The organism is Pseudomonas sp. NPDC087626 (assembly GCF_044743405.1).
In the GTDB taxonomy this organism is placed as follows: Bacteria; Pseudomonadota; Gammaproteobacteria; order Pseudomonadales; family Pseudomonadaceae; genus Aquipseudomonas.
In genome coordinates this window covers 1-55,877 of record NZ_JBIUWJ010000001.1, presented here as the reverse complement: position 1 = coordinate 55,877, position 55,877 = coordinate 1, and the positions used below count along the sequence as shown (strand labels likewise).

The window sequence follows — 55,877 nt, the reverse complement described above, 5'->3', positions numbered from 1 at the left end:
GACCCCCAGGCGCACCGCCGAGAACACTTCCATCGGCAGGGTGGTGGAACCCGGGCCCGAGACGAAGCTGGCCAATACCAGGTCGTCCAGCGACAGGGCAAACGACATCATGCCGCCCGCTGCCAGCGAAGGCGCAATCATCGGGATGGTGATCAGGAAGAACACCTTCCATGGCCGCGCGCCCAGGTCCATGGCTGCCTCTTCGATCGACAGGTCCAGCTCACGCAGGCGTGCCGACACCACCACCGCCACATAGGCGGCACAGAACGTGGTGTGGGCGATCCAGATGGTGACGATGCCCCGCTCCTGGGGCCAGCCAATCATCTGCGCCATGGCCACGAACAGCAGCAACAGCGACAGACCGGTGATCACTTCCGGCATCACCAACGGCGCGGTGACCAGGCCGCCGAACAGCGTACGGCCCTTGAAGTGGGTGATCCGGGTCAGCACGAATGCCGCCAGGGTCCCCAGCGCCACCGCGGCAATCGCGGTGTAGCAGGCGATTTCCAGCGAGCGCACCACTGAGCCCATCAGTTGGCTGTTATCCAGCAGGCCGACATACCACTTGATCGACCAGCCGCCCCACACCGTCACCAGTTTCGAGGCGTTGAACGAGTAGATCACCAGGATCAGCATCGGCAGGTAGATGAACAACAGACCCACTACCAGCATCAGGCTGGAGAAACGGAAGCGCTTCATTCTTTACCCTCCATTTCCTTGGCCTGACTGCGGTTGAACAGGATGATCGGCACAATCAGGATCGCCAGCATCACCACCGCCAGGGCGGACGCCACCGGCCAGTCACGGTTATTGAAGAACTCTTGCCAGAGCACTTTACCGATCATCAGGGTTTCCGGACCGCCCAGCAGTTCCGGGATCACGAACTCACCCACCACCGGGATGAACACCAGCATGCAGCCGGCGATGATGCCGTTCTTCGACAGCGGAATGGTGATTTTCCAGAAGCTGTTGAAGGTGCTCGAACCCAGGTCGGACGCAGCTTCCAGCAGGCTGGTGTCGTGTTTTACCAGGTTGGCGTAGAGCGGCAGGATCATGAACGGCAGGTAGGAATAGACCACGCCGATATAGACCGCCAGGTTGGTGTTGAGGATCTGCAGCGGCTCATCGATAAAGCCCATGCTCATCAGGAAGCCGTTGAGCAGGCCGTTGTTGCTGAGGATGCCCATCCACGCATACACGCGGATCAGGATCGCGGTCCAGGTCGGCATCATGATCAGCAGTACCAGGACGGTCTGCATTTCCTTGCGCGCACTGGCGATGGCGTAGGCCATCGGGTAGCCGATCAACAGGCACAAAATGGTGCTGATCAGCGCCATCTTCAACGAACCGAGGTAAGCGGCAATGTACAGCTCGTCCTCGCTGAGCATCGCGTAGTTGCCCAGGTTGAGCAGCACCTGCAGCTTCTGCTCAACGAAGCTGTAGATCTCGGTGTACGGCGGAATGGCCACGTCTGCTTCGGCGAAGCTGATCTTCAACACGATGAAGAACGGCAACATGAAGAACAGGAACAGCCACAGGAAAGGAACGCCGATGACCAACTGGCGGCCACCGGGAATTATTCGACTGAGTCGACGCTTGAGTTTTCGCATGTTCATGAGCGCAGTACCACGCCGCTGTCGTCTTCCCACCAGACGTAGACCTGGTCACCCCAGGTCGGACGCTGGCCCCGGCGCTCGGCGTTGGCCACGAACGATTGCACCAGCTTGCCACTCGGCAATTCGACGTAGAACACCGAGTGCCCGCCCAGGTAGGCGATGTCGTGGACCTTGCCGCTCGACCAGTTGTGCTCGCAGGTTGGCATGTCAGCGGTGACCAGCAGTTTTTCCGGACGAATCGCGTAGGTCACCGACTTGTCTTGCACCGAGGTGCTGATGCCGTGGCCGACGTAGATGTTGCGGTCCAGGTCCTTGCAGGTGATCAGTGCATGGCCCTCGGCGTCGTCCACCACTTCACCTTCGAAGATGTTGACGTTGCCGATGAATTCGCAGACCAGGCGGCTGGTCGGGGTTTCGTAGATGTCGATCGGGCTGCCGATCTGGGCAATCCAGCCCAGGTGCATGATCGCGATGCGCTCGGCCATGGTCATGGCCTCTTCCTGATCGTGGGTCACCATGACGCAGGTCACGCCGACCCGCTCGATGATCTCCACCAACTCCAGTTGCATCTGCGAACGCAGTTTCTTGTCGAGGGCGCCCATCGGTTCGTCGAGCAGCAGCAGTTTCGGCCGCTTGGCCAGGGAGCGGGCCAAGGCGACACGCTGGCGCTGGCCACCGGAGAGCTGGTGCGGCTTGCGCTTGGCGTACTGGCTCATCTGCACCAGCTTGAGCATCTCGGCCACCCGGGCGTCGACTTCGGCGGCCGGGATCTTGTCCTGCTTGAGGCCGAAGGCGATGTTCTGTGCCACGGTCATGTGCGGGAACAGCGCGTAGGACTGGAACATCATGTTGATCGGCCGCTCGTACGGCGGCATATCGGTGATGTCCACGCCGTCGAGGAAAATCCGCCCCTCAGTCGGCCGCTCGAAACCGGCGAGCATGCGCAGCAAGGTCGATTTGCCCGAACCCGAACCGCCGAGCAAGGCGAAGATTTCGCCTTTCTTGATTTCCAGGGACACATCGTCCACGGCAATCGTCTCGTCGAACTTCTTCGTGACCCGGTCGATTTTGACCAGCACCTGTTTAGGTGTCTGGTCGCCCTCGAGGGCTTTCTTGTAGGCGCCGGAGGCAACTGCCATTTACGAAACTCCCAACAAAAAGAGTGCGGTTCGCCCAATACGGGCGAACCCTTGGATAGTTTGAGCCTTTGTCACTATTTACCCGACTTGACCTTGGTCCAGCTGCGGGTCATCAAACGTTGAATGTTCGGTGGCAGCTCGATCGACACGTAGGTCTTGTCGAGGACCGCCTGGGGCGGATACACCGACTCGTCTTCGCGGATCGACTGTTCCATCAATTTGTCCGACCCCGGGTTCGGGTTGGCATAGCCCACGTAATCGCTGACCTGGGCAATCACCTCAGGCTTGAGCAAGTAGTTGATGAAGGCATGGGCTTCTTTGACGTTGGACGAATCCTTGGGAATCGCCAGCATGTCGAACCACAGGGCACCGCCCTCTTTCGGGATCGAGTAGGCGATGTTCACGCCTTTGCCGGCCTCTGCAGCCCGGGCCTTGGCCTGGAACATGTCGCCAGAGAACCCGATGGCCACGCAGATGTCGCCGTTGGCCAGGTCCGCGATGTATTTGGAGGAGTGGAAGTACGTCACGTAAGGCCGCACCGCGAGCAACTTGGCTTCGGCCTTCTTGTAATCGGCAGGGTTGGTGCTATTGGCATCCAGGCCCATGTAGTTGAGGACCGTGGGCATCATTTCATCGGCGGAGTCGAGGAACGCAACGCCACAGCTTTGCAGTTTCTTGATGTTTTGGGGCTCGAATACCGCTGCCCAGGAATCGATCTTGTCGACCCCCAGTACCGCCTTGATTTTATCGACGTTGTAACCGATGCCGTTGGTGCCCCACAGGTACGGCACGGCGTACAAGTTGCCCGGGTCGTTCTGTTCCAGGCGCTTGAGCAGCACCGGGTCGAGGTTGGCGTAGTTGGGCAGTTGCGACTTGTCGAGCTTCTGGAAAGCCCCGGCCTTGATCTGCTTGCCCAGGAAGTGGTTGGACGGCACAACCACGTCATAACCTGTGCGGCCGGCCAGCAACTTGCCTTCCAGGGTTTCGTTGGAATCAAACACGTCATACACCGGCTTGATGCCCGTGGCTTTTTCGAAGTCCGCCAGGGTCGATTCGCCGATGTAGTCCGACCAGTTATAAATATGCACGGTGGGGGCGGCTTGCACACTGACTGCGAGTGTCAGACCGGCGCCAATCAGCATGGTTTTACGAAACAAAGAAATAGGCAAGTGGAGGTCCTCTGAAATAGTTGGGCCCAAGTTGCCCAGCGTTACATGACAGCCATGGCTGCCTGGCAACAAAACCGGCGCGCAACTTACCCTCGATAAACCGATCCAGCAAAACTTTTATGCAGATACACCTGTGGGAGCGAGCCTGCTCGCGATGGTCGTCAACGATAACGATGGGTTCCTGACACCCCGCGGCGCTCTCAGGTTCATCGCGAGCAAACCGCAAGCGGGCACCCGCTCCTACAAGGGTTCTACTTGTTATTTACCCGATTTGATCTTGGTCCAGCTGCGGGTCATGATCCGCTGGGTCGCAGCCGGCAAGTCGGCAATCGCGTACAGCTTGGCCAGGACGTCCGCCGGTGGATAAACACCCGGGTCGCCGGTGATGTCTTTATCGACCAGTGGGGTTGCAGCGGCGTTACCGTTCGGGAAGCGTACGGCGTTGGTAATCTCGGCCATGATTTCCGGCTTCTGCAGGAAGGTCATGAACTTGTAGGCGCCTTCGACGTTCTCGGCATCTTTAGGGATGGCGACCATGTCGTAGAAGCTGCCTGCACCTTCTTTGGGAATGTTGTAGCTGACCTTGACCTTGTCACCGGCTTCACTGGCGCGGGTCTTGGCCTGGTAGATGTCGCCCGAGTAACCGATAGCCACGCAGATGTTGCCGTTGGCCAGGTCGGAAATGTACTTGGAGGAGTGGAAGTAGCCGATCGAAGGACGCACTTTGAGGAACAGCGCTTCAGCTTCGGCCAGTTGTTTTTTATCCTGGCTGTCGGTTGGGTAGCCCAGGTAATGCAGTGCCACCGGAATCATCTCGGTTGGCGAATCCAGGACGCTGATCCCGCATGCTTTGAGCTTGGCGGCGTTTTCCGGCTTGAAGATCAAGTCCCAGGAGTTGGTCGGTGCGTCGTCACCCAGTGCAGCCTTGACCTTCTCGGCGTTAAAGCCGATGCCGATCGAGCCCCACATGTACGGGAAGGCGTGCTCGTTACCCGGGTCGCTGACCGAAACGGCCTTGAGCAAGTCGGTATTGAGGTTTTTCCAGTTCGGCAGCTTGGACTTGTCCAACTTCTGGTAGACACCGGCCTTGATTTGCTTGGCCAGGAAGTTGTTCGACGGCACGACGATGTCGTAGCCGGATTTGCCTGCCAGCAACTTGGCTTCCAGGGTTTCGTTACTGTCGAAGACGTCGTAGACAACCTTGATGCCCGACTCCGCCTCGAACTTCTTGACGGTGTCCGGCGCAATGTAGTCGGACCAGTTGTAAACGTGCAGTACTTTGTCATCTGCCTGAACCGCGCCCGCCATCACGCCCATCAGGGACATGGCAAGGAGTGTCTTGCCTGCGAGCTTTTTACCGAGTGCCTTCATGCGTAATGCTCCAAATTTTTCTTTTTTGAACCACCTGTTCCGCGCCGAACCCGGGCGATTGGAACCGTGGCTAGTCTGGCAACATCCATGGCGGTCTTTCAAGGAAAGGCCAAGCTTTCTGACCGCTCTAAGCGAAAGTTCATACAACTCCCGCTCAGAGCCTAGCACTTAGCCCTGCAACACACTCAGGGTCAGGTCCAGGCACTTGCGTGCCTTGGCCACCAGCTCATCGATTTCTGCCGGTGTGATTACCAGCGGTGGAGCGATGATCATGGTGTCGCCCACTGCGCGCATGATCAGCCCGTTGTCGAAGCAGAACTGCCGGCAGATCATGCCCACACCCTTGCCTTCGTAACGTTTGCGCGTGGCCTTGTCCTGAACCAGTTCGATTGCCCCCAACAGCCCTACTCCGCGAACTTCGCCCACCAAAGGGTGGTCGTTCAGCTCACGCAGACGCTTTTGCAAATACGGTGCCGTTTCTGCGTGGACGCGCTCGATAATTTTTTCGTCGCGCATGATGCGGATGTTTTCCAGGGCCACTGCTGCTGCCACCGGGTGACCGGAGTAAGTAAAGCCGTGGTTGAAATCACCGCCCTCGTTGAGTACCTCGACCACGCTGTCACGCACGATCAGGCCACCCATCGGGATGTAGCCTGAGGTCAGGCCCTTGGCGATGGTCATCATGTCGGGCTTGAGGTCGTAGAAATCGCTACCGAACCACTCACCGGTACGGCCGAAACCACAAATCACCTCATCGGCGACGAACAGGATGTCGTACTTGGCGAGGATTTCCTTGATGCGCGGCCAGTAGCTTTCAGGCGGCACGATCACACCGCCGGCGCCCTGGATCGGCTCGGCAATAAAGGCGCCGACGTTGTCGACACCGACTTCGAGAATCTTTTCTTCCAACTGGTTGGCAGCCCAGATCCCGAATTCTTCCGGGGTCATGTCGCCACCTTCACCGAACCAGTAGGGTTGCGGAATGTGCACGATGCCCGGGATCGGCAAGTCGCCCTGTTCGTGCATATAGGTCATGCCGCCCAGGCTGGCGCCGGCCACGGTCGAACCGTGGTAGCCGTTTTTGCGGCTGATGATGACTTTCTTGTTCGGCTGGCCCTTGATCGCCCAGTAGTGGCGAACCATACGCAGCATGGTGTCGTTGCCTTCGGAGCCGGAACCGGTGAAGAACACGTGGTTCATGCCTTGCGGGGCAATGTCGGCAATCGCCTTGGCCAGTTCCAGCACCGGTGGGTGAGCGGTCTGGAAGAACAGGTTGTAGTACGGCAGCTCGCGCATCTGTTTGCTGGCGGCGTCCGCCAGTTCGTCGCGACCGTAGCCGATCGCCACGCACCACAGGCCGGCCATGCCGTCGAGGATCTTGTTGCCTTCGCTGTCCCACAGGTAAACACCCTTGGCGCTGGTGATGATGCGCGGGCCTTTTTCCTTGAGCTGCTTGAAGTCACTGAACGGCGCCAGGTGATGGTCGTTGCTCAGGCTTTGCCATTCACGGGTTTGCGGGTTGTTGCTAGTCATAAAGCGCTCCTTCCTAGTGAGGTGAGGGTGCGGCTGGTGGGCCGCACCCGGCGTGTCAGACGGCGAATAGCAGGAATTCCCGTTCCCACGAACTGATCACGCGCTTGAAGTTTTCATGCTCGGCCCGCTTGACCGCGACGTAGCCAGTGATGAAGTTGTGACCCAGGTATTTCTCGATGGTCTTGCTGTTTTCCATACGCTCCAGGGCGTCTTCGATGGTCAACGGCAGACGCAGGTTGCGTCGCTCGTAACCACGTCCAACTACCGGGGCGCTTGGGTTGAGGCCTTCGACCATGCCGATGTAGCCGCACAACAGGCTCGCGGCAATCGCCAGGTACGGGTTGGCGTCGGCGCCCGGCAGGCGGTTTTCCACCCGACGGTTCTGTGGCCCCGCATCCGGAACCCGCAGGCCCACGGTGCGGTTCTCTTCGCCCCATTCCACGTTGACCGGTGCCGAGGTGTCCGGCAGGAAGCGGCGGAACGAGTTGACGTTGGGGGCGAACAGCGGCAGCAGTTCAGGGATGAACTTCTGCAGGCCACCAATGTGATTGAGGAACAGCTGGCTCATGGTCCCGTCTTCATTGGAGAAGACGTTCTTGCCAGTCTCGATGTCGATGATGCTCTGGTGCAGGTGCATGGCGCTGCCCGGCTCGCCCGTCATCGGCTTGGCCATGAACGTCGCTGCCACGTCGTGCTTGAGCGCGGCTTCGCGCATGGTGCGCTTGAACACCAGGATCTGGTCGGCCAGGGACAGTGCGTCACCGTGACGGAAGTTGATTTCCATCTGCGCCGTGCCGTCCTCGTGGATCAGCGTGTCCAGGTCCAGCTCCTGCAGTTCGCACCAGTCGTAGACGTCTTCGAACAACGGGTCGAATTCGTTGGCCGCTTCAATGGAGAACGACTGGCGACCGATCTCCGGACGCCCGGAACGGCCGATCGGCGGTTGCAGCGGATAGTCCGGGTCGTCGCTGCGCTTGGTCAGGTAAAACTCCATTTCCGGCGCCACGATCGGCTGCCAGCCCTTGTCGGCATAGAGTTTGAGGACCTTCTTGAGCACGTTGCGCGGCGACAGCTCGATCGGGTTGCCCTGCTTGTCGTAGGTGTCGTGGATCACCTGGGCGGTCGGCTCGATGGCCCAGGGCACGAGGAACACTGCGTTCTGGTCGGGACGGCAGATCATGTCGATGTCGGCCGGGTCGAGCAGCTCGTAATAGATGTCGTCTTCGACATAGTCGCCCGTCACTGTTTGCAGCAGCACACTCTCGGGCAGGCGCATGCCTTTTTCGGCAATGAACTTGTTGGTCGGCGAAATCTTGCCGCGGGTAATCCCGGTCAAGTCGGCGATCATGCATTCGACTTCTGTGATCTTGTGGTCTTTCAACCAATCGGTGAGCTGGTCGAGGTTGTTACTCATAAATGCCTCTGGGCTGAGTGTCCTGACTTCATTAAGAGTCAGGCGATGTTTGACGCATCCGCGTCGCGTTGTCGTGTCTGGGCCATGGTCAAGCCATGCGGGTTAAAGCTTACCTGCCATTGGGGCCTGGTTTGCACACTTGCAGCAAAAGCCGTGCGTGCAGGAACACCAACGCCGGCGCGAATCAATGGGCAGGGAGTGGCAACGCGTGCAGAATCATGAGCAGTTCCCGGCGTACTCGCAGGACCGCTATAGTGAACAGGATCTATATTGGAGGAAGTGCCACTAAAGAGAGGGGCTTCCACAACGTCCAGAATATCGGACGGGGATAGCTGCTCCGGCAACGCCGGCAGGCCCTTGGCCGCCGCGCGGACGGACGTGTCGCCACTGATGTGGCACGCATGCAGACCGATCTGCCTGGAGCAGGTGGTCACGCCGATTGACGGCAGGCGAGACATGAAGCACCCCGGTATTATTGCTGTTATGGGTTTGATTCGAGCTTAGCCTTGTTCATTTTTTTACACAACACCCCCGTAAAAAATACAACACGGCCCGCTCAAGCCTGCGGGCGGCGACGAAGGGAAAGGGATCAAAACGCCCCAAACTGCCTCAAAAATGCCCTTCGAGCGCTTTTTTAGGGCAAAAAAGGCCTCGCTTGACTTCGGCATGCCGTTCGGGTTGACTGGAATCTGAAAAGATCAATGATTGATATTTTTAACAACAAAGGTGTTGCATCATGTCGGTACCCCCGCGTGCCGTTCAGCTTAACGAAGCGAACGCGTTCCTTAAGGAACATCCTGAGGTTCTGTACGTTGACCTTCTGATTGCGGATATGAATGGTGTGGTGCGCGGCAAGCGCATCGAACGCACCAGTCTCCACAAGGTTTACGAGAAAGGCATCAACCTGCCGGCCTCTCTATTTGCTCTGGATATCAATGGTTCGACGGTGGAAAGCACCGGCCTGGGCCTGGACATCGGCGATGCTGACCGAATCTGCTATCCAATCCCCGACACCCTGTGCAATGAGCCTTGGCAAAAGCGCCCTACCGCGCAACTGTTGATGACCATGCACGAACTCGAAGGTGAGCCATTCTTCGCCGACCCGCGTGAAGTACTGGCCAATGTAGTGCGCAAGTTTGACGAAATGGGCCTGACTATCTGCGCCGCCTTCGAACTGGAGTTCTACCTGATCGACCAGGAGAACGTGAACGGTCGCCCGCAACCCCCTCGCTCGCCGGTTTCCGGCAAACGCCCGCACTCGACACAGGTCTACCTGATCGACGACCTCGACGAATACGTCGACTGCCTCCAGGACATCCTGGAAGGTGCGAAGGAGCAAGGCATCCCGGCTGACGCCATCGTCAAGGAAAGTGCTCCGGCGCAGTTCGAAGTCAACCTGCACCACGTTGCCGACCCGATCAAGGCCTGCGACTACGCGGTACTGCTCAAGCGTCTGATCAAGAACATCGCCTACGACCATGAGATGGACACCACCTTCATGGCCAAGCCTTACCCAGGCCAGGCGGGTAATGGTCTGCACGTCCACATCTCGATCCTTGATAAAGACGGCAAGAATATTTTTGCCAGTGAGGATCCCGAGCAGAACGCCGCACTGCGTCACGCGATCGGCGGTGTGCTCGAGACCCTACCGGCGCAGATGGCTTTCCTCTGCCCGAACGTCAACTCCTACCGTCGTTTCGGCGCACAGTTCTACGTGCCGAACTCGCCGTGCTGGGGCCTGGACAACCGCACCGTGGCGATTCGTGTGCCAACCGGTTCCTCCGATGCCGTGCGCATCGAACACCGCGTGGCCGGCGCCGATGCCAACCCGTACCTGCTGATGGCTTCGGTCCTGGCAGGCGTGCACCACGGCCTGGTCAACAAGATCGAGCCTGGCGCACCGGTGGAAGGCAACAGCTACGAGCAGAACGAGCAAAGCCTGCCGAACAACCTGCGCGATGCATTGCGCGAGCTGGACGACAGCGAAGTCATGGCCAGGTACATCGATCCGAAATACATCGATATCTTCGTGGCCTGTAAAGAGAGCGAGCTGGAGGAATTCGAACACTCCATCTCCGACCTCGAGTACAACTGGTACCTGCATACCGTGTAAGCGGTTGCAGTAAAAAAAACGCCATCGTGCCTAATTGGCCGATGGCGTTTTTTTTATGGCCGCCTTTGGCGAATCGTCGGAGCGCCGCCATCGCGAGCAAGCTCGCTCCCACAGGGCCTTGTTTAGCACCCGGATACTGCGTGCGTAGCAGATCCTTGCTCGCGATGGCGGCCGACGAGACAACACACAACCCGACTCGTACAATGCCCCCTGCCCTGCAGGAGACTTCAATGACCCGGCCCGCCACTCTTCGTAAACCACGCGCCCGCAGCCAGGCGCGAATCGATTCGATCCTCGATGCCGCCCGCACACTGCTGGCCGCCGAAGGCGTGGCCAGTTTGTCGATCTACAGTGTCGCCGAGCGCGCGGAGATCCCGCCCTCCTCCGTCTACCATTTCTTCGCCAGCGTCCCGGCCTTGCTCGAAGCCCTGACGGCCGACGTCCACGCCGCGTTCCGCGCCTGCCTGCAAGCACCTATCGACCATGACACCCTCAGTGGCTGGCGTGATCTGTCGCGGCTGGTCGAGCAACGCATGCTGCAGATCTACAGCGAAGACGCCGCCGCCCGCCAGTTGATCCTGGCCCAGCACGGGCTCACCGAAGTCACCCAGGCCGACCGCCAGCACGACCTCGAACTGGGCGACCTGATGCACACCCTCTTCGACCAGCACTTTGCACTGCCAGCGCTGCCCACCGACGTCGACGTGTTTGCCCTGGCCATGGAGCTGGGTGATCGGGTGTATGCGCGCTCGGTGCAGCAGCATGGGCAGATCACCCCGCGCATGGCGGAGGAAGGGATGCGGGTGTTTGATGCGTACCTGGGGTTGTATCTGCCGCCTTACCTGCCTAAACGCGCTGGTAATCCCCCAGCAAGCCCATAAAAAAACCCCGAAGGGCTCACACCCTTCGGGGTTGTTCGTAGCGCACGGCTTACAACTTGGCGATCGAGACCTCGGTGGACTTTACGAAGGCGATCACTTCGCTGCCGATCACCAGTTCCAGCTCCTTGACCGAGCGGGTGGTGATCACCGAGGTGACGATACCGGAAGCGGTTTGCACGTCGATTTCCGACAACACATCGCCTTCGACGATTTCCTTGATGGTGCCTTTGAACTGGTTGCGAACGTTAATGGCTTTGATAGTCATGATATTTCTCCTGAGGTCGAAACAAGCTGTGAGCTGCGAGCTGCGAGCCTCAAGCGACAAGCAAAAGCACAGCGCTTTTACTTGCAGCTTGTAGCTTGCCGCTCGAAGCTCGAAGCTCCTTCATTGAGCCCAGCGCAATTGCGTGGGCAAGGGTGAAACAGGTTCCGGCTCGGGCGGTACGCCCGGCAGGGCCAACACTCGGTTGAGCACTTCGGTTTCCAGCGCTGCCAGTCGATGTGAACCGCGAACCCGAGGGCGCGGCAACTCGACGTGCAGGTCCAGGCCAATCTCGCCCTCTTCGATCAGCAGCACCCGGTCGGCAATCGCCACGGCTTCGCTGACATCGTGGGTCACCAGCAACACGGTAAAACCATGCTGCTGCCACAGGCGCTCAATCAGTTGCTGCATTTCAATCCGGGTCAGGGCGTCCAGGGCACCCAGCGGCTCATCGAGCAACAGCAGGCGCGGCTGGTGGATCAGTGCCCGGGCCAGGGCCACCCGTTGTTTCTGCCCGCCGGACAATGCCGCCGGCCACTCATCGGCGCGGTCGGCCAGGCCCACCGCTTCCAGGGCATCCAGGGCCTGCTGGCGCCAGTTGCCCTTGAGGCCGAGACCGACGTTGTCGATGACCTTTTTCCAGGGCAGCAAACGCGCCTCCTGGAACATCAGCCGGGTGTCCTCCCGGGCCTCGCTGAGCGCTGCCGAGCCCGCCAGCAATTGTCCGTCCGTTGGCTGGTCGAGGCCGGCGAGCAAGCGCAGCAAAGTGCTTTTGCCGCAGCCGCTACGACCGACCACCGCGACGAACTGACCGGCCGGAATATGCAGGTCGATGTCGCGCAGCACTTGCCGCGCACCAAAGGTCTTTTGCAGCTTGCGCACCACCAGGGGAATCCCGCGCAGCAGGCGCGGCGGTTGTTGAGCCGTCATGCTGCATCTCCCTTGGCCACTTGATAGGCCGGATGCCAGCGCAGCCACACCCGTTCCAGGCCTCGGGCCGCGAGGTCGGCCAATTTGCCGAGTACCGCATAGAGCACAATCGCCAGCACCACCACGTCGGTCTGCAGGAACTCCCGGGCATTCATCGCCAGGTAGCCAATGCCGGAGCTGGCCGAGATGGTTTCGGCCACGATCAGCGTCAACCACATGAAGCCCAGGGCAAAACGCACCCCCACCAGAATCGACGGCAACGCACCCGGCAGAATCACCTGGCGAAACAGGCTGAAACCGCTCAAGCCATAGCTGCGCGCCATTTCCACCAGCGCCGGGTCGACGTTACGAATGCCGTGGTAGGTATTGAGGTAGATCGGGAACAACGTGCCCAGGGCCACCAGGAAAATCTTCGCCGACTCGTCGATGCCGAACCACAGGATCACCAGCGGAATCAGCGCCAGATGCGGCACGTTGCGGATCATCTGCACCGAACTGTCGAGCAGGCGTTCACCCCACTTTGACAGGCCGGTGATGAAACCCAGCACCAGGCCGATGCCGCCGCCGATGACAAATCCGAGGCCAGCACGCCAGCCGCTGATGGCCAGGTGTTTCCAGATTTCGCCGCTTTGCACCAGGCTCACGCCCGCCTCGATCACCGCGATCGGAGCCGGCAGAATCCGCGTCGACAACCAGCCCGCCGACACCGACAACTGCCACACCGCCAGCAACAGCACCGGCAGGGCCCAGGGCGCGAGACTGTGGATAAGGGTTTGCTTCTTCATGGCGCGCCTCAGCTCTGGGACGCGGCTTTGGGAAGAATGTCGTTGGCGACCATTTCACCGAACGGACTGACGTAACCGCCCGTTTTTGGCAACTCGGGACGTTCGATGTCGAGGTGCGGGAACAGCAGTTCGGCCACCCGGTACGACTCTTCCAGGTGTGGATAACCGGAGAAGATGAAGGTGTCGATGCCCAGGTCCGCGTACTCCTTGACCCGTGCTGCCACGGTCGGGCCATCGCCGACCAGCGCCGTGCCGGCACCGCCACGGACCAGGCCGACACCGGCCCACAGGTTCGGGCTGACTTCCAGGTTGTCGCGGCTGCCACCGTGCAGCGCAGCCATGCGTTGCTGGCCCACCGAGTCAAAGCGCGCCAACGATGCCTGCGCCCGGGCAATAGTGTCGTCATCCAGATGGGAAATCAGCCGGTCCGCGGCCTGCCAGGCTTCGTCATTGGTTTCGCGCACGATCACGTGCAGGCGAATGCCGAAGCGTACGGTACGGCCCAGCTTGGCTGCCTTCTCCCGCACTTGCGCGATTTTCTCGGCAACCGCGGCCGGTGGCTCGCCCCAGGTCAAGACCATTTCAACCTGCTCGGCCGCCAGGTCCTGCGCCGCTTCGGAAGAGCCGCCGAAGTACAGCGGTGGACGTGGTTGCTGGATCGGCGGATAGAGCAATTTGGCGCCTTTGACGCTGATGTGTTGTCCGTCGTAATCGACGGTTTCGCCTTCCAGCACGCGGCGCCAGATCCGGGTGAATTCCACGCTGGCCTGATAACGCTCTTCGTGACTGAGGAACAAGCCATCGCCCGCCAACTCTTCCGGGTCACCGCCGGTCACCAGGTTGAACAGCGCCCGGCCCCCGGACAACCGATCCAGGGTCGCCGCCTGACGCGCCGCCACCGTCGGCGAAATGATCCCTGGGCGCAGGGCGACCAGGAACTTCAGGCGCTGGGTCACCGGGATCAGCGAGGCCGCCACCAGCCACGAGTCTTCGCAGGAGCGTCCGGTAGGGATCAACACCCCGCCAAAACCCAGGCGATCCGCCGCCTGAGCGACTTGTTGCAGGTAGCCATGGTCAACGGCGCGCGCGCCTTCGGCGGTGCCAAGGTAATGGCCGTCGCCGTGGGTAGGCAGGAACCAGAAAATATTGAGGCTCATGGAGTGGTCTCCTTGGAAAGTCGGGTTACTGGGTTTTGGCAACGGTCGCCGGCGGCGTCCAGATCACGTCTTTGATGCTCAAGGGTTTAGGGATCAACTTGAGCTGGTAGAAGCTGTCGGCGATTTTCTGCTGCGCCGCGACCACTTCCGGCGTCAGGAAGTGCGCACCGTAGCCCTGGCGCTTCACCGAGGTCAGGGTGATGTCGGCGGGCAGGCCGAGCAGTGGCGCCACCTGTTTGGTCACATCCTCGGGGTTGGCCTGGGACCACTCACCGACGGCGCGCACTTGCTCCACCAGGGTCTTGATCACGGCCGGGTGCTGCTCGGCGTAAGGCTTGGTGGCCAGGTAGAATTGGTGGTTGTCGACGATGCCTTTGCCATCACGCAGGGTGCGTGCCTGCAGTTGCTGTTCGGCGGCAGCCTGGTACGGGTCCCAGATCACCCAGGCGTCGACGCTGCCACGCTCGAATGCCGCACGGGCATCGGCTGGGGGCAGGAATACGGTCTGGATGTCGCTGTATTTGAGGCCGGCGTCTTCCAGGGCGCGCACCAGCAGGTAGTGCACGTTGGAGCCCTTGTTGAGCACGACTTTCTTGCCCTTGAGGTCCTGTACCGATTTGATCGCCGAGTCCTTCGGCACCAGGATCGCTTCACTGTGGGGAGCGGGCGGCTCGTAGGCGACATAGAGCAGATCGGCACCGGCGGCCTGGGCGAACACTGGCGGGGTTTCGCCGGTCACGCCGAAGTCGATGGAGCCGACGTTCAAGCCCTCGAGCAGTTGCGGGCCACCGGGGAATTCGGTCCATTGCACGTCGACGCCTTGGGCGGCGAGGCTTTTCTCCAGGGTGCCCTTGGCTTTGAGCAGCACCAGGGTGCCGTATTTCTGATAGCCGATACGTAACGTCTCGGCCTGAGCTTGAGTAATGGCGCCGAAGGACACAGCCGCAGCAAACAGAGCGACCAGACCGCGACGCAAAATGACAGGGCGCATGGCGCTCTCCTTTTTGCAGTGGGGTTGTGGCTGCACCTGCTTGCCCGTTAGCGGGCGAGTAAGGCCAGTACTTCAAACTTCGGGTAGGACTCAAATGCTCCAGCGAGCACTCAACAAACGTTCATTCAACAGGTGTGGATCGAGCGGCTTCGGACGGCGGGCCATGGCGCTGAAAAACTGCTCCAGGGCCTCGTTCAACCGTTGCTCCAACTCCGGTGCCAACTTCGCCTGGGCACTGCCTTCGCCATAGGCGATCTGGTTGTCTTCGGCAAAGATGCCATGCAGCATTTCCTGGGCCTTGAGCGCCGACAGCACCGGCTTGAGGGCGTAATCCACCGCCAGCATGTGGGCGATACTGCCACCCGTGGCCATTGGCAGTACCACCTTGTGGCTCAGGGCGCGCTCAGGCAGCAGGTCCAGCACGGTTTTCAGTGCGCCCGAAAAGGACGCCTTGTAGACCGGCGTGGCGATCAGCAGGCCATCGGCATTGGCAATCTGTTGCAGCAGGTCGATCACCTTCGGGCTGTCGAAGCGGGCATGCAGCAAGTCTTCGGCCGGGAAGTCCCGTACCTGGTAACTCACCACTTCCACCCCCTGTTGTTGCAACCAACGCTGGGAGCGATCCAGCAGCACTCCGGAGCGGGAGCGTTGGCTGGGACTTCCTCCGAGTGAGACGACCAGCATTACCTTGATTCCTTGCATGTAGTGGGCGATTCGCAGCTTGCGATCTCGCGGTGTTGGAGTGACCTTAACAGGTGATTCATATATCTATAAATCATATTTATTCATTTGTTTATACTCAAAATGAATATACAAAACTGCCTTTACGCGGGCATAAAAAAAGGCCGTCGAAACGGCCTGAAAACCCCCTGCATTGTGATTCTGGTTCCGGCGGATGCTTACGGTGATTGGTCCGGCCCCTTCGCGGGCAAGCGGAGCGCCGCCCGGCCCGCTCCCACAGGTTATGTGCGATGCATTGCGTTCCGCTTGCCCGCGATGGGTTTATAAGGCGCGCCACGAGAGCTGGCGAATTACCGATTAGGCTGCGGCGTCAGGCGCAGGTACGGCTTCACCGCGCGGTAACCTTTGGGAAAGCGCTGGGCGATCTCTGCTTCGTCCTTGAGCGAGGGCACAATCACCACTTCATCACCGTCCTGCCAGTTGGCCGGCGTGGCCACCTTGTAATGGTCGGTGAGTTGCAGCGAGTCGATCACCCGCAGGATTTCGTTGAAATTGCGCCCGGTGCTGGCCGGATAGGTGATGGTCAGCCGAACCTTCTTGTTCGGGTCGATCACGAACAGCGAGCGCACGGTCAGGGTGTCGTTGGCGTTCGGGTGGATCAGGTCGTAGAGGTCCGAGACCTTGCGATCGGCGTCCGCCAGGATCGGGAAGTTGACCTGGGTGTCCTGGGTTTCGTTGATGTCTTCGATCCAGCGGTGGTGTGAGTCCACCGGGTCGACAGACAGGGCAATGGCCTTGACCCCGCGCTGGGCAAATTGATCCTTTAGCTTGGCGGTAAACCCCAGCTCCGTGGTGCACACCGGTGTGAAGTCCGCCGGATGGGAAAACAGCACGCCCCAGCTATCGCCCAGCCACTCGTGGAAGCGAATGGTGCCGGCGCTGGAATCCTGTTCGAAATCGGGGGCGATGTCGCCCAGTCTGAGGCTCATGGTGCTGCTCCTGATGAGTGCGGAATGAGCCCACTGTGCCTAGAATTTTTGCTAATTAAAAAGAATAAATATCGATTTATTTATAACTGTAACGAATATTAAATATCTGTTCACTGGACGCCCGCGCCCGCAGCGACCACGCTGCTGCCCAAGGTTCGAGAAGGCCTTGAGTTGCTGTAAAGAGGGAAGCTGGCGGGCACACGGGGGTGGGTCTGCCGGCAAACAAAAGCCCCGCCAGGCGCAATGCCTGGCGGGGCTTTTTTTATCAGTCTGGCGAGCGCTGTTACAACAGCGGGATCGAGTAGCTGACGATCAGGCGGTTTTCATCCTGGTCGCGTTGACCCGGGATGTCGTTGCGCCACATGGCGTTTTTCCAGGTCAGACCCAGGTTCTTCAGCGGGCCCTGCGGAATCACGTAAGCCACGGTCAGGTCGCGTTCCCACTCGCTGGCGCCAGTGGCGTTGACTTTGGTCTGTGGTTTGCTGGTGCCGACGTTACCCGAGGTGTCGATGTCGTCGCCACGCAGGTAGACGATACCCGCGGTCAGGCCAGGTGCGCCCACTTGAGCGAAGTCATAGGAGTAGCGAGCTTGCCAGGTACGTTCGCCAGCACGGGCAAACTTGGCAATCTGCATGTCGGTAGTCAGGTAAGCCGACGAGCCATCACCCTGGTTCAGCCAAGGGAAATCGCTGTCGCCGTTGCTGACCTGGTAACCGCCACCGAAGGTGTGACCGGATACCGTGTACAGCAGCAAGCCGCTGAACAGGTTGTTGTCGACCTTGCCCTTGGTGATGCCAGTGCCGTAGTCACCGGTGGTGTAGTAGGCCGGATCGTTGCCGTTGGCACCGTCATCGCGGCTGTTGAAGTAACGGAAGTCCGACTTCAGCACGCCCGGGCCGATTGCCCAGTTGTGTACCAGGCCCAGGAAGTGTTGCTTGTAGAAATCGTCCAGGTTGCCGTAGTAGTACTGTGCGGTCAGGTCCTTGGTGATCTTGTAGTCACCGCCGCCGTAGATGAACTTGTTGCTGTCGCGACCCGAAGCAGTTGGGCTGTTGGCGCCAGCAATCGACAGTTCTTCGTTGTTGCTGGAGTTACGACCTTTGGCGTGCTCGATCTGGCCACCGACCAGGGTCAGGTCCTTGATCTCGTTGGTGGTGATCTGGCCGCCCTGGAAGGTTTGCGGCAGCAGGCGACCGTCGTTGGTCACGATCACCGGCAGTTTTGGCTGCAGGGTGCCGAGTTTCAGTTCGGTCTGGGAGATCTTGGCCTTGGCGGTCAGGCCCAGGCTCGAGAAGTTGTCCACGGCTTCACCGTTGGACTTGCTCGGGAACACAGTGCCGCCGTAGGAGGTTGCGGTGGCGCCGTTGGTGCCGCCGCCGGAGTCCAGCTTCACGCCCACCAGGCCGATGGCATCCAGACCGAAGCCCACGGTGCCCTGGGTGTAACCCGAGGTGAAGCGCAGATCGAAGCCTTGGCCCCATTCTTCCTGCTTGTTCTGTGCACCAGCGGCTTTGGTGTTGTTGTCGCGGTTATCGGTGTTGATGTAGAAGTTGCGCAGGCCCAGGGTGGCCTTGCTGTCTTCGATAAAACCGGCGGCGCCTGCCTGCTGCGCGACAACCCCTACGGCCACTGCCAGGGCCAAGGTGGACTTGTTCATGTTTCACTCCTCTCGTTTCTAATTTTTGTGTTTCTTGGTCCAGGGTCTGATGCCCCGGATCCACAGATGCGCGATTAGCGCCAGAGCGTGACCGCCAAGTCAATCGTAACAAGGCGTGTCTACGACCAAGGTCTAACCGCATGATTCGGTCTGTTCAGGTTAATGAATTTTTGATAAACCCAAAAAGAATTATTTCATCGTTTTTCATACGATTCGGGAATATAGCAAATCCACACTCGCCGAAGCGACGCAGGGTAGCGACAAAGTGTGTAATTCCTAAAAGGTATTTATCGGAGTGCCCTTAGATCGTTTGTCTGAATAGACCTTAATCAATCGTCAATCACGATCAAAAACGCGACTTCATTGGGCGAAGCGCGCATCATCCAAGGGGATTGTTACAGTTTGTGTGTCGAGTGAAATATTTTCTCACTCGGGCACACGGCAGCCGCCAGCCCCGACCTTTGTCAACAAAAGCCGGGGCATCAGCGGGGGGATCAGAGGGCTTTTTCGAAGATTTTCGAATTGCGTTGGTAGTTGTACAGCGAGGCCCGCGCCGACGGCAGGCGCTCAACGCTGCTCGGCACAAAACCGCGCTCGCGGAACCAGTGCGCAGTGCGCGTAGTGAGGACAAACAGGGTCTTGAGGCCTTGGGCCCGGGCTCGGCTTTCGATCCGTTCCAGCAGTTCATCACCACGCCGGCCGTGCCGGTATTCCGGGTTCACGGCCAGGCACGCCAGCTCGCCGGCATCCGAGTCGGCAATCTGATACAAGGCCGCACAGGCAATGATCATCCCTTCGCGCTCGACCACGCTGAACTGCTCGATCTCGCGTTCCAGCACTTCGCGCGAGCGACGCACCAGGATCCCCTGCTCTTCCAGCGGGCTGATCAAATCCAGCAAACCACCGACGTCTTCGATGGCCGCCTCGCGCAGCAGTTCGAACTGCTCCTGGGCCACCAGCGTACCGCCACCATCACGGGTGAACAGCTCAGTGAGCAGCGCGCCATCTTCGGCATAACTGACGATGTGGCTGCGACCGACACCGGCGCTGCAGGCTTGCGCGGCAGCGTCCAGCAGTTCGGCCTGGTAGTTGGCACCCAGGCGTAACAGGTGAGCCGGTACCTGTTGCGGGCGCAGTTCACGGACCAGACGACCGTGTTCATCGATCAGCCCCGTTTCGGCGCCGAACAGCAGTAGCTTGTCGGCCCCCAGGTCAATGGCGGCGCGGGTAGCGACGTCTTCGCAGGCCAGGTTGAAGATTTCTCCGGTGGGTGAGTAGCCCAACGGTGACAGCAGCACGATGGAGCGCTCATCCAGTAGGCGGTTGATGCCCTTGCGGTCGACCCGGCGCACTTCGCCGGTGTGGTGATAGTCGACCCCCTCGAGCACGCCGATCGGCCGTGCCGTCACCAGGTTGCCGCTGGCTACCCGCAGGCGCGAGCCCTGCATCGGCGAGGACGCCATGTCCATCGACAGTCGGGCCTCGATGGCGATGCGCAACTGGCCCACGGCATCGATCACACATTCCAGGGTCGCGGCATCGGTAATGCGCATCCCGTGGTGGTAATGCGGGGTCAGGCCGCGCGCGGCGAGGCGGGTTTCGATTTGCGGGCGCGAACCGTGTACCAGCACCAGGCGTACCCCGAGGCTGTGCAGCAGCACCAGGTCGTGGACGATGTTGCCGAAGTTCGCATGCTCGACGCCGTCGCCGGGCAGCATGACGACAAAGGTGCAATCGCGGTGAGCGTTGATGTAAGGGGAAGCGTGACGAAGCCAGTTGACGTATTCGGGCATAACACCTGCACCTGTAATAAATAACAGCCGAAAAAAGGACGAAGCAAAACGCACAGCGGGCTGGTGGTTATCGTCGGAACAGGCTTGGCGACACGCGCGCTCTCCTCATGAATACGGGTGGTTGGCCCCGGGATTCAAGCCGGGGTCAGGCAGTAATGTTCGATCAGTTGCCGTAATAGATGCACGGTAGGCGTCAAACGTGACATTTCCAGGTATTCCCCCGGCTGATGGGCGCAGGCGATATCGCCAGGACCGAGCACCAGGGTTTCGCAACCCAGGCGCTGAAGATAAGGCGCTTCAGTGCCGAACGCTACTGCTTCGGCGCTATGCCCGGTGAGTCTTTCAGCCACCTGTACCAGTTCCGAATCTTGCGCCTGCTCAAATGGCGGCACTTCGGGGAACAGCGGTGCGTAGTCGATCTTCACCTGATGGCGTTCGGCGACCGGTCCCAACTTCTGTCGAATGGCATCGCGCAGGGCGTTGGGGTCCATGCCGGGCAAGGGCCGCAGGTCGAACTCCAGGGAGCACTGGCCACAGATGCGATTCGGGTTGTCGCCACCATGGATGCAGCCAAAGTTGAGGGTCGGTTGCGGCACGCTGAACTGCGGGTTGCGGAACTCGCGCTGCCACAGCAGGCGCAAGCCGCGCAGCTCGCCCATCGCATCGTGCATGGCTTCCAGGGCGCTGTGACCCAGGCGTGGGTCGGAGGAGTGACCGCTTTGCCCGAGGATGTCGATGCGCTCCATCATCACCCCCTTGTGCAGGCGGATCGGCTTGAGCCCCGTCGGCTCACCGATCACCGCCGCCCGGCCCAAGGGTTTGCCGGCCGCCGCCAGGGCGCGGGCACCGGACATCGAGCTTTCTTCGTCGCAGGTGGCAAGAATCATCAGCGGTTGCTTGAACGGCTGGTCGAGCAACGGCAGTACGGCTTCGATGGCCAGGGCAAAAAAACCTTTCATGTCGCAGCTGCCCAGGCCGACCCAGCGGCCGTCGACTTCGGTGAGTTTCAGCGGGTCGGTCTGCCACAGCGCACCGTCGAAGGGCACCGTATCGCTGTGCCCGGCCAGCACCAGGCCGCCAGGGCCGGTGCCGAAGGTGGCCAGCAGATTGAATTTGCCGGGGCTGACCTGCTGGATGTCACAGGCAAAACCCAGGTCGCCGAGCCAGGTGGCCAGCAAATCAATGACCGGCCGATTGCTCTGATCCAGGTGAGCTTGAGTGCAACTGACGGACGGCGCGGCGATCAGTGCAGCGAACTGGTCTTTCATGGATGGCAAAGGCATCGCTGACTCCAACTCCCGGATTGAAGTCCATCATAGAACCATCCGGTCACCGGAATAAACCGCCGCGGCGCGCAGGTTTAGTGAGTGCTGTACACTGCACGGCCTTGGCAGCCACACATTTCCCCGGCTGCGCTCCCGATCCTGGATTTTCCGGCCATGCAGAAAGAAACCGAAATCAAACTCCGCGTCAGCCGCGAAACCCTCGCCGCCCTGCGCGAGCACCCGTTACTGAAAAAACGCAACAAAAGTGGCTGGGAACGCCGTGAGTTGATGAACCAGTACTTCGACACGCCAGAGCGTGACCTGGCCCGTGCCAAGGTTGCCCTGCGCCTGCGCCGCGACGGCGAAGAAGTGATTCAGACCCTCAAGACCCGTGGCCAGAGCATCGCCGGCCTGTCCGAGCGTAACGAATACGACTGGAGCCTGGCCAAAGCCAAGCTCGACGTGAAAAAACTCGACGGCGAATGCTGGCCTGAAGAGCTGGCAGAACTGGACAAAAAAACCCTCAAGCCGATCTTCACCACCGACTTCGTCCGCGAGCGCGCCGAAATCGCCTGGGGTCGCGGCAAGGCCAAGGTGGTCATCGAAGCCGCCCTGGACCTCGGCCACGTGGTAGTCGGCAAACAGAAAGAAGAAATCTGCGAACTGGAGCTGGAACTGCGCGAAGGCGAGCCGGCTGCATTGCTGGAACTGGCCGCCGAGCTGGCCGCGACCCTGGCACTGATGCCGTGCGACATCAGCAAGGCTGAACGTGGCTATCGCCTGTTCGACGCCCACAGCTATTCGCTGAGCCTGCCGGCCCCGCAACTGAGCTTCGAACTGCCGCTGGACGACGCCTTCGCCGCGCTGGGCTGGTACCTGCTGGGTAGCAGCCAGCGCCTGGCCGAGCAGTATCGCTTCAATGGTCACTGGCGCTTGCTGCAAGACTGGGTCGAGAGCCTCGCCGAACTGCGCGCCCTGATCGGCAGCCTGGGCCAGGCCGCCCCGCGTCAGTCGACCCACGACCTGCGTGTGGCCCTGGATGCCTTGCTCGAAGACTGGCGTCCGCTGGTGCAGTTCGGCCAGGACGACGAAGACGTGCGCAAGGCCGCACCGGAACAGTTCCTCGAAGAACTCGAAGATCCGCGCTGGGGCCAGTTCTCGCTGAACGCCTCGCGCTGGCTGCTGGCCCGCACCTGGACTGCCGAGCGCAACACCCGCGGCAATCGCCAGGGCGCCGCGCAACTGGGTAACTGGTTGCCGCGCCTGCTGGGTGAAGAAGCCACTTCGCTGCAATTGCAACGCTACCAGCAACAACCCGAAGACCTCGCCGAGCAACTGCCGCGCATCGAGCGCATCCAGGCCTGGTTGCACCATGCCCGCGCGGTGCTGGACATCCCGGAAATGGATCGCCTGTACGGTGAATTGAACAAACTGGCGCAACTGGCCAACGAGCCAATCACCGACGAAGCGCTGGACGCACGCAAGCAGCAGGCGATCGCGGTGTATCAGAACCGTGCGTGGAAAATGCTGTTGCGCATGTAACACCGTCATCGCGAGCCGCCCGCTTGCGGCCGGCTCGCGATGAGGCCCGCACATTCACCAAAAATCTTTACCCCCGCAACACCGGCAAACTGGTCGTCGACTTGATCTGCGATAAGGCCACGATCGAGTTCACTTCCTGGATCCCCGGCACCATCGACAGCTTCTCGAAGAAGAAGCGCTCGTAGGCCTCAATGTCGGCGGTGACGATGCGCAGCAGGAAATCTACCGCGCCCATCAGCACATAACACTCCAGCACCTCGGGAAAACCGCGAATCGCCTCGGTGAATTCGGTGAAGTTGGAGCGCCCGTGAGCGTTGAGTTTGACCTCGGCGAAGATCTGCGTGTTGAGGCCAATCTTCTTGCGGTCAAGCAGCGTCACCTGCCCGCGAATCACCCCCTCCTCCTTCATCCGCTGGATCCTGCGCCAGCAAGGTGACTGCGATAAACCGACCTGCTCGGCAATCTGCGCGCTGGACAGCGAGGCGTCCTCTTGCAATAGCGCGAGGATGCGGCGGTCATAGACGTCCAGCTCACTGTGCATAAAAAAACCCTTGAATACGTAATTGATGAATTGCTTGATTCGATATCAAGCCAATATGCCCCATCATAGATAAGAAATACCCGGCTTCGAATGTAAAAATTCCTCCATTGATCTGGAGACCTACCATGCCCCCACTCGAAGCCGTCAGCACCACCCCTAGCCGCGCCGATGCCTGGCATGCCGGCAACGCCCACTGCTGCGTGCACTACCAGGTGCTCGCCGAAGCCGAACCCGACCTGTTGTGCCGGGCACTGAACCTGTTTGCCCTGCAGTTACTACTGCCACAAGCCGTCCACATGACCCGCGAGAATGATTTGCTGTCCCTCGATATCGTGATCGACGGCCTGAGCTGGCACCGCGCCGAGGTGCTCGCAGAAAAACTACGTAACTTGATCAGCGTCTGCTCGGTCCAGTTGCAACCGGCTGATTCACAATGGCTTGCACCGGTACAGGCGGCAGGCTGAACCTCGCGGTAAAACCTCGCAACGCTTGATCGGGCCAGGCTCGAACGGACGGCCCGCACGGGGACTAGGCTTGGCATTCAGAGCTGCCGACACAGCGATCGACAGCGCCGAGTGCAGGGTTATTACCCAAGGAGTCCGGATGTCCGTTCAATTCGCCCCCCAGGATCGCTGGCTGGATTTCAATCAATTGCTGCGCGACCTGATCGCTCAAGGCGTGATCGGCCAGGCCGCGGCCGAACAGGCTCTGAGCGCACGCCGCAGCGCCGCGAACCATCAGTTGCACCCCTTGGAGCTACTCGCCGACCAACACCTGGCCGACTCCCTGCACGGCGGTAAGCCGCTGGACCTCGAACGCTTGACCCAATGGCTGGCGCAGCAGGCCGGCCAGCCCTATGTGCGCATCGACCCGTTGAAAATCCACGTCGCGCGCATCACCCCGTTGATGTCCTATGCCTTTGCCCAACGCCACGCAATTCTGGCGCTGGCAATCGACCGCGAGGCTGTCACTGTGGCCAGCGCGCAGCCCTACGTGCGCAGCTGGGAAGCCGACCTGAGCCATGTCCTGCAACTGCCAATCAGGCGCGTGGTGGCCAATCCGCTGGAGATCCGGCGCTATTGTGTGGAGTTCTATCGCCTGGCCAAATCGGTCATCGGCGCCAGCCATGGGGATCAGCCTCCCACCCCTCAGGGCAACTTCGAACAACTGCTCAACCTCGGCGCCAGTAACCAGGAGCCCGACGCCAATGACGCGCACATCGTCAATATCGTCGACTGGTTGTTCCAGTACGCCTTCCAGCAACGCGCCAGCGATATCCACATCGAACCGCGGCGCGAACAAGGCACCGTGCGCTTTCGCATCGACGGCGTGCTGCACAACGTCTACCAGTTCCCGCCGCAGGTCACCCTGGCAATGGTCAGTCGCCTGAAAAACCTGGGACGGATGAACGTCGCCGAAAAACGCAAACCCCAGGACGGCCGGGTCAAGACCAGGGCGCCAGAAGGCGGTGAAGTGGAATTGCGGCTGTCGACGCTGCCCACCGCCTTCGGTGAGAAACTGGTGATGCGCATCTTCGACCCCCAGGTGCTGCTCCAGGACTTCGATCAACTGGGCTTTGGTACCGACGACCTGCGCCGCTGGCAGGACATGACCCGCCAGCCCAATGGCATCATCCTGGTCACCGGACCCACCGGCTCGGGCAAGACCACCACGCTCTACACCACCCTCAAGCAACTCGCGACACCCGAGATCAACCTCTGCACCATTGAGGACCCGATCGAGATGCTCGAGCCGGCGTTCAATCAGATGCAGGTCCAGCACAACATTGACCTGAGTTTTGCCAGCGGCGTACGCGCCCTGATGCGCCAGGACCCGGACATCATCATGATCGGTGAAATCCGCGACCTGGAAACCGCCGAGATGGCCATCCAGGCGGCGCTCACTGGACACTTGGTGCTATCGACCCTGCACACCACCGATGCGCCAAGCGCCATCAGCCGTCTGCTGGAACTGGGTATCGCGCCCTATCTGATCAAGGCCACCGTGCTCGGCGTCATGGCCCAGCGCCTGGTGCGCACCCTGTGCCCGCACTGCAAGGCACCGCTGGCCCTGGACGCCGACACCTGGCACAGCCTGAACCAACCCAGTCACGTGCCTATGCCCCACCAGGCGTGCCACGCCGTCGGTTGCCTGGAGTGCCGCGACAGCGGCTATCGCGGCCGCGTCGGGGTCTACGAAATCATGCTACTGAGCGCTAGTCTCAAGGCCCTGATCGGCGCCGACAGCGACCTGCCGGCCATCCGCCGCCAGGCCGCCCGGGACGGCATGCGCAGCCTGCGCCTGGCGGGTGCGGAAAAGGTCGCGCAAGGCTTGACCACCGTCGAAGAAGTGCTGCGGGTCACGCCACAAACTGAAGCAAAGTAAAGCGTGTCTGCTGCAAGCCCGCGCCACTAGACTCGGGCCTGTACCTTTATTGCCTGCGTGGCCAGGAGGCCCGACACCCAGGAGGGGACCAGAGCACATGCAGTGGACCTTGATGGGATGGCGATCCTGATTGAGCAGGTTGATTAGCGTCACGGAACTCAGTTGCGGTTTTCCGATCATAACCGCCAGTCATTTATCCCATTGGAGTCAACTTACTTATGCGTGTAAAACTAGCTGCCGCTACCCTTGCCCTGCTCTCCCTGTCTGCCGGGTCCGCTATGGCCGATACTTTCTGGCGCAATGTCATCTCCTCGGGGGCGACCACCGCTTCCACCTACCTGACCTCCAAGGACCACAAGATGGTGCTTGCCGCCCAGGACGACGCCGGGAGCTTCGTGGCCAGTGATGGCAACATTCGTGGCCCGTTCCTCGAGTCGGCGCTGCAAAAAGTCCGTGCCGACAACCCGGGCCTACAGGCCACCGACATGGAATTGGCCAACGCGATCCTGGCCAACAACACCCTCGCGCAACAGTAACTCGTTGTCGAAAGCAAAATGCCGCTCGTTCGAGCGGCATTTTTTTGCCTGGCAATCAGCCCTTATCGATACTCATCCAGCGGCACGCAGGCACAGAATAGATTGCGATCGCCGTAGACGTTGTCCACCCGATTCACCGTCGGCCAGTACTTGTGCGCCCGGGTGTGGGCATCCGGGGTCACCGCCTGTTCAATGCTGTAGGGCCGCTCCCAGACCCCGGTAACGTCCGCCAGGGTATGGGGCGAGCGCTTCAGCGGGTTGTCGTCGGCCGGCCAGTTGCCGTTCTGCACTTCGGTAATTTCCGCGCGGATACTCAACATCGCACCGATAAAACGGTCCAGCTCCGCCTTGGACTCACTTTCGGTGGGCTCGACCATCAAGGTCCCCGCCACCGGGAACGACATGGTCGGCGCATGGAAGCCGTAGTCCATAAGACGCTTGGCCACGTCCTCTTCGCTGATCCCGGTCTGGGCCTTGAGCGGTCGCAGATCAAGGATACATTCGTGGGCCACCCGCCCGTTACGCCCACTGAACAGCACCGGGAAGGCGCCAGACAGGTGTTCGGCCAGGTAGTTGGCCGACAGGATCGCCACTTCGCTGGCATCGGCCAGTTGCGGGCCCATCATTGCAATGTACATCCAACTGATCGGCAGGATGCTTGCACTGCCCCAGGGCGCGGCGCTGACTGCAGTGTTCTTCGGGTCCGGCCCATCCAGCGGCACTACCGGGTGATTGGCCACGAACGGCGCCAAGTGCGCGCGCACGCCAATCGGTCCCATCCCCGGCCCGCCGCCACCGTGGGGAATGCAGAAGGTCTTGTGCAGATTCATGTGGGACACATCGGCACCGATATCCGCCGGCCGCGCCAGCCCGACCTGCGCGTTGAGGTTGGCGCCGTCCATGTACACCTGGCCGCCGTGGCTGTGGATAACTTCGCAGATCGCGCTGATGCCCTCCTCGTACACCCCATGGGTCGAGGGGTAGGTGGCCATCAGGCAGGCCAGCTTGTCAGCGGCCGCTGCGGCTTTGTTCTTCAAGTCGTCAAGGTCGACGTTGCCGGCAGCGTCACACTCGACGATCACCACCTGCATCCCGGCCATCTGCGCCGACGCCGGGTTGGTGCCATGGGCCGATGCCGGGATCAGGCAGATATCGCGCGCACCCTGCTGACGGCTTTCGTGATATTTGCGGATCGCCAACAACCCGGCATATTCGCCCTGGGCGCCGGAGTTGGGCTGCATGCAGATCGCATCGAAACCGGTGATCGCACACAACCAGCGCTCCAGCTCGTCGATCATCAACCCGTAGCCCGTCGCCTGCTCTTTCGGGGCAAAGGGGTGCAGGTTGGCGAAACCTGGCCAGGTAATGGGGATCATCTCGCTGGTGGCGTTGAGTTTCATGGTGCAGGAGCCCAGTGGGATCATCGACTGGTTAAGCGCCAGGTCCTTGTTCTCCAGTTGCTTGAGGTAGCGCAGCATCTCGGTTTCGCTGTGGTGCGCGTTGAACACCGGGTGGCGCAAGTAACCACTGGTGCGCAGCAACCCTGCCGGGATGCCCGAGGCCAGCGCCTGCCCATCCAGTTCGGCCACCTGCAGTCCATGGTCGGCACCGAGGAACACGTCGAATAGCTTCGCCACCGTGCTTTCGTCGCAGCTTTCGTCGAGGCTCAGGCCGACCTGGCCGCGACCGAGAATCCGCAGGTTGATTTGCGCCGCCTTGGCCGATTCGATGATTGCCGTCTGGCTGCCTCCGACTTCCAGGGTCAGGGTGTCGAAAAATTGCTGGTTGAGCCGGGTAATGCCGTTGCGCTCAAGGCCGGCGGCGAGGATGCACGTCAGGCGGTGCACCCTTTGCGCAATGCGCTTGAGGCCCTGCGGGCCGTGGTAGACCGCATAGAAGCTGGCAATATTGGCCAGCAGCACCTGGGCGGTGCAGATGTTCGAGTTGGCCTTCTCGCGGCGGATATGTTGCTCGCGGGTTTGCAAGGCCATGCGCAGGGCAACATTGCCCCGGGCGTCTTTCGAGACACCGATGATGCGCCCGGGAATCGCCCGCTTGTATTCGTCACGACTGGCGAAAAACGCCGCATGCGGGCCGCCATAGCCCATGGGCACGCCAAAGCGCTGGGACGAACCGAACACCACGTCGGCGCCCATTTCACCGGGCGGGGTCAGCAACAACAGGCTCAGCAGGTCGGCAGCCACGCAGGCCAGGGCCAGCTGGGCGTGCAGATGGTCGATCAGGGGCCGCAGGTCACGAATCTCGCCGTGGGTGTCGGGGTACTGCAGCAGCGCGCCAAACACCTGGTGCCGGGGCAAGTTATCCACAGCGTCGACGATCAGTTCGAAGCCAAACCCCTCGGCCCGGGTCTGCACCACGGAAATAGTCTGCGGATGGCAGTTTTCGTCGACGAAGAACAGATTGCTTTTCGACTTGGCCACACGCTTGGCCAGGGCCATGGCTTCCGCCGCCGCCGTGGCTTCATCGAGCAGCGAAGCGTTGGCCAGCTCCAGGCCTGTCAGGTCGATGGTCAATTGCTGGAAATTGAGCAGCGCCTCGAGCCGGCCCTGGGCGATTTCCGGCTGGTACGGGGTATAGGCCGTATACCAACCGGGGTTTTCCAGCACATTACGCAGGATCACGGCGGGCGTCAGGGTGCCGTGGTAGCCCATGCCGATCAGGCTGGTCCAGACCTCATTCTGTTCGGCATAACCGCGCAGCTTGGCCAGGGCGCTCTGCTCGTCCAGGGCCGGCGGCAGGTCCAGCGGTCGATTCAGGCGAATGCCCGGCGGTACCGTCTGCTCGATCAACTCGACCCGGCTGCCAAGCCCGAGGCTGTCGAGCATGGCCTGCTGCTCGGTGGCGTCCGGCCCCAGGTGGCGGCGCAGGAAGGCATTGGGATCGCGTAACTGGCTCAAGCTGGGCAACTGGGACATGACGGGCTCTCTCTTGAATGGCGCTCAGCGTCTGTTCAACTCGGTTCTGGCAGCATAGCTGCCCTGTGCGCACGGTATGGTGTCTTCGGCCAATCGGAGCCATTCTGTGCAGCGCATCACCCACGTCCGCCACTCGGGTCCCCAGATCGCCATGAGCCAACAGCCTTTTCTGCCGTTTTCCAAACCCGTCATTGATGAAGCCACTATTGCCGCCGTGGGCGATGTCCTGCGCTCCGGCTGGATCACCAGCGGGCCCAAGGTCCAGGCCTTCGAAGCCCAGCTGTCCGAGTATTTCGGCGGACGGCCGGTGCGTACGTTCAACTCGGGCACCTGCACCATGGAGATCGCCTTGCGCATCGCCGGGATCGGCGCCGGTGATGAAGTGATCACTACACCGATCTCGTGGGTGGCCACGGCCAACGTGATTCTCGAAGTCGGCGCCACCCCGGTGTTCGCCGACATCGACCCGATCACCCGCAACATCGACCTGGACCAGCTGGAAGCCGCCATCACCCCGCGCACCAAGGCAATAATCCCGGTGTACCTGGCCGGGTTGCCGCTGGACATGGAGCGCCTGTACGGCATTGCGCGCAAGCACGGCCTGCGCATCGTCGAGGATGCCGCCCAAGCGCTGGGCTCCAGCTGGAATGGGCAGCGCATCGGGGCGACGGGGGACTTCGTGTCGTTCAGTTTCCAGGCGAACAAGAACGTCACCTGCTCGGAGGGCGGCTGCCTGGTGCTGAACAACGCGCAAGAAGCGCGGCTGGCCGAGAAGTACCGTCTGCAAGGCGTGACCCGCAGCGGTTTTGATGGCCTGGACGTGGACGTGCTGGGTGGCAAGTTCAACATGACCGACGTCGCCGCCGCCATCGGCCTGGGTCAGTTTGCCGGGATCGAGGCGATCACCGCCCATCGCCGCATGCTGGCGCAACATTACTTCGCGTGTTTTGGCGGTGATTTCGAGGCCCGGTACGGTGCACAGCTACCGCCGGCCGATTTCACCCAGAGCAACTGGCACCTGTTCCAGCTGGTGCTGCCAGAACGTGCGGATGGCCAACCGGCACGGGCCACGTTCATGGAAAAGATGCAGGCACTGGGAGTTGGCGTCGGTTATCACTACCCGCCGATTCATCTGCTGAGTCTGTACCGCGAGCGCGGTTTCAAGGACGGGATGTTCCCGGTGGCCGAGCGGGTTGGCCGGCTGATCGTGTCGCTGCCGATGTTCACGAGCATGAGCACCGATGATGTCGAGCGGGTTGTCGCGGCGGTAAAAGCAGTTCTACAAAAATGACACTGTGGGTGCTTGCAGGTTGTGCATGCACCCCACAGGTTGGCGTGATTACTCGCCGATGGCCGCCTTGTAGCCAGCCGCGTCGAGCAATTTGTCGAGGTCGGCGCTGTTGCTTGGCTTGAGCTTGAAGATCCACGCACCGTACGGGTCGGAGTTGAGCAGCTCGGGGTTGGCGCTCAGTTCTTCGTTGATCGCGATCACTTCGCCGGCAACCGGGGAGTAGATGTCCGAGGCAGCCTTGACCGACTCCACCACGCCCGCCTGATCGCCAGCGCCGAACGCAGTGCCCACTTCGGTCAGCTCAACGAAGACCACGTCACCCAAGGCTTCCTGGGCATGATCGCTGATGCCCACGGTCACGCTGCCATCGGCTTCCAGACGGGCCCATTCGTGACTTTCGGCAAAACGCAGGTCGGCAGGGATATCGCTCATGTTCTGTGTCCTCAAGAAGAAATGTCAGCGGTATTGGTCCGCCGGAAATAGTTAGATCAAGGTTTTGCCATGACGCACGAAGGTCGGTTTTACCACCCGGACCGGGTACCACTTGCCACGGATTTCCACTTCGGCGCGGTCGGCGGTAGCCATCGGCACCCGCGCCAGGGCGATCGATTTGCTAAGCGTAGGAGAGAAACTACCACTGGTGATCTCTCCTTCGCCAACATCGGCGATACGAACCACCTGGTGCGCCCGTAAAACCCCACGTTCCTCGAGTACCAGGCCGACCAGTTTGTGCTGTACGCCGGCGGCAAGCTCGGCCTCCAACGCGGCCCGGCCGATGAACTGACGAGTGGCCGGTGCCCAGGCGATGCTCCAGGCCATGTTCGAGGCCAGTGGCGAAACATCCTGGTGGATGTCCTGGCCATAAAGGTTCATGCCCGCCTCAAGGCGCAAGGTGTCGCGCGCGCCGAGACCGATGGGCGAAATGCCGGCACCGACCAGATCGTTGAAAAAGCCCGGCGCCTGGCTGGCCGGCATGGCAATTTCCAGGCCGTCTTCGCCGGTATAGCCGGTACGGGCGATGAACCAGTCACCGTCGTACTGGCCTTCGAAGGGCTTGAGTTGCTGGATCAATGCACCGCGCGCCTGCGTTACCAGCTCGGCAATTTTCTGCCGAGCGTGCGGGCCCTGGATGGCCAGCATCGCCAGTTCGCTGCGCTCGTGCAGTTGCACTTGATAGTCGCCGACTTGCGCCTGCATCCAGGCCAGGTCCTGGTCCCGAGTGGCAGCGTTCACTACCAGGCGGTAACAGTCTTCCAGGCGATAGACGATCATGTCGTCGACCACCCCACCCCGCTCATTGAGCATGGTGCTGTACAGGGCACGGCCGCAGTTGTGCAGGCGTTCGACATCATTGGCCAGTAAATACTGGAGCCAGGCCTTTGCCTGGGGGCCGCTGACATCGATCACGGTCATGTGGGACACATCAAAAACCCCACAGTCGCGACGCACCTGATGGTGCTCCTCGACCTGCGAGCCGTAATGCAGTGGCATATCCCAACCGCCAAAATCGACCATCTTCGCGCCGAGGGCGAGATGAAGGTCATACAGAGGCGTACGCTGTCCCATGGGTTTCTCCTTCCGGGCGTGGCGAAGGTGCGGACAGGCGCTGGTTGGTTGAAGGCCTTGAAATAGAAGGCTTTCAGTCAATTTCAGGAACCTGGTCTGAAGGACGATCCACACCGAATGCCGCGCATTGTAGCCGCATGATGTAGGACTGGCACCTAACCGATTCTCTGAGCCGAACGCCGGATCAAGCCAATCACCGGTAACAGGCCCACCAGAATCAGGCTCAAGGCGGGCAACGAGGCCCGCGCCCATTCGCCTTCACTGGTCATTTCGAAAATCCGCACAGCCAGCGTGTCCCAGCCAAACGGGCGCATCAGCAAGGTCGCCGGCATTTCCTTGAGCACATCGACGAACACCAGCAGCGCTGCGCTCAGGGTGCCGGGCAGCAACAATGGCAGATACACTTTGAAAAACAGTCGTGGCCCACTCACCCCCAGGCTGCGGGCGGCTTCCGGCAATGAGGGGCGAATCCGCGCCAGGCTGTTTTCCAGCGGCCCGTAGGCCACCGCGATGAACCGCACCAGGTACGCCAGCAGCAAGGCCGACAGACTGCCCAGCAGCAGCGGTTTACCGGCACCGCCCAGCCAGCTCGACAGGGGCACCACCAGTTCACGGTCCAGGTAACTGAACGCCAGCATGATCGACACCGCCAGCACCGAACCGGGCAAGGCGTAGCCGATATTGGCCACGCTGATCCCGGAGCGGATCGCCCGGGTCGGTGCCAGGCGCCGGGCGAACGCCAACAGCAGCGCGACGCTAACGGTGATCAGCGCGGCCATGGCGCCCAGGTACAGGGTGTGCAGGATCAGCCCGGCATACCGCTCGTCGAGATCGAAGCGCCCGCGCTGCCAGAACCACGCCAGCAGTTGCAGCACGGGAATGACAAATGCGCAGGCGAACACCAGGACACACCAACTGCTGGCCGCCAGCGCCTTGAAGCCATGCAGGTGATAGAGCGCCTTGCCCCGTGGCCGCTCGTTGCTCGCTCGGCTGGCGCCCCGGGCACGGCGCTCGCCGTACAGCAACAGCATCACCACCAGCAGCAACAGGCTGGCCAGTTGGGCCGCGCTGGACAGGCTGAAGAAGCCATACCAGGTCTTGTAGATCGCAGTGGTGAAGGTATCGAAGTTGAACACCGAGACCGCGCCGAAGTCCGCCAGGGTCTCCATCAATGCCAAGGCCACACCGGCACCGATCGCCGGTCGCGCCATAGGCAGGGCCACTCGCCAGAAGGCTTGCCAGGGGGATTGGCCGAGCACCCGCGCCGCTTCCATCAAGCCCTTGCCCTGGGCCAGGAACGCCGTGCGGGCGAGCAGGTAGACGTAGGGATAGAACACCAGCACCAGCACCAGTATCACCCCGCCAGTGGAGCGCACCCGTGGCAGGCGCAGGCCACTGCCGAACCATTCACGCAGCAGGGTCTGTACCGGGCCGGAGAAGTCCAGCAAGCCGACAAATACGAAGGCCAGGACGTAGGCCGGAATGGCAAAGGGCAGCATCAATGCCCAGTCCAGCCAGCGCCGGCCGGGAAACTCGCAAAGGCTGGTGAGCCAGGCCAGGCTGACGCCCAGCAGCGTGACGCCAACGCCAACCCCGAGGATCAGGGTCAAGGTGTTGCCCAGCAGACGCGGCATCTGGGTGTCCCACAGGTGCGACCAGATCTGCAGGTCGACGCTCTGCCACGACAGCAGCAGTACGCTCAGCGGCAGCAGCACCAGGGCGGCGACAGTGAAAACCAGCGGATACCAGCGACGTTGTGCGGGATGGGCCAAGGGATGTCTCGAAAAAGGCGGGGCCGGGGGAGCGAAGGCTAACAGCTTTGTTTTGTGCAGAGGAGATTGCCCCCCATAGGTCCTGCACAAAACCAGTGGGAGCGAGCTTGCTCGCGATGGCGGTGTGTCATTCAACATCAATGTTGTCTGGCATACCGCCATCGCGAGCAAGCTCGCTCCTACAAATAGCTAGGGGTTGCCCCCCTTGATAACTCAGTTCCAGCCAGCGCGGTCCATCAGGCGAATCGCTTCGGCCTGGCGCAGGCCAGCCACTTCGACCGGCAGGGTGTCCGGGATGAATTTGCCCCAGGCCTCGACTTCAGCCGACGGCTTGACGTTCGGGTTGGCCGGGAACTCCTGGTTGACGTCGGCGAAGATCTTCTGGGCTTCGGCAGTGGTCATCCACTCCACCAGGGCCTTGGCGGCTTCCGGGTGTGGCGCATGCTTGGTCAGGCCAATGCCCGACAGGTTGACGTGCACGCCACGGTCGGCCTGGTTTGGCCAGAACAGTTTGACCGGCAGTTCCGGCTTCTGCTTGTGCAGGCGGCCGTAGTAGTAGGTGTTGACGATGCCGACGTCGCACTGGCCGGCGGCGATGGCTTCGAGCACGGCGGTGTCATCGGAGAACACGTCAGTGGCGAGGTTGTTGACCCAGCCCTTGATGATTTCCTCGGTCTTGCCGGCGCCATGGGTTTCGATCAGGGTCGCGGTCAACGACTGGTTGTAGACCTTCTTCGCCGTGCGCAGGCACAGGCGACCTTCCCACTTCTTGTCGGCCAGGGCTTCGTAGGTGGTCATTTCCTCAGGCTTGACCCGCTCGGTGGAGTAGGCCAGCGTCCGTGCACGCAGGCTCAGGCCAGTCCAGGCGTGGGACGCGGCGCGGTATTGCAGGGGAATGTTGGTATCGATCACCTTCGAGGTGAACGGCTGCAGGATGCCCATCTGCTCGGCCTGCCAAAGGTTGCCGGCGTCGACGGTCAGCAGCAGGTCGGCGGTGGCGTTTTCACCTTCGGCCTTGATGCGCTGCATCAGCGGCGCTTCCTTGTCGGTGATGAACTTCACTTTGACACCGGTTTTCTCGGTGTAGGCATCGAAGACCGGCTTGATCAGCTCATCGATACGCGAGGAGTAGACCACCACTTCGTCGGCGGCCTGCGCCGTGGTGCCAATCAGGGTCAGGGCGATGGCTGTCAGTAGACGCTTCGGTGCCAACATGGGAGCGGTCTCTCGATATCAGAAATGAGGCCAAATGATAAGGAGTCACATTTGCCATCTCAACCGATCCCTCTGTGGAGGAGTTACCAGATGTTGCACGGCCTCGCGGAGGCTCGCCCCAACCGCCCCCTCAAGCCTTGGCCAGCTCCGGCAGATCACCGCTCAAGCCCAGCGCCTGGCGCACGAACAGCGCCTTGGCCTCGGGCATCTGGTCGACCAGCTTCAAGCCGGTATTGCGCAACCAGCGCACGGGCAAGGGATCGGCCTGGAACAAGCGCTCGAAGCCTTCCATCGCCGCCATTAACGCCAGGTTGTGGGGCATGCGCCGGCGTTCGTAGCGGCTCAATACTTTCACATCCGCCAACCGCTCGCCCCGTGCCGCTGCTTGCAACAGCACCTCGGCCAGCACCGCGGCATCGAGGAAACCCAGGTTGACCCCCTGCCCGGCCAACGGGTGAATGGTGTGCGCGGCGTCACCGATCAGCGCCAGGCCTTCGGCCACATAACGCTTGGCGTGGCGCTGGCGCAGGGGCACACAGAGGCGCGGGTCGGCACTCAGCACCTGGCCCAGGCGCCCTTCGAAAGCGCGCGTAAGCTCTGCACAGAAAGCCTGCTCGTCCAGCCCCATCAGGCGCTCGGCTTCGCTGGGGGTGGTCGACCAGACGATCGAGCACCAATCCTGCTGGCCGTCGCGCGCAAGGGGCAGGAAGGCCAGCGGGCCGTGATCGGTAAAACGCTGCCAGGCCGTCATCTGGTGTGGCCGGGAGCTGCGCACACTGGTGACGATGGCGTGGTGCAGATAATCCCATTCCCGGGTCGCCACCCCGGTCAAGCGTCGCACGGCCGAGTTGGCGCCATCGGCGGCGATCACCAAGGGCGCGCGCAAGGTCCGGCCATCGGCCAGGGTCAGCAGCCAATCGTCGCCGGAGCGCCGCATCTGCTCCAGGCGCGCATTGGCCAGCAGGCCCAGGTCGCAGTCGTGCAGACGGTCGAGCAACGCATCCTGCACCACGCGGTTCTCGACGATATGTCCCAGCACTTCGGCGTGCACGCTGGCGGCAGAAAAGTGAATCTGCCCGGTGCCGCTGCCGTCCCACACCTGCATGTCGCAGTAGGGACTGCTACGGCGCCGCAGCACACCGTCCCACACTCCCAGACGCTCGAGAATGCGCTGGCTGGCGGCCGACAAGGCACTGACTCGCGGCTCGAAGGCCGATTGCCCATCAAAGGGTTTGACACTCATCGGGCTGCCATCGAGCAGCAGGACTTCCAGGCCACTGTTCTGGAGGGCCAGTGCCAAGGCACTGCCGACCATCCCGGCCCCGACAATCAGCAGATCTGCGCGCATTTCCATGCTTTAAGCCTGTCTCGCTTGCGGCTTGAGCCGCACGTAAAGGGTTTTTTCGACCCGGGCTACCAAGGTGCCAGCGCCGTCGTGAATGTCATCGCTGATAGGGCGCACCCGCACGCCCGCGCCGAGGTACGGCGGGTAGAAACCCATGAACCAACGCAGCAACCGCGCCTTGCCCAGCCGCCGGGTCAGCCACTTAACCATCGGCCCGGGTTCCCAACCCCATGGCCTGGCGAGCGAACCAGCGCTTGGCCGGCGGTAACAGATCGAGCCCCAGCAGGCCGAGGTTGCGGCCCAGGGACACCAGTGGCTGGGTGCTGCCAAACAAACGGGTGACCTGGTCGGAGAAACCCACGGTGAGGTTCTGGTCCAGGCGCTGGCGCTCGCGATAGGCCTGCAAGGTGGCGAAGTCGCCCGCCGGCTGGTCACTGCCAAGCAGGGCTTCGGCCAGGGCCTGGGCGTCGCGCAGCGACAGGTTGAAGCCCTGCCCGGCTATCGGATGCAGGCTGTGGGCGGCATTCCCGAGCACCGCCAGGTGCGGGCGCACCTGCTCCTCGGCCTCGATCAGCGACAACGGATACAGATGCCGCGCGCCCACTTGTTTGAGCGTCCCCAGGCGATAGCCGAACACGCCCTGCAATTCACTGAGGAAACTGCGTTCATCCAGCTGCGCCAGGCGTTGTGCGTCCATGCCCAGGCGGGTCCAGACCAGCGCACAGCGATTTTCCGGCAGCGGCAACAGGGCCATCGGGCCGTCATCGGTGAACCGTTCGAACGCCATGCCGTTGTGGGCTTCGCTGGGCGTGATGTTGGCGATCAGCGCGCTCTGGTTATAGGGACGCGTCTTGACGCCAATCCCCAACTGCTCGCGCAACCCCGAGCGGCCGCCGTCGGCCAGCACCGCCAGGTCGCAATCCAGGCTGGTTTCATCGTTGAGGGTCAGGCGGTAGCCATCTACCAAGGGCTCCATGCGCGTGACCTCGGCCGGGCAACGCCAGGTGATCACGTCCTTGTCCAGACCCTGCCACAGGCATTGGCCGAGCCAGGCGTTTTCCACCACATAACCGAGCGCCGGAACGCCCTCTTCCATGGCGGACAGACGGGCGGTGGAAAACCGTCCACGGTCGGAGACGTGAATCTGCTTGATCGGCTCGGCCCGGCGGGAGATCTCCTGCCACAGGCCCAGGCGCTGGTAGATCTGCCGGGCACCGAAGGACAACGCCGAGGAACGTGCGTCGTAGCTGGGCTGGTAGCTGTCACCGGGGGCGAAGGGTTCGATCAGCACGATCTTCCAGCCACGGGCCTTGGCCCCGGCCTGCAGCGCCAACGCCAGGCTGGCGCCCACCAGCCCGCCACCGATGATCGCCAGGTTGACCCGGCTCATGCCGCTTGGCCCCGTGCCGCGGCCATCAGGGCCTCGATCTCGGCGACTGTCTTGGGTACGCCACGGGTCAGGATTTCACAGCCTTGCTTGGTTACCACCACGTCATCCTCGATGCGCACGCCAATGCCGCGCCATTTCTTCGCCACCTGCAGATTGTCCGGAGCAATGTAGATGCCCGGCTCGACGGTCAAGGCCATGCCGACTTCCAGCACCCGCCATTCACCACCCACCTTGTACTCACCCACGTCGTGCACATCCATGCCCAGCCAATGGCCGGCGCGGTGCATGTAGAACGCCTTGTAGGCTTCGCTGGCGATCAGTTCGTCAACGTCGCCCTGCAACAGGCCCAGGTGCACCAGCCCGGCGGTAATCACCTGGACCGTCGCCTCGTGGGCCTGGTTCCAGTGCTTGTTCGGCGCGATCTGGGCAAAGGCCGCTTCCTGGGAAGCCAGCACCAGTTCGTAGATCGCCTTCTGCTCCGCGGTGAACGTACCGTTGACCGGCCAGGTGCGGGTGATATCGCTGGCATAGCAGTCGATTTCACACCCGGCGTCGATCAATACCAGGTCACCGTCCTTGAGCACCGCGTCGTTCTGCTGGTAATGCAGGATGCAGCTGTTGCGCCCGGCAGCGACGATCGAGCCGTAGGCCGGCATTTTCGCCCCACCCTTGCGGAACTCGTAATCCAGCTCCGCTTCCAGGCTGAACTCATGCAGCCCGGCACGGCTGGCCTGCATTGCACGAACATGGGCCTGGGCGGAAATCCGCGCCGCCTCGCGCATCACCTTCACTTCTGCCGCCGATTTATACAGGCGCATGTCGTGCAGCAGATGATCCAGGGCAACAAATTCGTTCGGCGGCTGCGCACCCAGGTGCGCCTTGGAGCGGATCACGTTGATCCAGTCCATCAAATGCCGATCGAATTCCGGATTGCTGCCCATAGCCGAGTAAACCCGGTCGCGGCCTTCGATCAGGCCCGGCAGGATGTCGTCGATGTCGGTGATCGGAAAGGCGTCGTCGGCCCCGAAGTCGCGAATTGCGCCCTCCTGGCCGGCGCGCAGGCCATCCCACAACTCGCGTTCGACGTTGCGTTCACGGCAAAACAGCAGGTATTCGCCATGCTCGCGGCCAGGCATCAAGACGATGACGGCTTGCGGCTCGGGGAAACCACTGAGGTACTGGAAGTCGCTGTCCTGGCGATACACGTGCTCGACGTCACGGTTGCGGATCGCCACGGCGGCGGCCGGCAGGATTGCGATGCTGTTGGGTTCCATCTGCGCCATCAGCGCCTTGCGCCGGCGCGCGTATTCCGACTTCGGGATATGGATCATGGGCAGATGGGGATCCTTTCTTAGTGCAGCGACGGCTTGGGTGCAGCCGGTACAACCGGTTTTTTGGTCTCGGCGAACAGCAGCAGCGGCGCAACGCGCAGGTATTCCATCACTTCCATATAGTCGCTTTCACCGTCTTCGGACTCTTCCAGGGCGTCTTGCACCTGGGAGATGGCAGCGAGGTCTTGCAGCACTTCACGGGCATCGGTGCTCAGATCCAGGCCGGAGGCGTTGACGCCGAAGCCGTGGAGGAAGCCCTGGCACCATTGGCCCAGCGCGGCAGCACGTTCGGTAAGCGGCGCGTCGTCGGTCGGCAGCAGCAGGACTACCGTGACTTCGTCGCCCGTCAACTCGCCCTTGACCATTTCCTGCAGGCCGATCAGCGCGTTGCGTACGTTGTCCGCAGGCTCGGTTTCCAGCAGTTCGGCGACATCCGCCAGCCAGTTGTCGGCATCAAAACCGACACCGGTGCAACTGCGGCCCAGCAGCACGCCGTGAAGCTCGGCAGGAGAGCAAGGATGGCCGCTGGTGCTCAGCAGGGTGGCAAAGGCGTTATACGGGGAATTCTGATTGGTCATGGGCAGCTAGGCGCCAAGCGGCGCTATGTCTAGAATGAAGGCCTTGTATCCTACATCGACAGACTCGCCAAGACTATTAAAGGCTGTCCGCCAGTTACCGCCCATCAGACAAAAACCGTGGAACGCTATGGAAGACACCGACCTGCAAGCGCTGATGGCCAGACTCGAACTGCTAATTACCCGGGTCGAGCAACTTAAGGGCCAAAACGGACTCTTATTAGCTCAGGAAAAGACCTGGCGCGAGGAACGCGCGCACCTCATTGAAAAAAATGAAATCGCCCGGCGTAAGGTCGAATCGATGATTTCGCGCCTCAAGGCCCTGGAGCAAGACTCATGAGTTCAAGCAATAGCGTTACCGTGCAGATTCTCGACAAAGAGTATTCGATCATCTGCCCACAGGAAGAGCGCAGCAACCTGGTGAGCGCTGCCCGTTACCTGGACGGCAAGATGCGCGAAATCCGCAGCAGCGGCAAAGTCATCGGCGCCGACCGCATCGCCGTGATGGCCGCCTTGAACATCACCCACGACCTGCTGCACAGCCAGGAACGACCGGACGTGCAGGCCAGCGGCTCGACTCGCGAGCAAGTGCGCGACCTGCTCGATCGTGTGGATCTGGTGCTGGCCACCGATCCGGATGTCAGCAAAGGCTGATTCCTCGGGGTGGTTGCGGTATACTCGCGCCACTCCCTGGGGTGCTTGCCAGTTGACGATGTCCCTGAGCCGATTCGCACTACCCTGGAGGTTGCACGTTGGGCTGGTGTGCATGTCCGCTAGACGGAAAGCCTGAAAGCCTACTGCATCTTCCACCTTGAACTTTCGGGTTCAAGGGCTAAGTCAGCAGCGGTTCATCCGGGGAGCCTGATTCAAGCCGATGCCAGCCCATGCTGGCATCGGCTTTATTACGCGACCACCGTGCTGGTGCCCTCGCCACTCGAACAGCCCATGACGATGACCGAACCTGCGCCGCTTTCCCGCCCGCAACTTCGACGCAAGCTGCGCCAGGCCCGCCGCGCACTGAGCGCCAGCCAGCAACGCCAAGCCGCCCACGGGCTGTATCGGCAACTGGCCCAACACGCGCTGTTCCGCCGCGCCAGACACATCTCCCTGTACCTGCCCACCGACGGTGAAATCGATCCGCGCCTGCTGCTGCGTGCGGCACAGCGCCGGGGCAAGGCGACCTACCTGCCGGTGCTCAGCGCCTGGCCACGCACCAAGATGGTGTTCCAGCGCATTCGCCCGGGCGAAAAACTGCGGCCCAATCGTTTCCGCATTCTCGAACCACGGGCCAACCAGGCCCGCCAGCGCAAGGTCTGGACCTTGGACCTGGTGCTGCTGCCATTGGTCGGCTTTGATCAGGAAGGTGGACGCCTGGGCATGGGCGGTGGGTTTTATGACCGCAGCCTGGCTTACCTGGCACGTCGCCAGAGCTGGCGCAAGCCAACGCTGCTGGGCCTGGCCCATGAATGTCAGAATGTCGCGAAGCTGGATCAGGCGAGCTGGGATGTGCCGTTGCAAGGAACGGTGACTGATCGCCAGTGGTATGTGGCGGGTCCGCTGGCAGCGAACCCTGTTGCGTGAAGATCAGCGCTTGAAGGGTTGAATCTGTTGCGCGAGCTCGATCGGAGCATCGGTTTTGTTCGCCCACAGGCTCTGCGCGTAGCCGGTAGTCACCACACCCAAACCGAACACTATGACCAGAACCCAGAGTAAATCCGGTTTGCGTTTCATCGATTGCCCCCCCTCAAGGCATTTCACACACGATGTCAGCAGCGGTGTCCGTTACAGGCCGTGCTTGCCGCGTCTTGCTTAAAAGTCCGGCATTTTGCGGTAACGTGAGGCGACACGCAAACGCTGGCGTCAACCGACCGTCGGTTTGTCATGTATTTGCCGGAACCCTTTTCCGCCCCCCTCTCCTGGAGCAAAAAAGATGGCCTATTGGCTGATGAAATCCGAGCCCGACGAGCTCTCGATCAAGGGCCTGGAAAAGTTCGGGCAAGCCCGCTGGGACGGGGTTCGCAACTATCAGGCCCGCAACTTCCTGCGGGCCATGGCGGTGGGTGACGAGTTCTTCTTCTATCACTCCAGTTGCCCGGAGCCGGGAATTGCCGGGATTGGCAAGATCGTCGAAGCCGCCTACCCGGACCCGACGGCCCTCGATCCGCAAAGCCACTACCACGACCCCAAGGCCAACGCCGAAAAAAATCCCTGGAGCGCGATCGACGTCGCGCACGTGGACACCTTCGCCAAGGTGCTCAAGCTCGATTACCTCAAGCAGCAAGCGGCATTGGCAGAGATGCCCCTGGTGCAAAAAGGCAGCCGGCTGTCGGTGATGCCGGTCACGGCCGAGCAATGGGCGGCGGTGCTCGCCTTGCGCTGAACAGCAGAACCCGGCGGTCACGCCCGCAGCGGATGCATAAGCCCCCAGTAAGGGTTAGGCTCGCCTTTCATTTGACGGGCATCAAGTCGCCACTGCGCTGAACCCGTCAGACTAGGACGCTACAGTTGCAGGATGCACTCATGTCGACAAACCATCGCTCATCCCGTCTATTTGCCGTTTCGTTAATGGTCCTGCTGGTCGCCGCCGGCGGTTTCGGCTATTGGAAATCCCTGCGCGACCGCCTGCCCGAAGGCCTGAGCATGGGCAATGGGCGGCTTGAAGCCACCGAAGTGCAGATTGCCAGCAAGCTCCCCGGACGCCTCGCCGACGTGCATGTCGACGAAGGCGACAAGGTGCTCAAGGGCCAGTTGCTGGCGCGCATGGACACCCGCACCCTGGAGGCCCAGCGCAACCAGGCCGAGGCCGAGGTACTGCGCGCCCGGCAAAACTACGCGGCGGCCGAGGCCAATGTGCAGTTGCGCCAAAGCGAACTGCTGCTGGCCAGCCAGGAAATCAAGCGCTCACGGGAACTGTTCAATCGCGGTTTCGCCAGCCAGCAGATTCTCGACCAGCAGCAGGCTCGCCTGAATACCGGCAACGCTGCAGTCCAGGCCGCCAATGCCCAGGTCGCGGCAGTGCAGGCGGCGATCGGTGCAGCCCAGGCGCAAGTCGCGCAACTGACCAGTGAAATCGAAGACAGCAGCTTGCGCGCGCCCATCGACGGGGTGATCCAGCTGCGCCTGGCGGAACCGGGCGAAGTACTCGGTGCCGGCGGCCGGGTACTGCTGTTGATCGACCCAAACGACCAGTACATGAACCTCTATCTGCCGGCCTCGGTCACTGGGCGCCTGACCGTCGGTGCCGAGGCGCGCATCCTGCTCGACGCCCTGCCCGACCGGCCATTGCCGGCCAGAATCAGTTTTGTCGCGGCCAAGTCGCAATTCACCCCCAAGGAAGTGGAAACCCGTGACGAGCGGCAAAAGCTGGTGTTCCGGGTCAAGCTCAAACTGACTGAACCGGCCGCCGTGCCCGAGGCCAAGCCGGGGATGCCGGGCGCCGGCTATGTGCGCACGGCGACGGTGGACTGGCCGGCCAACCTGCAATGAGCGCCCTGGCGCTGCAGGCCAAAGGCCTGTGCCATGCCTACGGCGCACAACAGGCACTGATCGACATCGCGTTCAACCTGCCCAGCGGCACACGCTGCGGCCTGATCGGCCCCGATGGTGCGGGCAAATCCAGCCTGCTGGGGCTGATTGCCGGGGTGAAGAAACTGCAACGCGGAGACCTGCAGGTGCTGGGCGGATCTATCGACCAGCGCCGCCATCGCAACAGCCTGTACCCGCGCATCGCCTTCATGCCCCAGGGCCTGGGTGGCAACCTGTATCCGGACCTGTCGATCAACGAGAACATCCGCTTCTTCGCCACCCTGTTCGGCCTGTCGAAGGACGAGTGCGAACAACGCATGCACAGCCTGTTGCTGGCCACCGACCTGGCACGGTTTGCCGAGCGGCCGGCGGGCAAGCTGTCCGGCGGGATGAAGCAGAAACTCGGCCTGTGCTGCGCGCTGATCCATGAACCGGACCTGCTGATCCTCGATGAGCCGACCACCGGCGTCGACCCGCTGTCCCGCCGGCACTTCTGGGAGTTGGTAGAAGATGTCCGCCGCCAGCGCCCACAACTGACCCTGCTGGTCGCCACCGCTTATATGGAGGAGGCCGAACAGTTCGAGCACTGCCTGATGCTCGACGCCGGCAAGCTGATCGCCGACGGCCTGAGTCGCGACCTGGCAGCCGTGACCCCCAGCGGCAAACTGGACGATGCGTTCACCTACTTTCAAGGTGACCGCAAACGCAGTAGCCAACCGCTGGTTATTCCACCGCGCCCCCACGACAACCTCGACATCGCCATCCAGGCCCACGAACTGACCCTGCGCTTCGGCGACTTCACGGCCGTGAACAAGGTCAGCTTTGCCATCGGTCGTGGCGAGATTTTCGGTTTCCTCGGCTCCAACGGCTGCGGCAAGACCACCACCATGAAGGTCCTCACCGGCCTGATGCCAGCCAGCGAAGGCAGCGCCATGCTGCTCGGCAAACCGGTGGATGCCAAGGACCTGGCTACGCGCAAGCGGGTCGGTTTCATGTCGCAGAGCTTCTCGCTCTACGGCGAACTCAGCGTGCGCCAGAACCTCGAGTTGCACGCGCGGCTGTTCGACTTGCCCAAGGCCGAGAGCGCCACGCGCATCGAGAAACTGATCCAGCGGTTCGACCTGGGCAGCATTGCCGGGCAACAGTCGGGAGCACTGCCGCTGGGCTTGCGACAGCGCTTGTCACTGGCGGTCGCGGTGCTGCACCGCCCGGAAGTGCTGATCCTCGACGAACCGACTTCCGGCGTCGACCCGGCCGCCCGGGATGATTTCTGGCGACTGCTGATCGAGCTGTCCCGCGAGCAAGGGGTGACGATCTTCCTGTCGACCCACTTCATGAATGAAGCCCAGCGCTGTGACCGGATCTCGCTGATGCACGCTGGCAAGGTGCTGGCCTGCGACACCCCGGCGGCGCTGCAGCAGCAGTTTGCTGGAGACACCCTGGAAGACGCCTTCGTCCGCTGCCTGCAAGATGCGCAGGACGCCAGCCCGGCAACGCCACCCCCGGCAGCGGTCAACGCCGCGACAGCTCCGGCACCTACGGGCGGCGCCGCATTCAGCCTGCGGCGGTTGATTGCCGTGGCCAGCCGCGAGGGCAAGGAGTTACTGCGCGACAAAGTGCGCCTGGCCTTCGCCCTCGCCGGGGCCTTGTTCATGATGGTGATCTTTGGCTACGGCATCTCCCTGGACGTCGAGAAACTGGCTTTCGCCGTCTACGACCAGGACCAGACCCCGCAAAGCCGCGCTTACCTCGAGGCGTTTCGCGGCTCGCGCTACTTCGCCGAACAAGCGCCTATCCACGATGCCAGGCAATTGCACCAGCGCCTGCAACGCTCGGAGATCAAGCTTGCACTGGAAATTCCCCCAGGCTTCGGCCGCGATCTGTACGCCGGGCGTCAACCGGCCGTGGCCGCGTGGCTCGATGGCGGCATGCCGTTTCGTGCAGAGACCAGCCGCAACTACGTCGAGGCGGTGCATCAGGCCAACCTCGAGCAACTGGCCGCACAAAGCAGCCCGGCGCTCAACCAACGCCCAGCGGCCAGACTGGAAACGCGCTTTCGCTACAACCAGGACGTGGTCAGCGTGAACGCCATCGGCCCGGGAGTCATGGCGCTGATCCTGGCTTTCATCCCGGCCATGCTCACCGCGCTGGGCATCGTCCGGGAAAAAGAGCTGGGCTCGATCACCAACTTCTACGCCACGCCGCTGACCCGCCTGGAATTCCTGCTGGGCAAACAGGCGCCCTACCTGGCCGTCAGCCTGGTCAATCTGGGCTTACTGGTGGCAATGAACCGCTGGCTATTCGGCGTGCCGTTCAAAGGCAGCGGCCTGACCCTGGCCTTCGGTGGCCTGCTCTATGTGCTGGCGACCACCAGCATGGGCCTGCTGATTTCGGCGTTCACCCGCACCCAGATCGCCGCCATCCTCGGCACCATGATTATCACCAGCCTGCCGACCATCCAGTTCTCCGGCCTGATCGTGCCGCGTTCCTCGCTCGAAGGCGCCGCAGCCCTGATGGGGCAATTGTTCCCGGCCGGCTACTTCCTCGACATCGCCGTCGGCACCTTCACCAAAGCCCTGGATGTGCGCCAGTTGTGGCCACAGTGCCTGGCACTGTTCGGGTTTTTCCTTGGTTTCACCGGGCTGAGCCTGATCATGCTCAAGAAGCAGGAGGTCTGATGCACCAGCTCTCGCACATCCTGCGCCTGGGGCTCAAGGAGCTCACCAGCCTGCGCCACGACAGCGTCTTGCTGCTGTTCTTGCTGTACGCCTTCAGCGTGGCGATCTACATGCCCGCCGCCGGCTCGGTGATCGGGGTCAACAACGCCAGCGTGGCGATCGTCGACGAAGACCACAGTCATCTCTCGCGCCAGCTCGCCGACGCCCTGCAACCGCCGCAGTTCCAGCCTGCCGTGCCGCTGCCTTACGACCAGTTGGACCAGGTCATGGACCGCGGGCAGTACACCTTTGTGATCAACGTGCCGGCCAACTTCCAGGCCGACCTCCTGGCGGGTCGCTCGCCGGCCGTGCAGGTCAACGTCGACGCCACCGCCATGAGCCAGGCCTTCATGGGGGCCGGCTACATCGGGCGGATCTTCCAGCGTGAACTGCTCAACTACGGCGGGCAGCCGGATACGGCCAGCAAGGCACCGGCCCTGCTGACCACCCGCGCACTGTTCAACACCAATCTGGAGGGAGGCTGGTTCCTGGCGGTGATCCAGATCGTCAACAACATCACCATCCTCGCCATCGTCCTGACCGGTACCGCGCTGCTGCGCGAGCGCGAACACGGCACCCTCGACCATTTGCTGGTGCTGCCGCTGACGGCGCTGGAAATCATGCTGGCGAAAATCGGCAGCAACATGCTGGTGGTGGTGCTGTGCACCTGGGTGTCGCTGGAGGTGGTGGTCAAAGGGCTGTTGGGAGTTCCGCTAGCGGGCTCCCTGGGGCTGTTCCTGCTGGTGACTGCGCTGTATCTGTTCGCGAGCACGGCGCTGGGGATATTCCTCGCAACCCTGGCCCGCTCGACACCGCAGTTCGGCCTGCTGGCGATTCCGGTGATCATTCCGATGCTGCTGCTCTCGGGCGGCAGCACCCCGCTGGACAGCATGCCGCAGTGGCTGCAGTGGGTGATGCAGGGCTCGCCCTCCACCCACTTCGTCAGCCTCAGTGCGGCGATCCTGTTCCGCGATGCCGCGCTCGACGTGGTCTGGCCGGACCTGCTGGCACTGGCAGTGATCGGCCTGGCGTTCTTTGCGATTGCCCTGGCACGGTTCCGCAAGAGCTTGGCGTCCTGACAGACCGCTATCGCGAGCAAGCTCGCTCCCACCCAGGTTTGCGGGGTAGATGCGAAACCTGCAAACCCCCAGGACCCTGTGGGAGCGAGCTTGCTCGCGATGGGGCCCGAACAAGCGCCAGAAACCCTATTGAATGATCAGGTTGTTGAACAACAGATCGTCCACCATCGGCTTGCCGGTTTCGTCGTTCATCACTTGCTGGGTCTGCTTCAGGGCTTCCTGGCGCAGTTTTTCCTTGGCTTCGACGTTGTTCATGGTCTCGCTGGTTTGCTGGCCGAACAGCGCCACCAGTTGGTTACGAATCAACGGCTCATTGGCCTTGACCGCCTTGGCGGCCTCCTCGCCGGTGACCCGCAGCGCCACGTCGGCTTTATAGACCTTGAGCCTGGCCGTGCCATCCAGGCCGTAATTGCCCACGAATGGCGGGGTCAGGCTGATATAGCTGACCTTCGGCGCTTCGCCCTCTTTGGCTTCCTTGGCTTCTTCGGCCTGCGCTGCCATAGGCAGCGACAGGGCCAGCATCAACATGATCCACGCTTTCACACTTCGCTCCTTATCCGGTTTGCGGCCTAGCATAACCATCCCCCCCCCAGCGCCCAAGCGCAAAGCTTATGGGCGGCTATCAGGGTGGGGCATGCTCGTTGACCCCTTGACTCACCCACCTACACTTATCGGCCATCACTCCCAAAGGAATAGCCCTGATGAAAGCCGTGCTGTGCAAAGCCTTCGGCCCTGCCGAATCGCTGGTGCTGGAAGAAGTCGCCAGTCCTGTCGCCAAGAAGAACGAAATCCTCCTGCAAGTGCACGCCGCGGGGGTCAACTTCCCGGACACGCTGATCATTGAGGGCAAGTACCAGTTCAAGCCACCCTTCCCGTTTTCCCCGGGGGGTGAAGCAGCCGGCGTGGTCAGCGCGGTGGGCGAGAAGGTCAGCCACCTCAAGGTCGGCGACCGGGTCATGGCGCTGACCGGCTGGGGCAGTTTTGCCGAGCAGGTCGCGGTGCCGGGCTACAACGTGTTGCCTATCCCTGCGTCCATGGACTTCAACACTGCCGCCGCCTTCAGCATGACCTACGGCACTTCGATGCACGCGCTCAAGCAACGCGGCCACCTGCAGCCGGGGGAAACCCTGCTGGTGCTGGGTGCATCCGGCGGCGTGGGCCTGGCTGCCGTGGAAATCGGCAAGGCCATGGGTGCCCGGGTCATCGCCGCGGCCAGCAGCGCCGAGAAACTGGCAGTGGCCAAGGCCGCCGGTGCCGATGAGCTGATCAACTACAGCGAAACCAACCTCAAGGACGAAATCAAGCGCCTGACTGACGGCCAGGGCGCCGACGTGATCTACGACCCGGTCGGCGGCGACCTGTTCGACCAGGCCATCCGGTCCATCGCCTGGAATGGCCGCCTGCTGGTGGTCGGTTTCGCCAGCGGGCGGATCCCTGAATTGCCGGTGAACCTCGCCCTGCTCAAGGGCGCTGCTGTGGTCGGAGTATTCTGGGGTTCGTTCGCCCAACGCCAACCCCAGGACAACGCGGCGAACTTCCAGCAACTGTTCGGCTGGTTTGCCGAAGGCAAGCTCAAGCCGCTGGTGTCGCAGGTCTATCCCCTGACCAACGCGGCCCAGGCCATCAATGACCTGGGCCAGCGCAAGGCGGTGGGCAAGGTGGTGGTGCAGGTTCGCTGAGTCGGGGCGCGCGCTGTACAGCTGACAACGCTGTACAGAGCGTACCGGCTAAAGCACCTTGCGAATCTCCTCCGGCAGGAACCGGAAGAACCTGGATGCGGGGTAATCCAGGCAGCGCCTGGCAATGCTCAGCACCTGGCGGTTCAGCCTTTTAATCATTGCCAGGCGCTCTGCCGTCGTCCATTGATGCTGGAAAAAGCCACTCGACAAGTAAGCCCGGGTGTATCGGAACGCTGCGAGGTCGACCCACAGGTAATCGGCGGTATGGGCGAAACCCGGGTTGATCTCTCGGCATTTCACCTCTTTGAGCCATTGGTTGAGGCCGGTCGAATCATCCAGGTGAAACTGCATCGGCGCTATGACTTCCAGTTCAGCCGGCTTCTCGCCCCCCACCGTCCAGGGCTTGAAGCGCCACTGCTCAATCGCCTCTTGGCTTACCGCGCTGAGATCCGGGTGAACACTTTCGAGAATCCTGACCCCGCTCACCGAACCATCGGCCTGCACCGTAAAACCTACCCGTACCTCACCGTTGATCCCAGCCCTATGCAGTGCCCGGGGATAAACCGGTTTGGGCGTGTTCTCTGGAATCAGGAACAACTGCGCGGCCAAGCCGTCACTCGAAATACACCAGACCAAAAGCAAACCTAACCAACGCATGACACCCTCCGCGATCTCTGTGCCACTGTTGGCACCTACGCAAAAGGTTAAGGCGAAGGGCTTTGCGGCCCTATCCCCCAACTTCCGACAGCTTCGCGGGATGTCTCCCAAATCATTGCCGTTTTTTACCAGGCAACCGCCGGAGTTCGCCTCCGGGGAAATCTCCTACACCGCCCTCCAGTAATACCTGAGCGACATGTTCATAAAAGAACGCGCGACTTTGTTCGTTTACGACTGTTTTGCAGATGAGATGCAGTGCTATTTTCGGTAACGAAACTGTAACATTCGCATCCGCAGTCAAAACAAGAAATTTGGAGCTCTTGAATGTTTGCTTTTTTTCGCCCTGCCGCCCACCAGGCACCCTTGCCTGAAGAAGACGTTGATAGCACCTACCGGCGCTTGCGCTGGCAGATTTTCGCCGGGATTTTCATTGGGTATGCGGGTTATTACCTGCTGCGCAAAAACTTCTCCCTGGCCATGCCCTACCTGATCGAAGAAGGCTACACCCGGGGCCAGCTCGGCCTGGCGATGTCGGCGATCGCGATTTCCTATGGCTTGTCCAAGTTCCTGATGGGCCTGGTGTCCGACCGCTCCAACCCGCGTTACTTCCTGCCTTTCGGCCTGCTGGTGTCGGCTGGGGTGATGTTCGTGTTCGGTTTCGCGCCCTGGGCCACCTCCAGCGTGACGATGATGTTCATCCTGCTGTTCATCAACGGCTGGGCCCAGGGCATGGGCTGGCCGCCGAGCGGGCGGACCATGGTGCACTGGTGGTCGCAGAAAGAGCGCGGCGGCGTGGTGTCGGTGTGGAACGTTGCGCATAACGTCGGCGGCGGCCTGATCGGCCCACTGTTCCTGATCGGCATGGGCCTGTTCAACGACTGGCATGCGGCATTCTATGTACCCGCTGCAGTGGCCCTGCTGGTGGCGGTGTTTGCCTTCATCGTGATGCGCGACACCCCGCAGTCCGTGGGCTTGCCGCCCATCGAGCAGTACAAGAACGACTATCCCCACGGCTACGATGCCAGCCATGAAGAAGAATTCAGCGCCAAGGAAATCTTCGTCAAATACGTGCTGCGCAACAAAATGCTCTGGTACATCGCCCTCGCCAACGTGTTTGTCTACCTGCTGCGCTATGGCGTGCTGGACTGGGCTCCGACCTACCTCAAGGAAGCCAAGCACTTCACCGTCGACAAGACGTCCTGGGCCTACTTCCTCTACGAGTGGGCCGGTATTCCGGGCACGCTGCTGTGTGGCTGGCTATCGGACAAGGTGTTTCGCGGTAACCGTGGCCTGACCGGCATGGTGTTCATGGCGCTGGTGACCGTGGCGACCCTGGTGTACTGGCTGAACCCAGCCGGCAACCCGACCGTCGACATGATCGCCCTGGTGTCCATCGGCTTCCTGATCTACGGCCCGGTGATGCTGATCGGCTTGCAGGCGTTGGAGTTGGCACCGAAAAAAGCCGCAGGTACGGCGGCGGGCTTCACCGGACTGTTCGGTTACCTGGGCGGCTCGGTCGCCGCCAGTGCGGCCATGGGCTACACCGTCGACCACTTCGGTTGGGATGGCGGGTTTGTGCTGTTGATCGGTGCGTGCCTGCTGGCCATGGCGTTCCTGGCGCCAACCCTGCGCCACAAGCAAATCGCCAGTCAGGGCCGCGAAGCCATCGCCTGATCCCTGGATGACCCACAACGCTTGAGCCGCGCCTCCAGATTCCGGTCTGGCATGGCGTGGCTGCGCAGGGCGCTGGCGGTCTGCTCGACATAATCGCGCGTGCTGCCATAGCGTCCGCTGGCACTTTCAAAGACCTGGCTGAGCACATGGTCCGGCAAGTTGCCGGCATAGCTGGGCAGGTGCCGCTCCAGGACAAAACCCAATGCCTGAACCTTGCTGCCATCTTCCAGGCGGCAGTTGAGCCAGTGTGGGCGGTACGACGGGACCGGCATTTCGCGCTGCCACAGGGCAAACAACGATGCTTGCAGTTGCTCCTCGGGCAAGCGGTAGGCAAAACCACTGCATGAACCGCCGCGATCCAGGCCAAATACCAGCCCTGGCAACTCCGGCGTGCCCCGGTGTTCGTGGGACCACAGGTACAAACCACGATGGTAGCCATGCACTCGACCGCGCACCCGCTCGACCGCCGAGCATTCGGGGCGCCAGATCAACGAGCCGTAGGCGAACAACCAGACCGGTCCACCCTGGTGGCGGGCCATGGTGCTTTGCATGGAGTGGAGCAATTGCTCGTGCGTCAGCTGCGGCCCCAGATCGAGCCGTGGAGGGTAAGCCAGATTGAGAAAATCAGATTCAATGGCTGTCATGGCGAATAGCGTTCAGCTCCCCGCGGGTAAACAATTACTTAATAGAACGCACCGCTGTAACAATAAGGCACATTTGTTTTAAGACAGTTTATAGAGCATGGCACCGAAATTAATCCAGCGCCTGAATGACATATAGCCTATCGGTATTTATCCGTTTGAATAAATACCGATGGGCTATATAGGGAGTTATAACGAAGTTTCGAACTCAAGAGCGTGGATCAAGATCGAGGATCAAGATCGAGGCTCAAGAGCGCGGCGCATATGCAAATACGTCGGCGCGCATCTGGTGGGCGTCCATACCCGCCTCGACCAAGGCATCCAGCGTGCCATAGACCATCGCCGGCGAGCCGCTGGCGTAGACATGCAGGGGCTTGAGGTCCGGGAAATCCTCACAGACCGCTTGATGCAACATGCCGCAGCGCCCTTCCCAGCCACACAGGTCGCTGACCACCTGGTGCAGGAACAGATTGGGCAACTTCAGCCATTCGTCCCAGTGTTCCATCTGGTAGAAATCTTCCGGGCGGCGCACGCCCCAGTACAGGTGCACCGGGTACTTGAAGCCTTTGGCCCGGCAATGTTCGAGCAGGCTGTGGATCTGTCCCATGCCGGTACCCGCCGCAATCAGCACCAGCGGACCCTCCGGTAACTCGGCCAGGTGGGTATCGCCGAATGGCAGTTCGACCCGGGCCATGCGGTTGCGTTGCAACTGCTCGATCAGGCTCAGGGCACTGGCTTCGCGGGCGAGCACGTGGATTTCCAGGTCACGCCCCGAGTGGGGCGCCGAGGCCAGGGAAAACGCCGACTTCTCGCCGTTTTCCCGTTCGATCATCAGGTACTGGCCGGCGTGATAGCGCGGCGGCTTGCCTGCCGGTGCGCGCAAGCGTACCCGCCAGGTATCGCCACCCACGTCCACGCACTCAATTACCTGACACGACACGCTGCGCACCGGTAGTTCTCCCAGCGCAAGGACGCCATCCCACAACACAATGCAGTCTTCCAGCGGCTCTGCAATGCAAGTGTAGAACTCGCCGTGGTCGCGCACATGACCGCTCTGCTCGACCCGGCCTTCGACCAGCAACGCCGCGCACACGTGGCAATTGCCATTGCGGCAGCTCTGCGGGCAGTCGTAGCCCAGGCGCCGCGCCCCATCGAGGATCCGCTCGCCGGGCAGTATCTCAAGCACTGCTCCGGACGGCTGCAAGGTTACACGCATCAATCTATTCCTAACTGATTCCAGATGGCATCGATCCGGCGCGTCACCGCCTCATCCTTGACGATAACCCGGCCCCACTCGCGGGTGGTTTCACCAGGCCATTTATGCGTGGCATCGAGCCCCATCTTCGAGCCCAGGCCGGAAACCGGCGAGGCGAAGTCGAGGTAATCGATCGGCGTGTTATCGATCATCACCGTATCGCGCTTGGGGTCCATGCGCGTGGTGATGGCCCAGATCACGTCATTCCAGTCGCGGGCGTTGATATCGTCGTCAGTGACGATAACGAACTTGGTGTACATGAACTGTCGCAAAAACGACCAGACACCCAGCATTACCCGCTTGGCGTGGCCCGGGTACTGCTTCTTGATGGTCACCACCGCCATGCGGTACGAGCAGCCTTCGGGCGGCAGGTAGAAGTCGGTGATCTCCGGGAACTGCTTTTGCAGGATCGGCACGAACACTTCATTGAGCGCCACGCCGAGAATCGCCGGCTCATCTGGCGGCCGGCCGGTGTAGGTGCTGTGGTAGATCGGCTTGATGCGGTGGGTGATGCGCTCGACCGTGAACACCGGGAAGCTGTCGACTTCGTTGTAATAGCCGGTGTGGTCGCCATAGGGACCTTCGTCGGCCATTTCACCCGGATGGATCACGCCTTCGAGGATGATCTCGGCCGTGGCCGGCACTTGCAGGTCGTTGCCACGGCACTTCACCAGCTCGGTGCGGTTACCGCGCAGCAGCCCGGCGAACGCGTACTCGGACAGGCTGTCCGGCACGGGCGTCACCGCGCCGAGAATGGTCGCAGGGTCCGCCCCCAGGGCCACGGACACTGGGAACGGCTGGCCCGGGTGCTTCTCGCACCATTCGCGGTAGTCCAGCGCGCCACCACGGTGGCTCAGCCAGCGCATGATGACCTTGTTGCGGCCAATCACTTGCTGGCGATAGATGCCCAGGTTCTGGCGGTCCTTGTTCGGCCCCTTCGTGACCGTCAGGCCCCAGGTGATGAGCGGGCCGACGTCGCCCGGCCAGCAGGTCTGCACAGGCAGCATCGCCAGGTCGACGTCGTCGCCCTCGATGACCACTTCCTGGCACACCGCGTCCTTGACCACCTTGGGCGCCATGGCAATGATCTTGCGGAAGATCGGCAGCTTCGACCAGGCGTCCTTGAGCCCCTTCGGCGGCTCTGGCTCCTTGAGGAAGGCCAGCAGCTTGCCGATTTCGCGCAGTTCGCTGACCGCTTCGGCGCCCATGCCCAGCGCCACGCGCTCAGGTGTGCCAAACAGGTTGCCGAGCACAGGGATGTCGTAGCCGGTGGGGTTCTCGAACAGCAACGCCGGCCCTTTGGCCCGCAGGGTGCGATCGCAAACCTCGGTCATTTCCAGCACAGGGGACACTGGAACCTGGATGCGCTTGAGTTCGCCGCGCTGTTCCAGGCCGCTGATAAAGTCGCGCAAGTCGCGATACTGCATGCGTTAGCCTCGCTTGGCCGTGGCGTTCGGGGGCATGAGTTTAGCGCCGAACCCGACGGTTCAAAATAGTGACAGCTCAGATCATGAAAAGTCAGATAGCAAAAAGCCGGGTTTCCCCGGCTCTTGCGGTCCCGCTCGACTTACTTGCGCTTCATCGACAGGAAGAACTCATCGTTGGTCTTGGTCTGTTTCAGCTTGTCGACCAGGAACTCGATGGCAGCCACTTCATCCATAGGATGCAGGAGCTTGCGCAGGATCCACATACGCTGCAATTCGTCGTCGGCAGTCAGCAACTCTTCGCGGCGGGTGCCGGAACGGTTGATGTTGATGGCCGGGAAGACGCGTTTTTCAGCGATCTTGCGGTCCAGGGGCAGTTCCATGTTGCCGGTACCCTTGAACTCTTCGTAGATCACTTCGTCCATCTTCGAGCCGGTTTCAACCAGCGCGGTGGCGATGATGGTCAGCGAGCCGCCTTCTTCGATGTTCCGTGCCGCGCCGAAGAAACGTTTTGGCTTCTCCAGGGCGTGGGCATCGACACCACCGGTCAGGACCTTGCCGGAGCTCGGGATCACGGTGTTGTAGGCACGCGCCAGACGAGTGATCGAGTCGAGCAGGATGACCACGTCTTTCTTGTGCTCAACCAGGCGCTTGGCCTTCTCGATAACCATTTCGGCAACCTGCACGTGGCGGGTTGGCGGCTCGTCGAACGTCGAGGCAACCACTTCGCCGCGCACGGTGCGCTGCATTTCGGTTACTTCTTCCGGACGCTCGTCGATCAGCAGCACGATCAGGTGAACTTCCGGGTTGTTACGGGCGATGTTCGCTGCAATGTTTTGCAGCATGATCGTTTTACCGGCTTTCGGCGGTGCAACGATCAGACCGCGCTGGCCTTTGCCGATCGGGGCGCACAGGTCGATGACACGACCGGTCAAGTCTTCGGTGGAACCGTTGCCGGCTTCCATCTTCATGCGCACGGTCGGGAACAGCGGGGTCAGGTTCTCGAAGAGAATCTTGTTCTTCGCGTTCTCCGGACGATCGAAGTTGATCGTGTC

General features: G+C 61.6%; 51 protein-coding genes, 1 other RNA gene and 1 pseudogene (1 of these 53 running past the window's edge). 17 read left to right on the top strand and 36 right to left on the bottom strand.

Features of this window, described 5'->3' with window-relative positions; translation table 11 throughout:
* The 8 genes and pseudogenes from ACIOVD_RS00265 to ACIOVD_RS00230 form a co-directional block, all read right to left on the bottom strand.
* Nucleotides 1-699: the 5' portion of an ABC transporter permease subunit gene (locus ACIOVD_RS00265; protein ID WP_095164687.1), read on the bottom strand. It extends 192 nt beyond the left edge of the window; 699 of the gene's 891 nt are visible here — the first part of the coding sequence; its start codon is at nucleotides 697-699; its stop codon lies beyond the left edge, outside the window.
* Nucleotides 696-1,577, bottom strand: a complete 882-nt coding sequence (locus ACIOVD_RS00260) for an ABC transporter permease subunit (protein WP_174244642.1) — start codon at nucleotides 1,575-1,577, stop codon at nucleotides 696-698. The genes ACIOVD_RS00265 and ACIOVD_RS00260 overlap by 4 nt, the downstream gene beginning before the upstream one ends.
* Nucleotides 1,578-1,612: 35 nt before the next feature.
* Nucleotides 1,613-2,755, bottom strand: a complete 1,143-nt coding sequence (locus tag ACIOVD_RS00255) for an ABC transporter ATP-binding protein (RefSeq protein ID WP_095164689.1) — start codon at nucleotides 2,753-2,755, stop codon at nucleotides 1,613-1,615.
* A 74-nt stretch (nucleotides 2,756-2,829) separates the two neighbouring features.
* Nucleotides 2,830-3,924: a polyamine ABC transporter substrate-binding protein gene (locus ACIOVD_RS00250; protein WP_095164690.1), complete on the bottom strand. Its 1,095-nt coding sequence runs from the start codon at nucleotides 3,922-3,924 to the stop codon at nucleotides 2,830-2,832.
* Nucleotides 3,925-4,182: 258 nt separating this feature from the next.
* Nucleotides 4,183-5,295 carry a polyamine ABC transporter substrate-binding protein gene (locus tag ACIOVD_RS00245; RefSeq protein ID WP_095164692.1) on the bottom strand — a complete coding sequence of 371 codons (1,113 nt, stop codon included), beginning with the start codon at nucleotides 5,293-5,295 and terminating at the stop codon, nucleotides 4,183-4,185.
* 168 nt (nucleotides 5,296-5,463) lie between these two features.
* On the bottom strand, nucleotides 5,464-6,828 hold the full coding sequence (locus ACIOVD_RS00240; RefSeq protein ID WP_159998479.1) for an aspartate aminotransferase family protein: 1,365 nt from the start codon (nucleotides 6,826-6,828) through the stop codon (nucleotides 5,464-5,466).
* 55 nt (nucleotides 6,829-6,883) lie between these two features.
* Complete coding sequence (locus ACIOVD_RS00235; RefSeq protein WP_095164694.1) at nucleotides 6,884-8,242, bottom strand: glutamine synthetase family protein; 1,359 nt, start codon at nucleotides 8,240-8,242, stop codon at nucleotides 6,884-6,886.
* A 161-nt stretch (nucleotides 8,243-8,403) separates the two neighbouring features.
* Nucleotides 8,404-8,700 (bottom strand): annotated as a pseudogene (locus ACIOVD_RS00230) (gamma-glutamyl-gamma-aminobutyrate hydrolase family protein); the annotation flags it as partial.
* Nucleotides 8,701-8,978: 278 nt separating this feature from the next.
* Here ACIOVD_RS00230 and ACIOVD_RS00225 point away from each other — a divergent pair.
* Both ACIOVD_RS00225 and ACIOVD_RS00220 read left to right on the top strand, forming a co-directional pair.
* Entirely contained in the window at nucleotides 8,979-10,355 is a 1,377-nt protein-coding gene (locus ACIOVD_RS00225; protein WP_320333231.1) for a glutamine synthetase family protein, read from the top strand.
* A 230-nt stretch (nucleotides 10,356-10,585) separates the two neighbouring features.
* Nucleotides 10,586-11,236: a TetR/AcrR family transcriptional regulator gene (locus tag ACIOVD_RS00220; protein WP_095164695.1), complete on the top strand. Its 651-nt coding sequence runs from the start codon at nucleotides 10,586-10,588 to the stop codon at nucleotides 11,234-11,236.
* Between the two features lie 49 nt (nucleotides 11,237-11,285).
* Here the strand turns inward: ACIOVD_RS00220 and ACIOVD_RS00215 are convergent, their stop codons facing one another.
* The 10 genes from ACIOVD_RS00215 to argE form a co-directional block, all read right to left on the bottom strand.
* Entirely contained in the window at nucleotides 11,286-11,501 is a 216-nt protein-coding gene (locus ACIOVD_RS00215) for a molybdopterin-binding protein (protein WP_003213899.1), read from the bottom strand.
* Between the two features lie 120 nt (nucleotides 11,502-11,621).
* Nucleotides 11,622-12,428: an aliphatic sulfonates ABC transporter ATP-binding protein gene (gene ssuB / locus ACIOVD_RS00210; protein WP_095164696.1), complete on the bottom strand. Its 807-nt coding sequence runs from the start codon at nucleotides 12,426-12,428 to the stop codon at nucleotides 11,622-11,624.
* Nucleotides 12,425-13,213 carry an aliphatic sulfonate ABC transporter permease SsuC gene (gene ssuC, locus ACIOVD_RS00205; protein ID WP_159998483.1) on the bottom strand — a complete coding sequence of 263 codons (789 nt, stop codon included), beginning with the start codon at nucleotides 13,211-13,213 and terminating at the stop codon, nucleotides 12,425-12,427. Before ssuC ends, ssuB begins: the two co-directional genes overlap by 4 nt.
* Nucleotides 13,214-13,221: 8 nt before the next feature.
* Nucleotides 13,222-14,370, bottom strand: a complete 1,149-nt coding sequence (gene ssuD / locus ACIOVD_RS00200; RefSeq protein ID WP_095164698.1) for an FMNH2-dependent alkanesulfonate monooxygenase — start codon at nucleotides 14,368-14,370, stop codon at nucleotides 13,222-13,224.
* Nucleotides 14,371-14,395: 25 nt separating this feature from the next.
* A complete protein-coding gene (locus ACIOVD_RS00195) occupies nucleotides 14,396-15,361 on the bottom strand; it encodes a sulfonate ABC transporter substrate-binding protein (RefSeq protein ID WP_401125437.1) in 966 nt (321 codons plus the stop codon).
* A 90-nt stretch (nucleotides 15,362-15,451) separates the two neighbouring features.
* On the bottom strand, nucleotides 15,452-16,045 hold the full coding sequence (gene ssuE, locus ACIOVD_RS00190) for an NADPH-dependent FMN reductase (RefSeq protein ID WP_095164700.1): 594 nt from the start codon (nucleotides 16,043-16,045) through the stop codon (nucleotides 15,452-15,454).
* A gap of 347 nt (nucleotides 16,046-16,392) precedes the next feature.
* Complete coding sequence (locus ACIOVD_RS00185; protein ID WP_401125434.1) at nucleotides 16,393-17,031, bottom strand: peroxiredoxin; 639 nt, start codon at nucleotides 17,029-17,031, stop codon at nucleotides 16,393-16,395.
* Between the two features lie 283 nt (nucleotides 17,032-17,314).
* Nucleotides 17,315-18,688: an OprD family porin gene (locus tag ACIOVD_RS00180; RefSeq protein WP_095164702.1), complete on the bottom strand. Its 1,374-nt coding sequence runs from the start codon at nucleotides 18,686-18,688 to the stop codon at nucleotides 17,315-17,317.
* Between the two features lie 494 nt (nucleotides 18,689-19,182).
* A complete protein-coding gene (argA, locus tag ACIOVD_RS00175) occupies nucleotides 19,183-20,481 on the bottom strand; it encodes an amino-acid N-acetyltransferase (protein ID WP_095164703.1) in 1,299 nt (432 codons plus the stop codon).
* Between the two features lie 134 nt (nucleotides 20,482-20,615).
* Nucleotides 20,616-21,764, bottom strand: a complete 1,149-nt coding sequence (argE, locus tag ACIOVD_RS00170) for an acetylornithine deacetylase (RefSeq protein WP_095164704.1) — start codon at nucleotides 21,762-21,764, stop codon at nucleotides 20,616-20,618.
* 156 nt (nucleotides 21,765-21,920) lie between these two features.
* On the opposite strand from argE, the gene ACIOVD_RS00165 reads away from it, so the two are divergent.
* Complete coding sequence (locus ACIOVD_RS00165) at nucleotides 21,921-23,288, top strand: inorganic triphosphatase (RefSeq protein ID WP_095164705.1); 1,368 nt, start codon at nucleotides 21,921-21,923, stop codon at nucleotides 23,286-23,288.
* Between the two features lie 67 nt (nucleotides 23,289-23,355).
* Here the strand turns inward: ACIOVD_RS00165 and ACIOVD_RS00160 are convergent, their stop codons facing one another.
* Complete coding sequence (locus ACIOVD_RS00160) at nucleotides 23,356-23,829, bottom strand: Lrp/AsnC family transcriptional regulator (RefSeq protein WP_095164706.1); 474 nt, start codon at nucleotides 23,827-23,829, stop codon at nucleotides 23,356-23,358.
* Nucleotides 23,830-23,954: 125 nt separating this feature from the next.
* Between ACIOVD_RS00160 and ACIOVD_RS00155 the strand changes: the two genes are divergently transcribed.
* The 3 genes from ACIOVD_RS00155 (at nucleotide 23,955) to ACIOVD_RS00145 (ending at nucleotide 26,750) form a co-directional block, all read left to right on the top strand.
* Nucleotides 23,955-24,293: a hypothetical protein gene (locus tag ACIOVD_RS00155; RefSeq protein WP_095164708.1), complete on the top strand. Its 339-nt coding sequence runs from the start codon at nucleotides 23,955-23,957 to the stop codon at nucleotides 24,291-24,293.
* Between the two features lie 139 nt (nucleotides 24,294-24,432).
* Nucleotides 24,433-26,214 (top strand): GspE/PulE family protein, encoded by a 1,782-nt coding sequence (locus ACIOVD_RS00150; protein WP_401125426.1) that lies wholly within the window; start codon nucleotides 24,433-24,435, stop codon nucleotides 26,212-26,214.
* 218 nt (nucleotides 26,215-26,432) lie between these two features.
* The gene (locus tag ACIOVD_RS00145) at nucleotides 26,433-26,750 is read left to right on the top strand and encodes a DUF2388 domain-containing protein (RefSeq protein ID WP_095164712.1); all 318 of its coding nucleotides are present in this window, start codon (nucleotides 26,433-26,435) and stop codon (nucleotides 26,748-26,750) included.
* A gap of 62 nt (nucleotides 26,751-26,812) precedes the next feature.
* Here ACIOVD_RS00145 and gcvP read toward each other — a convergent pair whose 3' ends face one another.
* A complete protein-coding gene (gene gcvP / locus ACIOVD_RS00140; RefSeq protein ID WP_401125423.1) occupies nucleotides 26,813-29,686 on the bottom strand; it encodes an aminomethyl-transferring glycine dehydrogenase in 2,874 nt (957 codons plus the stop codon).
* 151 nt (nucleotides 29,687-29,837) lie between these two features.
* Here gcvP and ACIOVD_RS00135 point away from each other — a divergent pair, with 151 nt between their 5' ends.
* A complete protein-coding gene (locus tag ACIOVD_RS00135) occupies nucleotides 29,838-30,977 on the top strand; it encodes a DegT/DnrJ/EryC1/StrS family aminotransferase (RefSeq protein WP_401125713.1) in 1,140 nt (379 codons plus the stop codon).
* Nucleotides 30,978-31,025: 48 nt separating this feature from the next.
* Here ACIOVD_RS00135 and gcvH read toward each other — a convergent pair whose 3' ends face one another.
* The 9 genes from gcvH to ACIOVD_RS00090 all read right to left on the bottom strand — a co-directional run bounded on the left by gcvH (nucleotide 31,026) and on the right by ACIOVD_RS00090 (nucleotide 40,174).
* The gene (gcvH, locus tag ACIOVD_RS00130; RefSeq protein WP_095164716.1) at nucleotides 31,026-31,409 is read right to left on the bottom strand and encodes a glycine cleavage system protein GcvH; all 384 of its coding nucleotides are present in this window, start codon (nucleotides 31,407-31,409) and stop codon (nucleotides 31,026-31,028) included.
* Between the two features lie 51 nt (nucleotides 31,410-31,460).
* Nucleotides 31,461-32,543, bottom strand: coding sequence for a glycine cleavage system aminomethyltransferase GcvT (gene gcvT, locus ACIOVD_RS00125; RefSeq protein WP_159998509.1), 1,083 nt, complete (start codon nucleotides 32,541-32,543; stop codon nucleotides 31,461-31,463).
* Nucleotides 32,544-32,698: 155 nt separating this feature from the next.
* Nucleotides 32,699-34,315 carry an ABC transporter permease gene (locus ACIOVD_RS00120; protein WP_401125418.1) on the bottom strand — a complete coding sequence of 539 codons (1,617 nt, stop codon included), beginning with the start codon at nucleotides 34,313-34,315 and terminating at the stop codon, nucleotides 32,699-32,701.
* Between the two features lie 213 nt (nucleotides 34,316-34,528).
* Complete coding sequence (locus ACIOVD_RS00115; RefSeq protein WP_095164722.1) at nucleotides 34,529-35,530, bottom strand: extracellular solute-binding protein; 1,002 nt, start codon at nucleotides 35,528-35,530, stop codon at nucleotides 34,529-34,531.
* Nucleotides 35,531-35,660: 130 nt separating this feature from the next.
* A complete protein-coding gene (locus ACIOVD_RS00110) occupies nucleotides 35,661-36,878 on the bottom strand; it encodes a 2-octaprenyl-3-methyl-6-methoxy-1,4-benzoquinol hydroxylase (protein ID WP_401125711.1) in 1,218 nt (405 codons plus the stop codon).
* Nucleotides 36,879-36,887: 9 nt separating this feature from the next.
* Complete coding sequence (locus tag ACIOVD_RS00105; protein WP_095164725.1) at nucleotides 36,888-37,085, bottom strand: hypothetical protein; 198 nt, start codon at nucleotides 37,083-37,085, stop codon at nucleotides 36,888-36,890.
* The gene (gene ubiH / locus ACIOVD_RS00100) at nucleotides 37,078-38,265 is read right to left on the bottom strand and encodes a 2-octaprenyl-6-methoxyphenyl hydroxylase (RefSeq protein ID WP_095164727.1); all 1,188 of its coding nucleotides are present in this window, start codon (nucleotides 38,263-38,265) and stop codon (nucleotides 37,078-37,080) included. The genes ACIOVD_RS00105 and ubiH overlap by 8 nt, the downstream gene beginning before the upstream one ends.
* Nucleotides 38,262-39,596 (bottom strand): Xaa-Pro aminopeptidase, encoded by a 1,335-nt coding sequence (gene pepP, locus ACIOVD_RS00095; RefSeq protein WP_095164729.1) that lies wholly within the window; start codon nucleotides 39,594-39,596, stop codon nucleotides 38,262-38,264. Before pepP ends, ubiH begins: the two co-directional genes overlap by 4 nt.
* Before the next feature lie 20 nt (nucleotides 39,597-39,616).
* Nucleotides 39,617-40,174: a YecA family protein gene (locus ACIOVD_RS00090; protein ID WP_159998515.1), complete on the bottom strand. Its 558-nt coding sequence runs from the start codon at nucleotides 40,172-40,174 to the stop codon at nucleotides 39,617-39,619.
* Nucleotides 40,175-40,301: 127 nt separating this feature from the next.
* Here ACIOVD_RS00090 and ACIOVD_RS00085 point away from each other — a divergent pair, with 127 nt between their 5' ends.
* The 4 genes from ACIOVD_RS00085 to ACIOVD_RS00070 all read left to right on the top strand — a co-directional run bounded on the left by ACIOVD_RS00085 (nucleotide 40,302) and on the right by ACIOVD_RS00070 (nucleotide 41,752).
* Nucleotides 40,302-40,511 carry a TIGR02449 family protein gene (locus tag ACIOVD_RS00085; RefSeq protein ID WP_058413757.1) on the top strand — a complete coding sequence of 70 codons (210 nt, stop codon included), beginning with the start codon at nucleotides 40,302-40,304 and terminating at the stop codon, nucleotides 40,509-40,511.
* Nucleotides 40,508-40,825, top strand: a complete 318-nt coding sequence (locus tag ACIOVD_RS00080; protein WP_095164733.1) for a cell division protein ZapA — start codon at nucleotides 40,508-40,510, stop codon at nucleotides 40,823-40,825. The genes ACIOVD_RS00085 and ACIOVD_RS00080 overlap by 4 nt, the downstream gene beginning before the upstream one ends.
* Nucleotides 40,826-40,855: 30 nt before the next feature.
* Nucleotides 40,856-41,034: non-coding RNA, 6S RNA (gene ssrS, locus ACIOVD_RS00075), on the top strand.
* 88 nt (nucleotides 41,035-41,122) lie between these two features.
* Entirely contained in the window at nucleotides 41,123-41,752 is a 630-nt protein-coding gene (locus tag ACIOVD_RS00070; RefSeq protein ID WP_401125709.1) for a 5-formyltetrahydrofolate cyclo-ligase, read from the top strand.
* A 3-nt stretch (nucleotides 41,753-41,755) separates the two neighbouring features.
* Here the strand turns inward: ACIOVD_RS00070 and ACIOVD_RS00065 are convergent, their stop codons facing one another.
* The gene (locus ACIOVD_RS00065; protein ID WP_095164735.1) at nucleotides 41,756-41,902 is read right to left on the bottom strand and encodes a hypothetical protein; all 147 of its coding nucleotides are present in this window, start codon (nucleotides 41,900-41,902) and stop codon (nucleotides 41,756-41,758) included.
* Nucleotides 41,903-42,101: 199 nt separating this feature from the next.
* Between ACIOVD_RS00065 and ACIOVD_RS00060 the strand changes: the two genes are divergently transcribed.
* The 4 genes from ACIOVD_RS00060 (at nucleotide 42,102) to ACIOVD_RS00045 (ending at nucleotide 47,492) form a co-directional block, all read left to right on the top strand.
* On the top strand, nucleotides 42,102-42,551 hold the full coding sequence (locus ACIOVD_RS00060) for an EVE domain-containing protein (RefSeq protein WP_401125412.1): 450 nt from the start codon (nucleotides 42,102-42,104) through the stop codon (nucleotides 42,549-42,551).
* A 140-nt stretch (nucleotides 42,552-42,691) separates the two neighbouring features.
* Nucleotides 42,692-43,657: an HlyD family secretion protein gene (locus tag ACIOVD_RS00055; protein ID WP_401125409.1), complete on the top strand. Its 966-nt coding sequence runs from the start codon at nucleotides 42,692-42,694 to the stop codon at nucleotides 43,655-43,657.
* Nucleotides 43,654-46,374: a ribosome-associated ATPase/putative transporter RbbA gene (rbbA, locus tag ACIOVD_RS00050; protein ID WP_401125406.1), complete on the top strand. Its 2,721-nt coding sequence runs from the start codon at nucleotides 43,654-43,656 to the stop codon at nucleotides 46,372-46,374. The genes ACIOVD_RS00055 and rbbA overlap by 4 nt, the downstream gene beginning before the upstream one ends.
* On the top strand, nucleotides 46,374-47,492 hold the full coding sequence (locus tag ACIOVD_RS00045; protein WP_401125403.1) for an ABC transporter permease: 1,119 nt from the start codon (nucleotides 46,374-46,376) through the stop codon (nucleotides 47,490-47,492). The genes rbbA and ACIOVD_RS00045 overlap by 1 nt, the downstream gene beginning before the upstream one ends.
* A 126-nt stretch (nucleotides 47,493-47,618) precedes the next feature.
* Here ACIOVD_RS00045 and ACIOVD_RS00040 read toward each other — a convergent pair whose 3' ends face one another.
* A complete protein-coding gene (locus ACIOVD_RS00040) occupies nucleotides 47,619-48,035 on the bottom strand; it encodes a flagellar basal body-associated protein FliL (protein WP_095164745.1) in 417 nt (138 codons plus the stop codon).
* Nucleotides 48,036-48,193: 158 nt separating this feature from the next.
* Between ACIOVD_RS00040 and ACIOVD_RS00035 the strand changes: the two genes are divergently transcribed.
* On the top strand, nucleotides 48,194-49,171 hold the full coding sequence (locus tag ACIOVD_RS00035; RefSeq protein WP_401125400.1) for an NADPH:quinone oxidoreductase family protein: 978 nt from the start codon (nucleotides 48,194-48,196) through the stop codon (nucleotides 49,169-49,171).
* 48 nt (nucleotides 49,172-49,219) lie between these two features.
* On the opposite strand, the gene ACIOVD_RS00030 is transcribed toward ACIOVD_RS00035, so the two are convergent.
* Complete coding sequence (locus ACIOVD_RS00030) at nucleotides 49,220-49,828, bottom strand: energy transducer TonB (protein ID WP_095164749.1); 609 nt, start codon at nucleotides 49,826-49,828, stop codon at nucleotides 49,220-49,222.
* Between the two features lie 324 nt (nucleotides 49,829-50,152).
* On the opposite strand from ACIOVD_RS00030, the gene glpT reads away from it, so the two are divergent.
* Nucleotides 50,153-51,502 (top strand): glycerol-3-phosphate transporter, encoded by a 1,350-nt coding sequence (glpT, locus tag ACIOVD_RS00025; protein ID WP_095164753.1) that lies wholly within the window; start codon nucleotides 50,153-50,155, stop codon nucleotides 51,500-51,502.
* On the opposite strand, the gene ACIOVD_RS00020 is transcribed toward glpT, so the two are convergent.
* The 4 genes from ACIOVD_RS00020 to rho all read right to left on the bottom strand — a co-directional run.
* Nucleotides 51,478-52,146 carry a gamma-glutamylcyclotransferase gene (locus ACIOVD_RS00020; protein ID WP_095164755.1) on the bottom strand — a complete coding sequence of 223 codons (669 nt, stop codon included), beginning with the start codon at nucleotides 52,144-52,146 and terminating at the stop codon, nucleotides 51,478-51,480. The two genes, glpT and ACIOVD_RS00020, sit on opposite strands and share 25 nt — an antisense overlap.
* A gap of 244 nt (nucleotides 52,147-52,390) precedes the next feature.
* The gene (locus ACIOVD_RS00015) at nucleotides 52,391-53,359 is read right to left on the bottom strand and encodes a CDP-6-deoxy-delta-3,4-glucoseen reductase (protein WP_095164756.1); all 969 of its coding nucleotides are present in this window, start codon (nucleotides 53,357-53,359) and stop codon (nucleotides 52,391-52,393) included.
* On the bottom strand, nucleotides 53,359-54,825 hold the full coding sequence (ubiD, locus tag ACIOVD_RS00010) for a 4-hydroxy-3-polyprenylbenzoate decarboxylase (RefSeq protein WP_320333245.1): 1,467 nt from the start codon (nucleotides 54,823-54,825) through the stop codon (nucleotides 53,359-53,361). Before ubiD ends, ACIOVD_RS00015 begins: the two co-directional genes overlap by 1 nt.
* A 140-nt stretch (nucleotides 54,826-54,965) precedes the next feature.
* A partial coding sequence (rho, locus tag ACIOVD_RS00005) for a transcription termination factor Rho (protein ID WP_401125396.1) occupies nucleotides 54,966-55,877 on the bottom strand: 912 nt, incomplete at its 5' end.

Excerpts from the sequence above, each read along its gene's own strand:
- ssuC (WP_159998483.1), bottom strand. The coding sequence starts at position 13,213 with ATGAAGAAGCAAACCCTTATCCACAGTCTCGCGCCCTGGGCCCTGCCG.
- ACIOVD_RS00150 (WP_401125426.1), top strand. The coding sequence starts at position 24,433 with ATGTCCGTTCAATTCGCCCCCCAGGATCGCTGGCTGGATTTCAATCAA.
- ACIOVD_RS00015 (WP_095164756.1), bottom strand. The coding sequence starts at position 53,359 with ATGCGTGTAACCTTGCAGCCGTCCGGAGCAGTGCTTGAGATACTGCCC.
- ACIOVD_RS00090 (WP_159998515.1), bottom strand. The coding sequence starts at position 40,174 with ATGACCAATCAGAATTCCCCGTATAACGCCTTTGCCACCCTGCTGAGC.
- ACIOVD_RS00180 (WP_095164702.1), bottom strand. The coding sequence starts at position 18,688 with ATGAACAAGTCCACCTTGGCCCTGGCAGTGGCCGTAGGGGTTGTCGCG.
- ACIOVD_RS00070 (WP_401125709.1), top strand. The coding sequence starts at position 41,123 with ATGACCGAACCTGCGCCGCTTTCCCGCCCGCAACTTCGACGCAAGCTG.
- ACIOVD_RS00135 (WP_401125713.1), top strand. The coding sequence starts at position 29,838 with ATGAGCCAACAGCCTTTTCTGCCGTTTTCCAAACCCGTCATTGATGAA.
- ACIOVD_RS00115 (WP_095164722.1), bottom strand. The coding sequence starts at position 35,530 with ATGTTGGCACCGAAGCGTCTACTGACAGCCATCGCCCTGACCCTGATT.
- ACIOVD_RS00160 (WP_095164706.1), bottom strand. The coding sequence starts at position 23,829 with ATGCACAGTGAGCTGGACGTCTATGACCGCCGCATCCTCGCGCTATTG.
- ACIOVD_RS00185 (WP_401125434.1), bottom strand. The coding sequence starts at position 17,031 with ATGAGCCTCAGACTGGGCGACATCGCCCCCGATTTCGAACAGGATTCC.
- ACIOVD_RS00145 (WP_095164712.1), top strand. The coding sequence starts at position 26,433 with ATGCGTGTAAAACTAGCTGCCGCTACCCTTGCCCTGCTCTCCCTGTCT.
- ACIOVD_RS00060 (WP_401125412.1), top strand. The coding sequence starts at position 42,102 with ATGGCCTATTGGCTGATGAAATCCGAGCCCGACGAGCTCTCGATCAAG.
- ACIOVD_RS00235 (WP_095164694.1), bottom strand. The coding sequence starts at position 8,242 with ATGAGTAACAACCTCGACCAGCTCACCGATTGGTTGAAAGACCACAAG.
- rbbA (WP_401125406.1), top strand. The coding sequence starts at position 43,654 with ATGAGCGCCCTGGCGCTGCAGGCCAAAGGCCTGTGCCATGCCTACGGC.
- ACIOVD_RS00225 (WP_320333231.1), top strand. The coding sequence starts at position 8,979 with ATGTCGGTACCCCCGCGTGCCGTTCAGCTTAACGAAGCGAACGCGTTC.
- ACIOVD_RS00080 (WP_095164733.1), top strand. The coding sequence starts at position 40,508 with ATGAGTTCAAGCAATAGCGTTACCGTGCAGATTCTCGACAAAGAGTAT.
- ACIOVD_RS00020 (WP_095164755.1), bottom strand. The coding sequence starts at position 52,146 with ATGACAGCCATTGAATCTGATTTTCTCAATCTGGCTTACCCTCCACGG.
- ssuE (WP_095164700.1), bottom strand. The coding sequence starts at position 16,045 with ATGCTGGTCGTCTCACTCGGAGGAAGTCCCAGCCAACGCTCCCGCTCC.
- ACIOVD_RS00215 (WP_003213899.1), bottom strand. The coding sequence starts at position 11,501 with ATGACTATCAAAGCCATTAACGTTCGCAACCAGTTCAAAGGCACCATC.
- ACIOVD_RS00220 (WP_095164695.1), top strand. The coding sequence starts at position 10,586 with ATGACCCGGCCCGCCACTCTTCGTAAACCACGCGCCCGCAGCCAGGCG.
- gcvT (WP_159998509.1), bottom strand. The coding sequence starts at position 32,543 with ATGGGACAGCGTACGCCTCTGTATGACCTTCATCTCGCCCTCGGCGCG.
- ACIOVD_RS00065 (WP_095164735.1), bottom strand. The coding sequence starts at position 41,902 with ATGAAACGCAAACCGGATTTACTCTGGGTTCTGGTCATAGTGTTCGGT.
- ACIOVD_RS00155 (WP_095164708.1), top strand. The coding sequence starts at position 23,955 with ATGCCCCCACTCGAAGCCGTCAGCACCACCCCTAGCCGCGCCGATGCC.
- ssuD (WP_095164698.1), bottom strand. The coding sequence starts at position 14,370 with ATGAGCCTCAATATTTTCTGGTTCCTGCCTACCCACGGCGACGGCCAT.
- ACIOVD_RS00035 (WP_401125400.1), top strand. The coding sequence starts at position 48,194 with ATGAAAGCCGTGCTGTGCAAAGCCTTCGGCCCTGCCGAATCGCTGGTG.
- ACIOVD_RS00165 (WP_095164705.1), top strand. The coding sequence starts at position 21,921 with ATGCAGAAAGAAACCGAAATCAAACTCCGCGTCAGCCGCGAAACCCTC.
- ACIOVD_RS00085 (WP_058413757.1), top strand. The coding sequence starts at position 40,302 with ATGGAAGACACCGACCTGCAAGCGCTGATGGCCAGACTCGAACTGCTA.
- glpT (WP_095164753.1), top strand. The coding sequence starts at position 50,153 with ATGTTTGCTTTTTTTCGCCCTGCCGCCCACCAGGCACCCTTGCCTGAA.
- gcvP (WP_401125423.1), bottom strand. The coding sequence starts at position 29,686 with ATGTCCCAGTTGCCCAGCTTGAGCCAGTTACGCGATCCCAATGCCTTC.
- ubiH (WP_095164727.1), bottom strand. The coding sequence starts at position 38,265 with ATGAGCCGGGTCAACCTGGCGATCATCGGTGGCGGGCTGGTGGGCGCC.
- pepP (WP_095164729.1), bottom strand. The coding sequence starts at position 39,596 with ATGATCCATATCCCGAAGTCGGAATACGCGCGCCGGCGCAAGGCGCTG.
- argE (WP_095164704.1), bottom strand. The coding sequence starts at position 21,764 with ATGCCTTTGCCATCCATGAAAGACCAGTTCGCTGCACTGATCGCCGCG.
- ssuB (WP_095164696.1), bottom strand. The coding sequence starts at position 12,428 with ATGACGGCTCAACAACCGCCGCGCCTGCTGCGCGGGATTCCCCTGGTG.
- ACIOVD_RS00105 (WP_095164725.1), bottom strand. The coding sequence starts at position 37,085 with ATGGTTAAGTGGCTGACCCGGCGGCTGGGCAAGGCGCGGTTGCTGCGT.
- ACIOVD_RS00055 (WP_401125409.1), top strand. The coding sequence starts at position 42,692 with ATGTCGACAAACCATCGCTCATCCCGTCTATTTGCCGTTTCGTTAATG.
- gcvH (WP_095164716.1), bottom strand. The coding sequence starts at position 31,409 with ATGAGCGATATCCCTGCCGACCTGCGTTTTGCCGAAAGTCACGAATGG.
- ACIOVD_RS00110 (WP_401125711.1), bottom strand. The coding sequence starts at position 36,878 with ATGCGCGCAGATCTGCTGATTGTCGGGGCCGGGATGGTCGGCAGTGCC.
- ACIOVD_RS00045 (WP_401125403.1), top strand. The coding sequence starts at position 46,374 with ATGCACCAGCTCTCGCACATCCTGCGCCTGGGGCTCAAGGAGCTCACC.
- ACIOVD_RS00195 (WP_401125437.1), bottom strand. The coding sequence starts at position 15,361 with ATGCGCCCTGTCATTTTGCGTCGCGGTCTGGTCGCTCTGTTTGCTGCG.
- ubiD (WP_320333245.1), bottom strand. The coding sequence starts at position 54,825 with ATGCAGTATCGCGACTTGCGCGACTTTATCAGCGGCCTGGAACAGCGC.
- argA (WP_095164703.1), bottom strand. The coding sequence starts at position 20,481 with ATGCCCGAATACGTCAACTGGCTTCGTCACGCTTCCCCTTACATCAAC.
- ACIOVD_RS00255 (WP_095164689.1), bottom strand. The coding sequence starts at position 2,755 with ATGGCAGTTGCCTCCGGCGCCTACAAGAAAGCCCTCGAGGGCGACCAG.
- ACIOVD_RS00030 (WP_095164749.1), bottom strand. The coding sequence starts at position 49,828 with ATGCGTTGGTTAGGTTTGCTTTTGGTCTGGTGTATTTCGAGTGACGGC.
- ACIOVD_RS00245 (WP_095164692.1), bottom strand. The coding sequence starts at position 5,295 with ATGAAGGCACTCGGTAAAAAGCTCGCAGGCAAGACACTCCTTGCCATG.
- ACIOVD_RS00240 (WP_159998479.1), bottom strand. The coding sequence starts at position 6,828 with ATGACTAGCAACAACCCGCAAACCCGTGAATGGCAAAGCCTGAGCAAC.